This is a genomic window from Gottfriedia endophytica (genome assembly GCF_017814275.1).
Taxonomy (GTDB): domain Bacteria; phylum Bacillota; class Bacilli; order Bacillales; family Bacillaceae_G; genus Gottfriedia; species Gottfriedia endophytica.
Genome location: NZ_JAGIYQ010000005.1, coordinates 57,672 through 115,342 on the forward strand (window position 1 = coordinate 57,672; position 57,671 = coordinate 115,342).

Annotated in this window: 61 protein-coding genes, 1 pseudogene and 2 riboswitches (2 of these 64 cut by a window edge); of the genes and pseudogenes, 17 read left to right on the plus strand and 45 right to left on the minus strand. The window is 32.5% G+C overall.

The window, feature by feature from the left end; genetic code table 11:
* The 4 genes from J5Y03_RS08695 to gntK all read right to left on the minus strand — a co-directional run.
* Positions 1-955: the 5' portion of an ABC transporter substrate-binding protein gene (locus J5Y03_RS08695; protein WP_209404653.1), read on the minus strand. 158 nt of this gene lie to the left of the window's left edge; only the first 955 of its 1,113 coding nucleotides appear in the window; its start codon is at positions 953-955; its stop codon lies off the left edge, out of view.
* Positions 956-1,287: 332 nt separating this feature from the next.
* Positions 1,288-1,854: an NADPH-dependent FMN reductase gene (locus tag J5Y03_RS08700; protein WP_209404655.1), complete on the minus strand. Its 567-nt coding sequence runs from the start codon at positions 1,852-1,854 to the stop codon at positions 1,288-1,290.
* 211 nt (positions 1,855-2,065) lie between these two features.
* Positions 2,066-2,272, minus strand: a complete 207-nt coding sequence (locus tag J5Y03_RS08705; RefSeq protein ID WP_209404657.1) for a hypothetical protein — start codon at positions 2,270-2,272, stop codon at positions 2,066-2,068.
* A gap of 458 nt (positions 2,273-2,730) precedes the next feature.
* Positions 2,731-4,287, minus strand: a complete 1,557-nt coding sequence (gene gntK, locus J5Y03_RS08710) for a gluconokinase (RefSeq protein WP_209404659.1) — start codon at positions 4,285-4,287, stop codon at positions 2,731-2,733.
* Between the two features lie 234 nt (positions 4,288-4,521).
* Between gntK and J5Y03_RS08715 the strand changes: the two genes are divergently transcribed.
* A complete protein-coding gene (locus tag J5Y03_RS08715; RefSeq protein ID WP_209404661.1) occupies positions 4,522-5,340 on the plus strand; it encodes a MurR/RpiR family transcriptional regulator in 819 nt (272 codons plus the stop codon).
* Between the two features lie 433 nt (positions 5,341-5,773).
* Here the strand turns inward: J5Y03_RS08715 and J5Y03_RS08720 are convergent, their stop codons facing one another.
* Complete coding sequence (locus J5Y03_RS08720) at positions 5,774-7,096, minus strand: GntT/GntP/DsdX family permease (RefSeq protein ID WP_209404663.1); 1,323 nt, start codon at positions 7,094-7,096, stop codon at positions 5,774-5,776.
* A gap of 311 nt (positions 7,097-7,407) precedes the next feature.
* Here J5Y03_RS08720 and J5Y03_RS08725 point away from each other — a divergent pair, with 311 nt between their 5' ends.
* Positions 7,408-8,394: a zinc-dependent alcohol dehydrogenase family protein gene (locus J5Y03_RS08725; protein ID WP_209404665.1), complete on the plus strand. Its 987-nt coding sequence runs from the start codon at positions 7,408-7,410 to the stop codon at positions 8,392-8,394.
* 140 nt (positions 8,395-8,534) lie between these two features.
* Here J5Y03_RS08725 and J5Y03_RS19820 read toward each other — a convergent pair whose 3' ends face one another.
* The 7 genes from J5Y03_RS19820 to J5Y03_RS08755 form a co-directional block, all read right to left on the minus strand.
* On the minus strand, positions 8,535-8,708 hold the full coding sequence (locus tag J5Y03_RS19820; RefSeq protein ID WP_245208829.1) for a DUF2197 domain-containing protein: 174 nt from the start codon (positions 8,706-8,708) through the stop codon (positions 8,535-8,537).
* 156 nt (positions 8,709-8,864) lie between these two features.
* On the minus strand, positions 8,865-9,728 hold the full coding sequence (locus tag J5Y03_RS08730; RefSeq protein ID WP_209404667.1) for an AraC family transcriptional regulator: 864 nt from the start codon (positions 9,726-9,728) through the stop codon (positions 8,865-8,867).
* 82 nt (positions 9,729-9,810) lie between these two features.
* A complete protein-coding gene (locus J5Y03_RS08735; RefSeq protein WP_209404669.1) occupies positions 9,811-10,476 on the minus strand; it encodes an HAD family hydrolase in 666 nt (221 codons plus the stop codon).
* 429 nt (positions 10,477-10,905) lie between these two features.
* Entirely contained in the window at positions 10,906-11,418 is a 513-nt protein-coding gene (locus J5Y03_RS08740) for a DinB family protein (protein ID WP_209404671.1), read from the minus strand.
* Positions 11,419-11,588: 170 nt separating this feature from the next.
* Positions 11,589-11,924: a putative quinol monooxygenase gene (locus tag J5Y03_RS08745; RefSeq protein WP_209404673.1), complete on the minus strand. Its 336-nt coding sequence runs from the start codon at positions 11,922-11,924 to the stop codon at positions 11,589-11,591.
* A 67-nt stretch (positions 11,925-11,991) separates the two neighbouring features.
* Positions 11,992-12,357: a DUF4181 domain-containing protein gene (locus J5Y03_RS08750; RefSeq protein WP_209404675.1), complete on the minus strand. Its 366-nt coding sequence runs from the start codon at positions 12,355-12,357 to the stop codon at positions 11,992-11,994.
* 87 nt (positions 12,358-12,444) lie between these two features.
* Positions 12,445-12,810, minus strand: a complete 366-nt coding sequence (locus tag J5Y03_RS08755) for a DUF4181 domain-containing protein (RefSeq protein WP_209404677.1) — start codon at positions 12,808-12,810, stop codon at positions 12,445-12,447.
* 292 nt (positions 12,811-13,102) lie between these two features.
* Between J5Y03_RS08755 and J5Y03_RS08760 the strand changes: the two genes are divergently transcribed.
* On the plus strand, positions 13,103-13,432 hold the full coding sequence (locus tag J5Y03_RS08760; protein ID WP_209404679.1) for a glycosyltransferase family protein: 330 nt from the start codon (positions 13,103-13,105) through the stop codon (positions 13,430-13,432).
* 63 nt (positions 13,433-13,495) lie between these two features.
* Here the strand turns inward: J5Y03_RS08760 and J5Y03_RS08765 are convergent, their stop codons facing one another.
* The 5 genes from J5Y03_RS08765 to J5Y03_RS08785 form a co-directional block, all read right to left on the minus strand.
* Positions 13,496-14,752, minus strand: coding sequence for a DUF445 domain-containing protein (locus J5Y03_RS08765; RefSeq protein ID WP_209404681.1), 1,257 nt, complete (start codon positions 14,750-14,752; stop codon positions 13,496-13,498).
* A 565-nt stretch (positions 14,753-15,317) separates the two neighbouring features.
* Positions 15,318-15,593 (minus strand): GNAT family N-acetyltransferase, encoded by a 276-nt coding sequence (locus J5Y03_RS08770; protein ID WP_209404683.1) that lies wholly within the window; start codon positions 15,591-15,593, stop codon positions 15,318-15,320.
* Positions 15,590-15,823: a (4Fe-4S)-binding protein gene (locus tag J5Y03_RS08775; RefSeq protein ID WP_209404685.1), complete on the minus strand. Its 234-nt coding sequence runs from the start codon at positions 15,821-15,823 to the stop codon at positions 15,590-15,592. Before J5Y03_RS08775 ends, J5Y03_RS08770 begins: the two co-directional genes overlap by 4 nt.
* Positions 15,820-16,626, minus strand: a complete 807-nt coding sequence (locus J5Y03_RS08780; protein ID WP_209404687.1) for an alpha/beta fold hydrolase — start codon at positions 16,624-16,626, stop codon at positions 15,820-15,822. The genes J5Y03_RS08775 and J5Y03_RS08780 overlap by 4 nt, the downstream gene beginning before the upstream one ends.
* A gap of 178 nt (positions 16,627-16,804) precedes the next feature.
* Positions 16,805-17,365: an NADPH-dependent FMN reductase gene (locus tag J5Y03_RS08785; RefSeq protein WP_209404689.1), complete on the minus strand. Its 561-nt coding sequence runs from the start codon at positions 17,363-17,365 to the stop codon at positions 16,805-16,807.
* 77 nt (positions 17,366-17,442) lie between these two features.
* On the opposite strand from J5Y03_RS08785, the gene J5Y03_RS08790 reads away from it, so the two are divergent.
* From J5Y03_RS08790 to J5Y03_RS08800, 3 genes are all read left to right on the plus strand, one after another.
* Positions 17,443-18,534 (plus strand): low temperature requirement protein A, encoded by a 1,092-nt coding sequence (locus J5Y03_RS08790; RefSeq protein WP_209404691.1) that lies wholly within the window; start codon positions 17,443-17,445, stop codon positions 18,532-18,534.
* A gap of 120 nt (positions 18,535-18,654) precedes the next feature.
* Positions 18,655-19,590 carry an aminoglycoside phosphotransferase family protein gene (locus tag J5Y03_RS08795; RefSeq protein ID WP_209404693.1) on the plus strand — a complete coding sequence of 312 codons (936 nt, stop codon included), beginning with the start codon at positions 18,655-18,657 and terminating at the stop codon, positions 19,588-19,590.
* Positions 19,591-19,693: 103 nt separating this feature from the next.
* Complete coding sequence (locus J5Y03_RS08800) at positions 19,694-20,887, plus strand: oxalate decarboxylase family bicupin (RefSeq protein ID WP_209404695.1); 1,194 nt, start codon at positions 19,694-19,696, stop codon at positions 20,885-20,887.
* 46 nt (positions 20,888-20,933) lie between these two features.
* Here J5Y03_RS08800 and J5Y03_RS08805 read toward each other — a convergent pair whose 3' ends face one another.
* The 5 genes from J5Y03_RS08805 to J5Y03_RS08820 form a co-directional block, all read right to left on the minus strand.
* Positions 20,934-21,806, minus strand: coding sequence for an aminoglycoside 6-adenylyltransferase (locus tag J5Y03_RS08805; protein ID WP_209404697.1), 873 nt, complete (start codon positions 21,804-21,806; stop codon positions 20,934-20,936).
* A gap of 196 nt (positions 21,807-22,002) precedes the next feature.
* A complete protein-coding gene (locus tag J5Y03_RS20000) occupies positions 22,003-22,131 on the minus strand; it encodes a hypothetical protein (protein ID WP_280849826.1) in 129 nt (42 codons plus the stop codon).
* A 42-nt stretch (positions 22,132-22,173) separates the two neighbouring features.
* Positions 22,174-23,568 (minus strand): PepSY-associated TM helix domain-containing protein, encoded by a 1,395-nt coding sequence (locus J5Y03_RS08810; RefSeq protein ID WP_209404699.1) that lies wholly within the window; start codon positions 23,566-23,568, stop codon positions 22,174-22,176.
* Between the two features lie 328 nt (positions 23,569-23,896).
* Complete coding sequence (locus J5Y03_RS08815) at positions 23,897-24,322, minus strand: hypothetical protein (RefSeq protein ID WP_209404701.1); 426 nt, start codon at positions 24,320-24,322, stop codon at positions 23,897-23,899.
* A 168-nt stretch (positions 24,323-24,490) separates the two neighbouring features.
* On the minus strand, positions 24,491-25,684 hold the full coding sequence (locus J5Y03_RS08820; protein ID WP_209405279.1) for a nucleoside transporter C-terminal domain-containing protein: 1,194 nt from the start codon (positions 25,682-25,684) through the stop codon (positions 24,491-24,493).
* Between the two features lie 302 nt (positions 25,685-25,986).
* On the opposite strand from J5Y03_RS08820, the gene J5Y03_RS08825 reads away from it, so the two are divergent.
* Positions 25,987-26,166 carry an H-type small acid-soluble spore protein gene (locus tag J5Y03_RS08825; RefSeq protein ID WP_209404703.1) on the plus strand — a complete coding sequence of 60 codons (180 nt, stop codon included), beginning with the start codon at positions 25,987-25,989 and terminating at the stop codon, positions 26,164-26,166.
* A gap of 51 nt (positions 26,167-26,217) precedes the next feature.
* Here the strand turns inward: J5Y03_RS08825 and J5Y03_RS08830 are convergent, their stop codons facing one another.
* The 7 genes and pseudogenes from J5Y03_RS08830 to J5Y03_RS08855 all read right to left on the minus strand — a co-directional run bounded on the left by J5Y03_RS08830 (position 26,218) and on the right by J5Y03_RS08855 (position 33,913).
* Positions 26,218-26,388, minus strand: coding sequence for a serine protease (locus J5Y03_RS08830; RefSeq protein ID WP_209404705.1), 171 nt, complete (start codon positions 26,386-26,388; stop codon positions 26,218-26,220).
* Positions 26,389-26,617: 229 nt separating this feature from the next.
* Entirely contained in the window at positions 26,618-28,393 is a 1,776-nt protein-coding gene (thiC, locus tag J5Y03_RS08835) for a phosphomethylpyrimidine synthase ThiC (RefSeq protein WP_209404707.1), read from the minus strand.
* A gap of 133 nt (positions 28,394-28,526) precedes the next feature.
* Positions 28,527-28,641: riboswitch (TPP riboswitch) on the minus strand.
* Between the two features lie 121 nt (positions 28,642-28,762).
* Positions 28,763-29,344: a tetratricopeptide repeat protein gene (locus tag J5Y03_RS08840; RefSeq protein ID WP_209404709.1), complete on the minus strand. Its 582-nt coding sequence runs from the start codon at positions 29,342-29,344 to the stop codon at positions 28,763-28,765.
* 566 nt (positions 29,345-29,910) lie between these two features.
* Positions 29,911-30,690: a glutamate racemase gene (gene murI, locus J5Y03_RS08845; RefSeq protein WP_209404711.1), complete on the minus strand. Its 780-nt coding sequence runs from the start codon at positions 30,688-30,690 to the stop codon at positions 29,911-29,913.
* Between the two features lie 450 nt (positions 30,691-31,140).
* Positions 31,141-32,076 carry an ATP-grasp domain-containing protein gene (locus J5Y03_RS08850; RefSeq protein WP_209404713.1) on the minus strand — a complete coding sequence of 312 codons (936 nt, stop codon included), beginning with the start codon at positions 32,074-32,076 and terminating at the stop codon, positions 31,141-31,143.
* 15 nt (positions 32,077-32,091) lie between these two features.
* Positions 32,092-32,199 (minus strand): annotated as a pseudogene (locus J5Y03_RS19825) (LLM class flavin-dependent oxidoreductase); the annotation flags it as partial.
* A gap of 127 nt (positions 32,200-32,326) precedes the next feature.
* Positions 32,327-32,430, minus strand: a riboswitch (SAM riboswitch).
* Positions 32,431-32,701: 271 nt separating this feature from the next.
* A complete protein-coding gene (locus J5Y03_RS08855) occupies positions 32,702-33,913 on the minus strand; it encodes an MFS transporter (protein ID WP_209404715.1) in 1,212 nt (403 codons plus the stop codon).
* Positions 33,914-34,028: 115 nt separating this feature from the next.
* Between J5Y03_RS08855 and J5Y03_RS08860 the strand changes: the two genes are divergently transcribed.
* On the plus strand, positions 34,029-34,571 hold the full coding sequence (locus J5Y03_RS08860) for a CGNR zinc finger domain-containing protein (protein ID WP_209404717.1): 543 nt from the start codon (positions 34,029-34,031) through the stop codon (positions 34,569-34,571).
* Positions 34,572-34,851: 280 nt separating this feature from the next.
* Positions 34,852-36,195: an Nramp family divalent metal transporter gene (locus J5Y03_RS08865; RefSeq protein WP_245208830.1), complete on the plus strand. Its 1,344-nt coding sequence runs from the start codon at positions 34,852-34,854 to the stop codon at positions 36,193-36,195.
* Between the two features lie 280 nt (positions 36,196-36,475).
* Here J5Y03_RS08865 and J5Y03_RS08870 read toward each other — a convergent pair whose 3' ends face one another.
* The 3 genes from J5Y03_RS08870 to J5Y03_RS08880 form a co-directional block, all read right to left on the minus strand.
* On the minus strand, positions 36,476-36,853 hold the full coding sequence (locus J5Y03_RS08870; protein ID WP_209404722.1) for a DUF2500 domain-containing protein: 378 nt from the start codon (positions 36,851-36,853) through the stop codon (positions 36,476-36,478).
* 66 nt (positions 36,854-36,919) lie between these two features.
* Positions 36,920-37,258 (minus strand): cupin domain-containing protein, encoded by a 339-nt coding sequence (locus J5Y03_RS08875; protein WP_209404724.1) that lies wholly within the window; start codon positions 37,256-37,258, stop codon positions 36,920-36,922.
* Between the two features lie 162 nt (positions 37,259-37,420).
* Positions 37,421-37,660, minus strand: coding sequence for a hypothetical protein (locus J5Y03_RS08880; RefSeq protein ID WP_209404726.1), 240 nt, complete (start codon positions 37,658-37,660; stop codon positions 37,421-37,423).
* A gap of 138 nt (positions 37,661-37,798) precedes the next feature.
* On the opposite strand from J5Y03_RS08880, the gene J5Y03_RS08885 reads away from it, so the two are divergent.
* Positions 37,799-38,551 carry a prolipoprotein diacylglyceryl transferase gene (locus tag J5Y03_RS08885; RefSeq protein WP_245208831.1) on the plus strand — a complete coding sequence of 251 codons (753 nt, stop codon included), beginning with the start codon at positions 37,799-37,801 and terminating at the stop codon, positions 38,549-38,551.
* Positions 38,523-39,923 carry a radical SAM protein gene (locus tag J5Y03_RS08890; protein WP_209404728.1) on the plus strand — a complete coding sequence of 467 codons (1,401 nt, stop codon included), beginning with the start codon at positions 38,523-38,525 and terminating at the stop codon, positions 39,921-39,923. The genes J5Y03_RS08885 and J5Y03_RS08890 overlap by 29 nt, the downstream gene beginning before the upstream one ends.
* 203 nt (positions 39,924-40,126) lie before the next feature.
* On the opposite strand, the gene J5Y03_RS08895 is transcribed toward J5Y03_RS08890, so the two are convergent.
* The 3 genes from J5Y03_RS08895 to J5Y03_RS08905 form a co-directional block, all read right to left on the minus strand.
* Positions 40,127-40,297, minus strand: coding sequence for a hypothetical protein (locus J5Y03_RS08895; protein ID WP_209404731.1), 171 nt, complete (start codon positions 40,295-40,297; stop codon positions 40,127-40,129).
* A gap of 71 nt (positions 40,298-40,368) precedes the next feature.
* Complete coding sequence (locus J5Y03_RS08900) at positions 40,369-41,247, minus strand: AraC family transcriptional regulator (RefSeq protein ID WP_209404733.1); 879 nt, start codon at positions 41,245-41,247, stop codon at positions 40,369-40,371.
* Between the two features lie 275 nt (positions 41,248-41,522).
* Positions 41,523-42,356: a hypothetical protein gene (locus tag J5Y03_RS08905; protein WP_209404735.1), complete on the minus strand. Its 834-nt coding sequence runs from the start codon at positions 42,354-42,356 to the stop codon at positions 41,523-41,525.
* A 367-nt stretch (positions 42,357-42,723) separates the two neighbouring features.
* On the opposite strand from J5Y03_RS08905, the gene J5Y03_RS08910 reads away from it, so the two are divergent.
* From J5Y03_RS08910 to arsC, 3 genes are read left to right on the plus strand one after another with little or no spacing between them, the layout of a single operon-like run.
* Positions 42,724-43,074: an ArsR/SmtB family transcription factor gene (locus J5Y03_RS08910; RefSeq protein ID WP_209404737.1), complete on the plus strand. Its 351-nt coding sequence runs from the start codon at positions 42,724-42,726 to the stop codon at positions 43,072-43,074.
* Between the two features lie 33 nt (positions 43,075-43,107).
* Complete coding sequence (locus J5Y03_RS08915) at positions 43,108-43,746, plus strand: MIP/aquaporin family protein (RefSeq protein ID WP_209404739.1); 639 nt, start codon at positions 43,108-43,110, stop codon at positions 43,744-43,746.
* 12 nt (positions 43,747-43,758) lie between these two features.
* Positions 43,759-44,160, plus strand: coding sequence for an arsenate reductase (thioredoxin) (arsC, locus tag J5Y03_RS08920; RefSeq protein WP_209404741.1), 402 nt, complete (start codon positions 43,759-43,761; stop codon positions 44,158-44,160).
* Positions 44,161-44,209: 49 nt separating this feature from the next.
* Here arsC and J5Y03_RS08925 read toward each other — a convergent pair whose 3' ends face one another.
* The 5 genes from J5Y03_RS08925 to J5Y03_RS08945 form a co-directional block, all read right to left on the minus strand.
* Positions 44,210-45,076, minus strand: a complete 867-nt coding sequence (locus J5Y03_RS08925) for a GNAT family N-acetyltransferase (protein WP_245208832.1) — start codon at positions 45,074-45,076, stop codon at positions 44,210-44,212.
* 816 nt (positions 45,077-45,892) lie between these two features.
* The gene (locus J5Y03_RS08930) at positions 45,893-46,345 is read right to left on the minus strand and encodes a hypothetical protein (protein ID WP_209404743.1); all 453 of its coding nucleotides are present in this window, start codon (positions 46,343-46,345) and stop codon (positions 45,893-45,895) included.
* A complete protein-coding gene (locus J5Y03_RS08935) occupies positions 46,338-46,652 on the minus strand; it encodes a hypothetical protein (RefSeq protein WP_209404746.1) in 315 nt (104 codons plus the stop codon). The genes J5Y03_RS08930 and J5Y03_RS08935 overlap by 8 nt, the downstream gene beginning before the upstream one ends.
* Before the next feature lie 595 nt (positions 46,653-47,247).
* A complete protein-coding gene (locus tag J5Y03_RS08940) occupies positions 47,248-48,066 on the minus strand; it encodes a VanW family protein (RefSeq protein WP_209404748.1) in 819 nt (272 codons plus the stop codon).
* Between the two features lie 343 nt (positions 48,067-48,409).
* Positions 48,410-49,651, minus strand: a complete 1,242-nt coding sequence (locus J5Y03_RS08945; protein ID WP_209404751.1) for a helix-turn-helix domain-containing protein — start codon at positions 49,649-49,651, stop codon at positions 48,410-48,412.
* Positions 49,652-49,866: 215 nt separating this feature from the next.
* Here J5Y03_RS08945 and J5Y03_RS08950 point away from each other — a divergent pair, with 215 nt between their 5' ends.
* Both J5Y03_RS08950 and J5Y03_RS08955 read left to right on the plus strand, forming a co-directional pair.
* Entirely contained in the window at positions 49,867-50,385 is a 519-nt protein-coding gene (locus tag J5Y03_RS08950) for a hypothetical protein (RefSeq protein WP_209404754.1), read from the plus strand.
* 146 nt (positions 50,386-50,531) lie between these two features.
* A complete protein-coding gene (locus J5Y03_RS08955; RefSeq protein ID WP_209404756.1) occupies positions 50,532-51,647 on the plus strand; it encodes an aminopeptidase in 1,116 nt (371 codons plus the stop codon).
* 25 nt (positions 51,648-51,672) lie between these two features.
* Here the strand turns inward: J5Y03_RS08955 and J5Y03_RS08960 are convergent, their stop codons facing one another.
* The 3 genes from J5Y03_RS08960 to J5Y03_RS08970 form a co-directional block, all read right to left on the minus strand.
* On the minus strand, positions 51,673-52,236 hold the full coding sequence (locus J5Y03_RS08960; RefSeq protein WP_209404758.1) for a GrpB family protein: 564 nt from the start codon (positions 52,234-52,236) through the stop codon (positions 51,673-51,675).
* A 173-nt stretch (positions 52,237-52,409) separates the two neighbouring features.
* Complete coding sequence (locus tag J5Y03_RS08965) at positions 52,410-53,468, minus strand: undecaprenyldiphospho-muramoylpentapeptide beta-N-acetylglucosaminyltransferase (protein WP_209404760.1); 1,059 nt, start codon at positions 53,466-53,468, stop codon at positions 52,410-52,412.
* A gap of 262 nt (positions 53,469-53,730) precedes the next feature.
* Positions 53,731-54,306, minus strand: a complete 576-nt coding sequence (locus J5Y03_RS08970; protein ID WP_209404762.1) for a nucleotidyltransferase family protein — start codon at positions 54,304-54,306, stop codon at positions 53,731-53,733.
* 362 nt (positions 54,307-54,668) lie between these two features.
* Between J5Y03_RS08970 and J5Y03_RS08975 the strand changes: the two genes are divergently transcribed.
* Positions 54,669-55,226: a hypothetical protein gene (locus J5Y03_RS08975; RefSeq protein ID WP_209404764.1), complete on the plus strand. Its 558-nt coding sequence runs from the start codon at positions 54,669-54,671 to the stop codon at positions 55,224-55,226.
* 76 nt (positions 55,227-55,302) lie between these two features.
* Here J5Y03_RS08975 and J5Y03_RS08980 read toward each other — a convergent pair whose 3' ends face one another.
* A complete protein-coding gene (locus J5Y03_RS08980; protein WP_209404766.1) occupies positions 55,303-57,417 on the minus strand; it encodes an RNA degradosome polyphosphate kinase in 2,115 nt (704 codons plus the stop codon).
* 244 nt (positions 57,418-57,661) lie between these two features.
* Positions 57,662-57,671: the final stretch of a hypothetical protein gene (locus J5Y03_RS08985; RefSeq protein WP_209404768.1), read on the minus strand. Its footprint extends 224 nt past the window's final position; only the last 10 of its 234 coding nucleotides appear in the window; its start codon lies off the right edge, out of view — the gene reads right to left on this strand; the stop codon is at positions 57,662-57,664.

Below are 57,671 nucleotides of genomic sequence, written 5' to 3' on the forward strand. Positions count from 1 at the left end.
TTGGTCGAGCATATCCTTTTGCTAGGTTAATTTGTCCTTGATCACTTAGAATATATTCTCTTGTTGCCATCGCTGAATAAGGATGTTTTGCATATTTGTTAATGATTGTTGTATAACCACTCTTAACAGAACCATCACTTGGAATACAGATATCAAATTGGTTACGATTAATTTGATTTGCATAACCAAGTGCATTGAAATCCCAAACAATTGCTACTGCTACTTCACCTTTTTCAATGTTAGCTGGTTTTGCGTCAGTTAGACTTAAACGTCCTTGTTTAGCAAGCTTAGCGAAAAAGTCAAGACCCGGTTGAATATTCGATTCATTACCACCGAAAGCTTCTGCTGCAGCAAGAACTCCCGCTTGATTCTGAGCTCCTCGTTGAACATCTCCAATTGTTACTTTGTAGTTACCTTTTAAAATGTCAGCAAAAGATTTTGGTGGATTTTTCACTAGATTTTTATTTGTAAGAAATGCGATCGTTCCTGTGTATCCAACAACCCAATTACCTTTATCATCTTTCGCCCAACTTGGTATTTGATTCCAGTAAGACGTTTTATACGGAAGGGTTAATCCTTTTTGTTCAGCAATTGGTCCGAAAGACATCCCAACATCACCGATATCAGCTGTTGCATTATTTTTTTCAGATTCCATTTTCGCTATTTCTTCTGCACTAGATAAATCTGTGTCATTATGTTTCAATCCATATTGTTTCGTTATATTACCCCACGTTTCTCCCCAGTTTGCCCATGAATCTGGCATACCGACACTATCAATTTCTCCCTCTTTTTTGGCCTTTGTTTCGATTTCATTAAGAGATAACGAGTTTACTTTAGTAGTATCAATTACTTCTGACTTTTTCGAATTTGAACAAGCAGCTAATCCTAGAAGACTCATCCCTACCATTAAAACTTGAATCGATTTGAAACTCTTTTTCTTAAATGTGGCTTTCATTTAAGTGCCTCCCCATCAACGTGGTTTTTTTAATGTTTGTTACTGTTTCTTACGGTTTAATCATAAAACAGCAAAGTAAATCCCACATTAATCACATGTAAATGTTTTGTTAAAGGTATGATAGATTTCAGTTTACAAACTTAATATAAGTAGTTTAGTAGGCATTAATAGAGGAAAATAGTGGAATGCTGCAATGGAAGAATCATCGTCTGTAAATCCGAACATTAATGAGGATATCGTTAGAATCTTAACGAGAATATTAGTAGACATAAAAAAAGTTAGCATATGCGCTAACTTTTACTGTAATAGATTTTATTTTTTCAACTAGCTACTTAACTATTTTCTTCTAAATGCTTTCTTACTTTTGCTTCGAAATTAGTAATCAATTGTTCCAGCATTTGTAAGTCTTTGTCATCGATTAAAATCCCATCTTCATTAAATTTCAAGTTTGCTTGTGATAGTCTTACTTCAGGACGATTTACAGGATCCATATTTAGTGCAAACAGTAGATTTCTCAAATTAGTTTGAGCACGTGCAGTTCCAACTAATCCAGTTGAAGCTCCCATAATTGCGATTGGTTTCAAAGCAAGCGGTTTTTTCATTAGTGCTATGGATATCCAATCGAGTGCATTTTTTAGCACACCCGGAATTTGACCATTATATTCAGGTGTACTAATTAAAACAGCATCAGCTGAATGGCAGAGTTCTACAAACTCAGTTACAGATTTGGGTAAATTATTTTCTAAATCCTCATTGTAAAATGGAAGATTCGAAATTTCTGCTAGAGTAAAAGAAAAATCATCAGGTAAAAACTTAGACGCATGTCTAAGTAACATCGTATTATAGGATTTGCTACGTAAACTTCCAGATATACCAAGAACTTTTATTTGATGTGTCATTTTAAAAACCTCTTCTCATTTTTAATTTCTTACTATTATGACTCTGTAAACTATTCTATTAAAAATGATAAAATCCTTGTATTTAAGATATATACGAAATAAAGGTGTTACTACAGTTCGTAGTAACACCTACTATATCTTCAAGATTTAGTGAAGATATTTCATCAAATCAATATTAAATCTATACAACTAACATTAAAAACACCGATGCCTATCTTGCGAAAATCTCTCGTAAACCCCACATAATAATTGCGGTAACAGGAACTAATACCCATATACTATTACCAATAGAACCTCTATTTTGATAAGTCCGTCTTTCTAAATGATCTAGTTTGCTAGTAACTTCATCCAGCTTTTTAGTTAATTCATCTATTTTTTTCTCTAAATGCATTTGCTCATAATTTTTATCTTCAAACAACATGATTCCCTCCCTATTCTTCTTTTTACTTATATGTTATGAGATTATATATACATAAAATTACACACAAAATGTAGTTATCCTTTTAATACTCTTGAAAAATATTAAATTTTTTAGGCTGTTTTCGTATATATTGTTGCTATTTCAGTATGTGTAAGTTGATTTCCACTCCAGGATGCTCGCTTTCCTAGGTGTGTGAGCTGAGCCTCCTCGTCGCATACGCTCCTGCGGGGTCTCAGCCTTCCCGCATCTCCCACAGGAGTCGAGCACCCTTCCGTTCCAATCAACTTCTGTCCTTTAAATTACAAAACCTAAAGCAACAATCTTTAAAAAAAGAGCCATTTTTTAAGGGACTTAACTAAAACAATTGTGAACGCCCTTGTCTACTCAAAAGAAAAACCACCTATCTCTAGGTGGCATACATCATTTCTTTTTTCTTATGATATTTTAGGTAAATATCATACCCATTTCTTTTGAAAATCAGCAATGCTTTTATATTCTTCTCCTAATATCCTTGATAAACGAATAAAGATTGGCGTTAAATCTTCATAAATTGCTACATTCTCACTATTAGGAGTATGTTTAAATGTAGCTCCTACCATTTCAGAAACAACATTTAAGTCATCAATTTCTCCAAGACTGTATAAACCTAAAATTGCAGCTCCAAGACAAGAACTTTCAAAGCTCTCAGGTATACAAACTTCATGATTGAAGATATCCGCCATCATTTGACGCCATAACTCAGATCTTGCAAAGCCACCTGTAGCATGAATTTTTTTCGGCTCTCCAATTAATTCATTCAACGCTAAAAGTACTGTATATAAATTGAAAATGACTCCTTCAAGTACGGCACGGATAAGGTGTTCCTTTTTATGATGCATTCCAAGGCCAAAGAACGATCCACGTGCATTTGAATCCCATAATGGTGCTCTTTCTCCTGCTAAATATGGATGGAATAACAATCCGTCAGCACCAGGTGTAACTCGATTTGCAATTTCAGTTAACACTTCATAAGGATCTTTTCCTAAACGTTTAGCTGCTGCAACTTCAGAATCTCCAAGTTGATCTCTTACCCATCTAAAGATCATCCCACCATTGTTTACTGGTCCCCCAATAACCCAATGATTTTCAGTTAACGCATAACAGAAGATTCTTCCTTTTGGGTCTGTAACCGGGCGATCAGTAACCGCACGAATTGCTCCACTTGTTCCAATTGTTACAGCAACTACTCCAGGCTCGATCGCATTAACACCTAAGTTTGATAAAACTCCATCACCTGCACCAATCACGAATGGAGTTGAAGGAAGTAGATTCATCTCGCTTGCATATGTTTCATCTATACCTGTTAAACTATACGTTGTTGGTACTGGCTTTGAAAGCTGATTTGGAGTAACTCCTGCTACTTTTAGAGCTTCCTCATCCCATGTTAAAGAATGAATATTAAATAATCCTGTTGAAGAAGCAATTGAATAATCGATTACATATTCTTTAAACAGTTTAAAGAAAATATATTCTTTTATTGAGATGAATTTATAGCTTCTTGAAAATAACTCTGTATAGTCATTTCGAAGCCAAACTAATTTCGAAAGAGGTGACATTGGATGAATAGGTGTACCTGTACGACGATAAATTTCATGCCCATTCATTTCAGTCTTTATCTTTTCAACCCAATCAGAGCTTCTATTATCTGCCCATGTAATACACTCCGTTAACGGCTTGCCTTCTTTATCTACTGCTATTAAACTGTGCATTGCTGAACTAAATGAAACACAAATAATATCTTCAGGTTGCACATCGCTTTCTTGGATTGTTTTCTTTACTGTATTAAGGACAGCTCGAAAAATCTCTTCTGGATTTTGTTCCGCTGTTTCTGGTGTTGGTGAATGTAATGGATATTCAATTCCATTACTTGAAATAACCGTTCCATCTGCTGCAAATAAAACTGACTTTGCACTTGTTGTACCTATATCTACTCCAATTACATATTTTGTATTCACTAAGCTTCCTCCTTGCATAAAACCACATGCTTATAAGCTGTTATTTTTATCTAGTTAGACTTTCCCCGAATTCATTGGTAAATGCTCAAGGTTAGTAATTAGTTTCATATTTCTATTTCATGAAATTTTTTTTCATCTATTTAGTATTATAAGAGCATTTTTTTCATTTAGCAAACGTTTACAAGAAATTTTTTTTCATCTCACAACTATGCTATACTATACGTACCATTATGTTTGAAAGGAAACAGTAATATGACAGAAAAATGCTTAGGGAGAATTCGGTCATCTTATTCCAGATTTAGTGAAAAAGAAAAAAAAATTGCGGATTATATTTTAGAAAAGCCGGAACTTGTTATTCACCAAACAATAAACGAAGTAGCGTACGATTTAAACATAGCAGATGCAACTGTATTCCGATTTTCCAAGCGAATTGGATTTAAAGGGTTTCAGGCAATGAAAATTGCACTGGCTTCTGAAATAATGACTTCACCTCAACCTTTACAGGAAGAGGAAGTTCTTGAAGAGCATGAGAATTCTCATACCGAAAATATGTTTAAATCAACGATAAAAACATTAGAAAAAACGTTACAAAATATAGATAATGACTCTATAAATAAAGTAATCAATTTAATCATTCAAGCAAATAAAGTTGAAATTTATGGAACAGGGGATTCATCTTTTGTTGCAATGGAAGCATTTTATAAGCTAGTTAACGTTGGAATAAAAGCATTTGCTTTTATTGAACCACACTATCAATTAATGTCTGCCTCTCATTTAACCAAGGACGATGTAGCTATTTTTATCTCTCACTCAGGAGCTAATAAAGATATAGTTAATCTTTTAAAAGCTGCAAATGAAACTGGAGCCAAAACAATTGGAATTACTGGTTCCCCAAAGTCATTTGTTAGTTTAAATGTAGATGTAGCACTCTATACCAGTACAGATGAAACGGATTGCCGTAAAGCAGCATGCACTTCAAAAATAGCTCAATTAAGTTTAATAGATGCTTTATGTTTAAACATCAGCAATCTAAATAAAGAAGTATCAGAGACCTCTTTAGATCGGCAGTAATCTAATCTCACTTCAAAATATTAGGCCGTTTTCGTATACATTTTTGCTATTTTAGAATGCGTTAGTTGATTACAACTCCAGGTTGCTCCCTTTCCGTGGGGCGTGAGCTGAGCCTCCTCGGCAAGCCTGCGGGGTCTCAGCCTTCCCGCTATTCCCACAGGAGTCTCGCACCTTCCGCCCGAATCAACTTCTGTCTTTCAAGTTACAATTCTCAAAAACAACAATCTTTTTAGAAAAGAGCCAAATAATAGAATTAAATATCCAGAGAATAATCCCTTATAAATAACAAAGATATTCATCCCCGAAATAGTAATGTTCGATTTAAAGTTGATTCAAAAGGTTCTTTTCATGACATCAATGTATTACCTCCAGAAGAATAAAATCTATATTCAAAAATAAAATCGCTCCCATTTATTTGGAAGCGATTTTATTTTTAAACAAACATATTTAACACTAATGTCATTCCGAAAGCTACTAATGAAAGGATCGTTTCTAATACAGTCCAGGTCTTAAATGTTTCCTTAACACTAAGTCCTAAATATTCTTTTACCATCCAGAACCCTGCATCATTTACATGAGAACAAATTAATGAGCCTGCCCCTGTAGCAATAACAAGCAATTCTACATTTACCCCTGTCATGTGTTGAATAATAGGTGAAACGATTCCTGCTGCTGTCGTTAAAGCTACAGTAGCTGATCCAGTTGCGATACGGATTAAACCAGCAATCATAAACGCTAAAACAAGTGGTGATAATGACAAATGTTGTGACATTTGCGCAATTGTGTTACCTACTCCACTATCAATTAATAATTGTTTGAATCCTCCGCCTGCACCAATGATTAATATAATAGAACCAACTGGTAGAAGGCATTCTTCTGTATATTGTTTAATTCCTTTTTTATCAACTCCTTGTCGAATACCAAGGAAGTAAAATGCAACAAAACAAGAAATTAGAAGAGCAATAAGTGGGCTTCCAATAAAGATAAAGAATTTTGTTAAACTATCTGCTAATTTTAAATATGGTGCTAATGCGGAAAATAACATTAAAATTACTGGTAATAAGATAATGAAAAATGAGATACCTGTGCTAGGAAGTTTTTTTCCTTCCATATTATTAATTTTGATTAATTCAGGTTCACCTTCAGGAATAACTCTTTTATGAACCCATTTCGCAAATAGTGGCCCTGCAATGATTGCAGAAGGAATTGCAACGATTAATGAATAGATAAGCACTTTCCCAAGGTCTGCATTATAAATTCCAATCGCAGCAATTGCACCTGGATGTGGTGGAACTAAACCATGTACGATTGATAATCCAGCAATAGCTGGTAATCCAATTAATAAAATATTTTGTTTCGATGTTTTATGAATAGAGATTACTAATGGTAGTACGATTAAAATACCTACTTCAAAAAATACAGGTAGACCAATAATAAAGCCCGCAAGTAACATTGCCCATGGTAGCTTTTTAACTCCGAAAGAACGTACAAAGAAATCGGCAATTTTTAATCCAGCGCCTGACTCAGCCATCATCTTCCCTAAAATTGTTCCTAGCGCTAAAATACCTACTAAATGCCCTAAAACATTTCCGACACCCGTTTCATATCCACTAACAATCTTATCCATAGATAAGCCTGAAAAGATCGCAAGAAATATACTCGCAACAGTTAAACTTATAAATGCATGCCATTTAAACCAAGAAACTCCTAAAATGACAATTATAATTGCAATTAATGTAATTAATAAATGATACATAACGTTATTTCACCTTCCCCTTTTCTGTAACCCCTTACAAACATTTCTAAACGATATTTCACTTAGAATGGAATTAAGCTTATCTTTTGTAATTTGCAACTTACATATTACTTAAATAAGGTTACATTTTGTAAGCACTTTCATCTTATAAACTGATTATATGAAAAAAAATTTCTTTTATCAATATTATTTTTGAAAAAAAATTTTTTCTATCCTTTTTTTATTTGAATTAGGTTAAGTAGATTAATAGAAGTATTTCATAAGATAATTGATATAATAGATGATATTCTACTAGAGATGAGGTACCTATTTTGAAAACTAATTGCATTAGATGTTATGAATTTGGTGACCCAAAAGAAGTATTGAAAGTTGAACAAAAAGAAAGACAAGCTCCTATAAATGATGAAGTACTTGTTAGAATGCTACTCCGTCCAATTAATCCCTCTGATCTTATTCCTATTACAGGAGCATACTCTCATCGAATTTCCTTGCCTACTATTCCTGGTTATGAAGGTGTTGGTATTGTTGAGGATGTGGGACCAAACGCATCAAAAGAATTGATTGGAAAGCGTGTCCTAGCATTACGTGGAGAAGGTACTTGGCAAGACTTTGTTACAACATCGTCGGATTTCGTAGTACAGGTACCTCATTCAATCGATGATTACACAGCTGCTCAATTATATATCAATCCTTTGACAGCATGGCTTCTATGTACAGAAGTATTAAAGTTACAACCTGAGGATTCATTACTTGTTAATGCTTGTAGTTCTGCTATCGGCCGTATTCTTGTACAATTATCAAAAATAATTGGATTTAGACTAATTGCAGTAACGAGGAATGATGCTCATAAAGAAGATTTACTCAAATTAGGAGCTTCCAATGTCATTAACTCATCAGAAACACCGTTATATCAGAAAGTAATGTCTTTAACAAATGGACAAGGAGTTAATTATGCGATTGACTCAATAGGAGGTCCAAGCGGTACTGAATTAGCTTATTGTATTCAGCCTCAGGGCACACTCGTAACGATTGGTCTTCTATCAGGAATCCCGATAGATTGGCGGAAGATCTCAAACGAAACGAATATACAGATTAAATTATTTCATCTAAGACATTGGAACAAACAAGTATCTGCTCAAACTTGGCAAGAGACATTTAAAAACTTATTTTCACTAATTGTGGATAGAAAGTTAACACTTATGGAACCACAAGCTACATTTGAACTGACTGAAGTTAATAAAGCAATCAGTTTTGCTGAATCTCAATTAAAAAATAAGGGGAAAGTTTTTTTAAAGTAAGTTTTTAACTTACTTCATTTACAACCTCTGAATTCCTATATCACTATTTTTCAAATTATCATGACATAATTCGTAAAAAATTTTAAAAATAAGGGTGATACATATTAGTCATATCTAATATGTATCACCCTATAAGTGATTCATCCTCTATATCTAAAAAAGTTTTTAATAGCATCAAGACGTATTTTATGATTACAATCTTCACAACAAAATACCGTATTCTTATTTTCCTTGAACTGTTTATATTGAGTAGTTCCTTCAATAACTTTATACTTTTTTCTACAACTATAGCAAATTACCTCATATGAAAACATTTTTATCCCCCTCACATGATTGCATTACTTTGAAGTAGACCTATCGAAAATTATGTACTCATATATAAATTTTAGTACATTCGTACAAAAAAACACAAGAAAACCCACCTAGATGTGAACCATCCAAATGGGAAAATAACTATCAAATATTTTAGTTTATTTAATAGGAATCCAAATTTCAGAATATAAATCTGGACTAAATGGATCTTCATCTGAATAGACCTCTAATTCAGGACCGTGAGCATGTTCATACTTACTTGATGGAAACCATTCTGTGAAAATTTGTTTCCACGCTTTTTGCATAGCATCAGGCATAGCTCCATGAACTTCAAAAACAGCCCACTTTGCTGCAGGAATTTCAAGACTTAGTAATTCTTTAGGCGTATCACCTTCAACCTCTGTTGCTACCCAGTAATCCATCATTTGTCCAGAATGAGTACCTCGTTTATCAACACATACGCCAAGTACACCTTTAATTTGACCATTGTTTACCTTAAATAATACATCGGATGTTCCATTCGCATTCACTTCATCCCATAATTTCGGAATACCTATTTGATTTTCTCCGTTAACTAATGAAAACTCACGCTTAATCCCTACTACTTTAAAACTTTCTCTTTCAACAATTTTGTATTTCATTGGTTCTACCCCTTTCAGATTGACCTGAATCATCAGGCGATTATAAGATTTTAGCTTTCCAATATTTTTTCGTGCCTCACTAGGTGTCACCCCATGCTGCTTACGAAATGCTTTTGAAAATGCTTCGGGAGTTTCGTAGCCATATTTATAGGCAAGATCAATAATTTTGTGATCAGTAGTAGATAACTCTTCGGCCGCAAGAGTTAGACGTCTGTTTCGTAGATATTCAGCAATAGATAAGTCAGTTAAGATTGTAAATGTACGTTGGAAGTGAAATACTGAGGCATTTGCTTGTTTGGCTATACTTTCAATCGTAATATCTTCTAGTAAATTCTCTTCCATATAATCTATTGCCTTTTGTAAAGATTCAACCCATCCCATATCGCTCACTCCTTACTTACATACTAATATTGACCATGAAATAAATCCTGTCATTTTGTGCTTTGTATTGACCGATTTTCATTTACTTAACTTGACTCGCAATGAAAATGCTAACCAATTCCTCTAGATTATTAACAATATAAGTAGGATTTGAACGATTTAACTCATCCAATGAACCGTATCCATAAGTTACTCCAATCGAGTCAATTCCAGTATTTTCCGCACCAATGATATCATGTTTACGATCTCCAATCATAATAAACTCATCTTTCATATGATCCTTATACTCATCTAGTATGTATTGGATAATTTCTGTTTTAGATGATCTCGTTCCATCAAGATTACTTCCAACAACCAAATCGAAATACTGATCAATCTTAAAATAGTTTAGTATTTTTTCAGAGAATATAGTAGGCTTTGAAGTTGCAACTACTAACGTAAAATGATTTTCTTTTAATAAATTTAATAGAGATGGTATACCCTCATATAATACATTCTCATACATTCCTTTTTCCTTGAATCTTTCTCTATAAAACTCTATCGCTTTTGTAGATTGTTTTTCATCAAAAGCATAGTATTCAGCAAACGAATCCTGTAAAGGTGGACCGATAAAACAGTCAAGTTTATCAAGATCAGGCTCAACAATCCCCATTTTCTGTAGGGCATATTGAACAGATTTTGTAATACCGATTTTTGGATCGGAAAGTGTGCCATCTAAATCAAATAAAATAATTTTGTATTTTTCCATATTAAACACCTTCTTGTATATAAGTTATAAACTATTTATAAAGGCTGTTTTCGTATACATTGTGCTATTTTAGAATGCGTTAGTTGATTACAACTCCGGGATGCTCCCTTTCCTTGGGGCGTGAGCTGAGCCTCCTCGGCAAGCCTGTGGGGTCTCAGCCTTCCCGCTATTCCCACAGGAGTCTCGCACCTTCCGCCCGAATCAACTTCTGTCTTTAAATTTAATAATCTCAAAAACAACCTTTATTAATTACTAATTTAAACAATCGACTAATTATAATGAAATTCGTCATAAACTGGTTTTTCCCTCTTAAGGATGTGATTCTATTACTTACAAGTGATTATTTAAACTAAAAAAGGACCTTCGATTTTAGAAGATCCTTACATAGTATTATTAATCCATCACACCATAAAAATGCTACCTTGAATCTTAGTTACTTGTAGCAATCCTCAATTTTATATCTTTAATTTGCTCTATATGTCGCTGCTCATGTATAGATACTAAATCTATCCATTGATCTATAGGTAATTCTCCGAAAAATGGATGTTTCGCTGATTTTTCACTTAAGACAGAAGAATCTTCTACATTACTTAGAACAGTCATTAAACTATTTCTGGAATTGCTTAACAACTCAATAATTTTCTGAACTTCAAATGGCTCTACATCTGGTTTTACCATATCAGGAGCATTAAGTTTTACCGTTTTATCCGATACTACATAAATATTTTTCCGTTCTGTCTCATGACCATCAATTTTTTTCAGACCATATTCAATAGCTTGTGTAAACTTGGATTCTACTAAATATAGGTGATGACAAATTTGCGCAATACTCCATTCATTACTATTCGGTTTTTTATTAAATTCATCATAACTTAGTAAATTAATCTCGTTTAATAGATGGTTCCTTGTTTCAATTAGCTTATCATTTGCTAATGTATTCATAATCTATCTCCCATCAAATAATTTTTTTTACTAAGGTTCTCTTTTTGTTTATATTCACCAATTTTATGAATATTCCTTTATGGTCATACGGAGACATAGAAAACGAGATACCATTTCTAGAAATAGTATCTCGCTTATTCATATCTATTCATCTTTAGTTACTAGGCGCTTTATTTTTTCAGTTCATTTGATCCAACTAATGAAACACCTTTTCCACCTTTTGGAATCAACTTATTAATCATTTCCATCCCTGCAATAATTGGCTTAGCTCGTTGAATTAATGTTTTAGTTGATTCTAAGGTCAGAGATTCTTGATGAGCACTTTGACTACTCCATACCTCATAAACAAACACACTATCAGGGTCATTGTCGGACACATTGATCGTATAGATCTCACAATCATCCAAGTTTTCCATAGACTTGGCCGCTTCTAGCAATATTTCAACTAATGTATCACGTTTACCTTCTAGTGCAGTAAATTTTCCATACAACCCAAACTTACTCATCATTCTTCCTCCTTTAATTTTCTTATGTACATTATTTATATTACCAAACTTATCCATGTCTACCAATTTAAAATTTTGCTACATTAACCCCTACAACTTCTAACATAAAAATGATAAAAAAGGTACCTGAAGTTAACCAATTAAAAATATATTCCTTTTCATCTCTGTTATATTTCCACTCTTCAATGCCTCTTAATGACCAAATAAATGCAAACAATATCCATACTAGAAAATATGGTATTGATAAAAAATGGAAAAATAGATCACTTAAAACTACTAATAAAAATAGGATGACTGCCCATTTTTCAATGATTGGGTATATTTTATTATGACGTTCATCTTTCCCAATAAACCCTTTATTTTTTACATTTAATATTTTTCTTAATAGTAAATCACATACCAAATAAGCAGCCGCAACGCAGAGTAATATCATTAAGAATGCCCCTCCCTCTTCCTCTTTTTATGTAATTCATTTATATTTCTAAACTTTAAACATCCTAAAATCATAAAACCCTTTACTTCAACCGAAATATTTAAATATCAAAATAAAACAGACAGTCCCCGAACATAACCAACTTAAAACATACCCCTTTCCAGGTCTGCTATATATCCAATAGTCGATTCCTCTTAATAACCAAACTAATGCAGCAAATATGTAAGGTAAAAGATATGCATCTGCTAGAGAGTGGAAATAAAAATCACATAAAACTACTAAAAAAAATATGTAAAATGCAAATTCCTTCATTCTCTCAAAATTTTTATTATAAGATTCATATTTCCCCCAAAAATTCTTATATTTTATTTTAAAAATTTTTCTTAATATTGCTTCCATCAATATCATTGCCAACATAATACATATTACTTTCAAGATTTGTCTTCCTTCCACAACTAAAATTTCCTTGTTCACACAATTGGATTTCAACCCATTCTAATCAATATTTGATTAAAATCTATAGTTACTTGTTTCTATTATTTTCAAATAAATCCCTTTCTTTTTGTATCAAAATAGGCATTAAATAGATTTTATTTTAATAGAAATATAGGGAAGACTATTAATTCAAATCAAACTGGAGAAAGTTACATAGAAATTCCAAGAAGGTTATGAGATGCAAAGTTTTGGACAAGTTTAGAATTTTCACCGAATAGATTTTATCTATATTCAAGGAGGATAAATCAAAATGCAAAATTCTGTAATGATTCAAGAGAAAACTTCTTCCAAAAAACCTAAAAAAGTCTTTCAATCTTTTTTCAAACGTTTTAGAAAAGATAACGTTAGCGAACAGAGCTCACTTGCGGAGTCTTTAAATGAAGAGTTGAAACAATTAAAAGAACAGCTTGATTTCAAAGAAATAAATTTTAAACATGCTGAACCAGAATATGTTGATGTAGCCATTATGGAGTTAGAAGCCACTCGAATTAAGTATAGTATCACAGTAAGAAAATTAAAGAAGCTTTTTCCAGAAAGTAACTCCACTCCTAGCTTTAGTAAATGCACAGTTGATAAATAAAATAACCAATATCAACCTTAAAAAGGATCTTCAAATTTTTTTGAAGATCCTTTTTAATTCTTCTTATATTAGAACTTTAAAAATCGTTAAGATGAGGCCAATTATAAATCCGCAAATTGCCCCATTTACACGAATCCATTGCAAATCTTTACCTACATTATTTTCCATCATATTGATCAGTGTTTCATTATCTAGCTTTTCAAGATTTTCTTTTACAAGCTCGCCAATTTTAGAGTGATTTTGTTCTATTAAATAAACAATTTGATTTTGAACCCAATTTTCAATGTTTTCCATTTTAACAGGATCACTATTCAAATGATCTAGGAAGTTTTTAATAAAAGATATCACGTGTTGTTCAATAAAAGCTTCATCCTCAATCAGTAATAATAATTTATTCTGAAGTTGCTTCAGCATGTCAGTAATTTGAACACTTGGATTCCAATCGTTTATAAAAGAATTCTTCCATTGATTTAGTTCAGCTATCAATTCTTCACGATCTTGAATTGATTCTAACTCTTTACGAATTCTAGTAAGGAGTAGTTCCCTAAATTCATTATCACTTCTTTGCATCATGCTAATTCGACTAAGGAAGAATGATTGTAGGATTGATCCGATTTTTTCTTCATTTAACAAGTTAACAAATGAATTAATAGCAAACTTCATAAAACCATCTGCTTCAATGTTATCAAGCAATTGTTTTGCTATTGTCCCCATCTTTAATTTTGCTTCCTCTGTTACCATCCATTTCCCAGTCTCATTCAGCAGATAGTCTAAGGCTCTCTCATCAACTTTTTTTGAAATGGTTTGATGAATAACTGGTTGTAAAATCGCAGTAACATCTACTTTGTTTAATTTTGCTTTTAGCTCTTTCTCAATAATAGGAGCTACTTTTTCGATATCAACATTATTAATTATTTGCTTAAGAATAGATGCTATCCCTTTTTTAAAAGTAGATGAATGTAGTTCTTTATAAGCAAAATTCATCAGCATATCTGAAAAGTTAATTTGTTTGATTTTCCCTCGAATACTTTCTTTCGTTAGCCAATCATTTTCAAGCATTGAAATAAGGCCTCTAATCATTCGATCACGGTTCTTAGGAAGTAAAGCTGTATGTGGAATTGGAATCCCTAATGGATGTCTAAATAGAGCTGTAACTGCAAACCAATCTGCCAATCCCCCTACTAATCCTGCCTCAAATCCACCTTGAAGTAATCGACCAATAAATGAGTCTTGGAAAGGTAAACTTGCTAAAAATCCCACTGTCATAACGCCTAGTGAAATCTTTGCCAGATATTTTGATTTTCTTTCTTTTTTTGACATGTTTCTACCTCGCAAATGGATATATATTTTATATGTTTACTCTACCTATTTATTATTAGCATAGAAATCATACAAAGAAAAATGTTTTGAGAAAATACTCGAGGAGAATCATGAGGGATTAACTTATTTAGTGAAATTTGGAATATGAAAATGGACTAAGAATGAATGACAGAATGAGATAAGATAAGTTGATTGGAACGTAGGGATGCTCGCTTGGAGTGGGGCGGAAATCAACTTTTTTATCATCAGTTTGCTTTAATAAAATCTTTTTAAAAACAAAAATCTTTTAGTAAAGAGCCTTATAAAAAACAAAAGCCTAATTTCTCAGTATTATAAAGAAGTTAGGCTTATATATATCGGTTGAGCTACTAACCTAGAAGATATTATTTAATATTAGGGAATTGTTCTTAGAACCATGTGCTTGCTTGATTGATTTCACTACCTGATAATTGATGACCATTATTTTCCCAATGAACATGGACATCAGCATTAGCTTCTTGTAATAGATGGCCCAATTCTTGTTGAGATAATCTTTCACTGATGGAAGTTTCACAGTTTCACTTAATCATTTTGCTAAAATGTCATGATAATCTCTATTACGTTCAATTTGACTCTTCGCAAAAGTACATAAAGGGATAATGATTTTTCCTTCTTCACGAGCAAACTCTACTATTCTCTTGACTAATGCTTCTCCGACTTTTTGCCCTCTAAGACTTTCTGAAACAAATGTATGATCTACAATAATTTTATCCTCACCAGTCGGAACATAATGAATTTCTGCATCCTTTTTATTTTGTTCTCCTACATAAAAAGAGTTTGTATCTTTTTTAATATCAATCATTCTATTTCCTCCTTATCTTTTCTTATATATTCCAATGCACCACTTGGGCATTGATCGATCACTTCTGCAATTTTGTCAGCCTCTTCTCCATCTGTGTTAACCCAAGGCTTCTTATTTGTATCAAAAACGGTTGGTAATCCTCTCACACATCTTGCTGAATGAGCGCATTTTTCAGTATGGAAAATGACATCTATCTGTTTCCCTACATAACGTTTGTAATCATTATTCATAGAATTTCACTCCTATTTAAAAAAGCTTTTAATTCAGAAATCAGCTGTTCATGTGATTCAAACATACTCATATGACCCGCGTTTTTTAGTAAAGAATGTTTAATGTTTTCTTTCGTAACAGAAAACGTTTTTTCATAAGGAATAACCTGATCATGATCTCCAGCAAGTAAAAGAACAGGCAGTGTAGTGTTCTCAAGAATGTTATTTCGATCTGGACGATCTTTCATTGCTTTTAATGAACCAATGGCACCTTCATGAGAAGTTAAATAACCAATTTTTTTTGTTACATCAACGTCATCAGCATGTTTATTCAAATTGTCTGGAGAAAACAGATTAGGTACCAATCCGTCTATTAGAGTATGAATTCCCTGATGTTTCACTTTATCTATATTAGCCTCTCTGCCCTTTTTAGCTTCTTCTGAATCTGGAAAAGCAGTTGAGTGGATAAGTGAGAAACTATTCAATTGGTTACCGTATCTTTCCGCAAACGCAAGAGTGATATAACCTCCTAAGGAGTGTCCAAACATGTTCACATCCTTTATTTTCAACTCATCTAATAGCTCTTTAATAATGGCCGCCATACCTTCAATTGAATATCGCTCATTCATAGAGGTTGAATTTCCATGCCCCGGAAGATCCGGTGCTATAACTCGATATTCTTTTGACAATTCGGGAATTACTTTTTCCCAATATTGATGACTTCCACAAAAACCGTGAAGCAAAACAATTGGCTTTCCAACTCCTTCATCTCTATACGCCATAGTTAACTTTTGCAATGTAATGTTCCTTATCTTCAAGATCATTTCAGCTCCAATCTTTTTATCCAATGATTACAGGGCCATCAAAATTAAATCTATTAAATTTAATTTTATTATTATCATCAAGAGAAATTTCAAGATTAAACTCTTTAAAATGCCACGAGTATTTCAAAAGGAAAAAACATCATCAAAGTGATTATTGATGATATTTAGTATGCTTTGGTTAATCTAAATTAGGTATATGATCAATCCAATGAATAAATTGTTGTAGGTAACGCTGAAGATATCGTTTTGTTTTTTCATCAGTAAGTACCTTCTGATCGAAGTCAATCTTTTCATGCACTTGCGAAATTAGTACTTTTTGAAACGGAAGAACATGCACTTGCATGGCCTCTAGTATTTGTCTTGTTTGCAATTGAGAAAAAGCAGTACCTAAACCTCCTGGAGTAGCTCCGATTAGGCCAACTGGTTTTCTATTAAGAGCAGAATCCTTTGACGGTCTTGATGCCCAGTCCAAGGCATTTTTTAACACTCCTGGAATTCCAGCATTGTACTCTGGGCTTACGATAATAATACCGTCAACGTCTTGAATTTCTGACTTAAACGAACTGACCGTTACCGGATCACCGCCTAGTTCTAAATCTTCATTAAATAAAGGAAGATCTTTTATCTCAATCCAACGAAATTTAATGAAATCATCCATATCTATCAATGCTTGAGCTATGATTCGATTATAAGAATTTTTTCTTAAACTACCGCAAATAAGGCCAATCGTTTTTGTCATACAAATTCCCTCCTCCTTGTTTGAAATACATTTTCATCATACTATAATCTAAATAGTGATGGAAAGGAGTTCCAAAAATGGAAGATAAAAAGGTTACGTGGATAGAACTTTTTTATGACTTGCTATTTGTTGCTGCAGTTTCAACAACAACTAACGTTTTACTTCATGTTCAAAAAGGATCGATACCTCAAGAATATTTTATAAAGTTTGTTCTAATGCTTATCCCAATATGGTGGGCATGGACTGGACAAACCATGTTTATCAACCGTTTTGGAAAAGATTTTTTGCATCAACGTATCTTTATCATTCTTCAAATGTTATTTGTACTAGTTATGACATCTAGCTTATCGATTGATTTTGATCAATACTATCTATCTTTTCTTATTGGATACATTGGAATAAGAGCACTAACAGCCATTCAATATCTTGTGGTTCAGAACAACGAAGATGGAGATAGAAAAAAGGTTGCTATCTTTTTAGGAACTTGCTTTTGGATTGGAATCGGTATCTCACTTTTCTCTATCTCTTTTAACTCTTGGATTCGATACGCTGTATTGTATATAGGAATTATTGTTGATATGATTGTACCTATTTTAGGTCGTAAATATTTGGCTAAATTTCCTGCAAATACTTCCCATTTAATCGAACGATTTGCATCCTTAACATTAATCCTTTTCGGAGAATCTGTCGTTAGCACACTTTTTGTGCTTCATCCACAAAAAGGTGATTGGAATTCAATTTTATTTTCAATCACTTCATTTATCCTTATTATATCGATGTGGTGGCAGTATTTTGATAATGTAGATAAGAAGGTAAATAAGTCAGTTCAGAGAGTGGGACAATCTGTTATATACGGTCATTTATTTATTCTACTGTCTTTAAGTATGATCGCAGCCTCTATTAAATTAATATTTTTACATCAGATTCACTATTTATTTATCTTAATTTTTGTATTCAGTTCTGTATTCGTTTACTTCATATCAACTACTATAATTTTTCATCAATACAGGTATGAACAACATCGTTTGAAAATTTATCACTTAGGATTATTTTTAGGAATTTTAGGAGCCTTTTTTATATCAAATTTAGTAATAGTAGTTCCCAATATTATTATAATGTTGGAATTAACTTTGTTTTTTATCATCTATGCAAAATTGACAACGGCATAATGAAAACTAATAAAATTTAGAGGCTCCTTCCTGTCCTCAAATAAATTGAAGAAGGAAATGTTGGCCATTATATTGAAACATAGTAGATACAAAAAATATTTGAATAATGGAGATCAAATAATGGTTAAAAAAAATGTTCAATCTGACATTTTGAAAAAATATAAAATAGAAGAATCAGCTTTTCTTGGCAAGGGAATGGAAGCCGAAGTATATCTTTACGAGAATGATAAAGTATTAAAAATATATAATCCGAAAGCTACGTTAACAAAGCTACAGCTTTTAAAACAATTTTATGAATCAATCAAACCACATGGAATTAGCTTTAAGTTACCTCATATAGAGCAAATTATTGAGGAAAGTGGCAGAATCATAACCATTGAAAAACGAATTGAAGGAAAAAATATTCAAAAAGCCTTATCTCAATATGATGATGAAAGATTAAATGCTTTTTTGAAAAACTATCTATCTGTCATTCTACAAATTCAGTCAATCCAATTTGATCCTAAATTTGAAGGATATAAGTTATTGAATGATTATGATTTACCTCCTTCTCAGCAGAAGGATTGGAATTACTTTCTAAAACAATATCTAATTAATAAACAAGATGAAGTGAAAGACTATCTTTCAAAGGATGTTTTAAATTACCAAAATAAGTTTGATCGGTTAATTCGAATCTTATCTTCCGAGTACACGGGGGACAATTTCCTTATCCATGGTGACTTTTATCCTGGTAATTTACTTGTTAGCGAGGATGGAAAGATAAATGGAGTAATCGACTTCGGACTGATGACAATGTACGGGGATTACTTATTTGATGTTGCATTAAGTTGGGTATTATTTGATATGTATGACAAGCTAGGGGATAACGTGTTAAATAGATATCTAGATTTAATAATAACAGCATTAGGTGAAGAGACTAGAAGTACACTTTATCTATACGTTCTATTTTATAGTATTTATTCAGCAAATTTTTTCTCTGAAACATGCAGTGATGGTCATTATAATTGGAGCGTAAGACAATTAAATAATGAAACTTTTTGGAAAGGACTTGAGTAAGCCCTTTTTCTAATCCTTCTATTCCGTTTTATAGAAATTGATATTTTTTTGATTTCCCCATCATAAGTTTATAAAGGAATTTCCTGCGAAAGGAGTAGAACTTATGATGAATGATTCTAGAAATCCACCTTCGTTCGAAAATGTTCCACAACCGATTCGTGAGGACGGTGCTGGTGCTACAGATTATGGTCCTCGTGATGCCATGAGAGATCTTGAAAATCCTGATATGTTTATTCCACCAATAACAGATGCTGGTACAATTCCAAATTTAAAGTTCTCATTTTCGGACACTCATATGCAGCTTTATCATGGAGGGTGGTCACGGGAAGTAACAGCAAGAGAGCTGCCAATCTCAAAAACGATTGCCGGTGTGAATATGCGGTTAACTCCAGGTGGTGTACGTGAGTTACATTGGCATAAGCAATCAGAATGGGCATACGTGTTATATGGGCGTGCACGACTCACCTCTGTCGATCAGAATGGGCGTAACTTTATTGCCGATGTTGGTGAAGGGGATTTGTGGTTCTTTCCATCTGGAATTCCCCACTCAATTCAAGGGTTGGAGGAAGGGTGCGAATTTATACTGGTCTTCGATGATGGGGACTTCTCCGATCTTAGTACCTTTTCAATTACCGATTGGTTTGCGCATACTCCAAAGGACATTTTAGCAAGTAATTTCGGTGTACCTGAAAGTGCCTTTTCCCATATTCCAAACAATCAGAGATATATGTTCCAAGCAAATGTCCCTGGATCTTTAGAAAGTCAAAAAGTATCAGACCCTTATGGTACTGTGCCAAAGAGTTTCACATATAAACTTCTTGCACAAAAGCCGATTGTAACTCCCGGAGGAACAGTTCGAATAGTTGATTCTACCAACTTTCCGATTTCAACTACAATTGCTGCTGCACTGGTAGAAATTAAGCCCGGTGGAATGAGAGAAATGCATTGGCATCCAAATAACGATGAATGGCAATATTATCTTACGGGAACTGGACGCATGACCGTATTCGCTGCAAGTGGCTCGGCTCGAACTTTTAATTACAGAGCAGGTGATGTAGGATATGTGCCATTTGCGATGGGACACTATATACAAAATACAGGTAATGAAAGCCTATGGTTTTTAGAAATGTTTAAAAGTAATCGATTTACTGACGTATCATTGAACCAATGGATGGCGCTGACCCCAAAAGAGCTTGTACAGGATCACTTACATGTTGGACCAGAGCTGATGCATGCATTAAGAAAAGAGAAATGGCCAGTTGTCAAATATGATCGTAACTTAAAAACCCCTGAATAGTTAGATTACTAATTCAGGGGTTTTAAAAAAAGATATACCATCTTAATTAACATATTTCAGTTGCATTCTTTGGGAGGTTTCTTACTTGTTTCAGATAGTTAGTTACATTTTTATCTTCGTCATATCGATAGTTAAAATCAAAGTGATTAGCTACTTTGATTGCATTTTTTCGAAACAGGTCACACATTTTGAAAAGTGAATTCCATAAGTTCTCATAATTTGAATCAGAATATGTTGCCAAAAATTCATTCCACTCATCTTTTTCAAGAAAATCTTTAAAGTATTTACCGAGCTTACCTGCACTTTTTGCAAAGTTTGTATCAATTCCGATCGACCATTCAATCATTCGAATCAAAACATTGCGATTAATTTGTTCATACATAAACATGGCATAAGGTAGTTCCTCTCGCCAAATGCCTTTACTAATATTCATACAAATCCACCAAAACTCATTACAAGTATCTAGAAATTCCTTTTCAGATGGTCTTTTTATATGGTAATCACAATCATTTGAAGGAGGAAGTGTTCCAATTAAATTATCTTTATCCAAAAGCAATCTACTTAGACTATCTGGTTTCAGTAAATCAACCATTTTCTCTAATGGAATCAAGTTAAGATCGATTCGATTTCCATCAGTAAACTGCATAAGGTAAATAAAATGTCCAGATTGATCAGCAGGAGGTAGCATTTTATCCTCAGGCATCTGCATCATAATCCGCTCACCAAAAATATCTACCCAACTATGATCAGAAGTAAAAGAATCAATATCCTTTACAATATAGACAATATCATAATCTTGAAAAATATCTTTTTTTACATTTGGATTTGTACGAGAACCATTCATAATAACAGCACGAATTCTATCGTCCTGAATGGCTTTATTTATGATCAAGTCCATCATTTCTTGTTCATTACGCATTTTTTATTGCCTCCATCATCTTATTCCTATTTTAATCCTTCTTTTCGATATGTCGTTTTAAAATACCTTCTTAACGAAATAAAAAACGATACCTCTAATTGAAGTATCGAAATCTATAAAAATCTTTTTAATAACAACAACCTTCTAGAAATAAGCAAAAAAATAGAACTCACAAAAGTGAGTCCCCTATTATTAATTAATGATGCGGATTTTTCGGATCACAGCAAGGTAATTTATTTCCACTCTTATGATGGGTTTGATAATACACGATTCCACCTAATAGAATAGCTCCAATAATAATCATTCCTGTTAGTTTATTTTTCATATTTTGACTCCGTTTCATTTAATCAATGAATGAAATAATCATTTAGCCAATCCATTGTTTAATTGGTTGGATTCGTTTTATTACTAACCAATCCAATATTAAAGCAGCTAATAAAGATATTCCAACTAAAGGAAATACAATGCCAAGTATAATAATTAAAATTGCTACACTTTTTAATAATTTAAAGTCCTTTGGTAAAGATGGAGCACCTAATTTACCTTTTGGTTTACGCATCCACCACATATATACACCTGTCAAACAAACACCAATTAACACTAAACAAATAAGGCAGTCCAATAATTGGTTTGCGAGACCAAAGTAATGACCTTCATGAAGTGCAACTCCAATTTCAATAGCTTTTGCTAAAGAACCGTAATCTGCAAATCGTAGATCAGCTAACACTTTACCGCTGTATTGATCAATATGTAAAGTCGCTTCCTTTTTTGGTTCATCGGGGAATACAGCAACTGTATAAACGCCTTCTTTTCCTTGAGGAAATGTTATTTTATATCCCTTTTCAACATTCTTCTTGTCTACAATATTAATAATATTCTCTACAGGTAGTGGACTTGCAGATGTTTGTTTTGACTTAGGGACAGGTAAATTCTCTGCTGCCCAAGGTACTTTTGCAATATTCTTAGTTGGTACAACTGATTTAGGTACATTACCATCCCAAAGACCTGTTGGATAGCCAGTATGCGTTGCAGTTGCAAATCGATTAATGTAATCTCCAGATAATCCGGACCAAGGAATTCCTGTTAAAATAAAGAGTGCAATAAAAATGGAGAACCAAAAAGCTGGAACAGAATGTAAATCACGAAGAAAAATACGTTTCCCTTTATTTAACCTTGGGACGATTGTCCCCATAATTTTATCTTTAGTTCGTGGGAACCATAAATATAATCCCGTTAATAATAGAATAATAGCCCAACATGCTGACATTTCAACAATACGATCGCCAAGTTTTCCAACCATTAATTTCCCATGAAAATCCCTGATTTTGTTAAATATCTTATCGTCTTCTGATAATCCGCCAAGAATTTGACCATTATATGGATTCATAAAAATTGTCTCTTTTACACCATTGTTCAATATTCCAATTTCTGACGAACGATTCTTCTCAAAAGAAGGCTTATAGTCTCCAATAGTAGCTTTGGAATATTTTTCTTTTACAATTTCTATTTGTTTTTCTACTGCTAGTTTCTCTTGCCCCGAGTGAACAAAATAATAATCTTTATATATCATATTTTCTATTTGAGGCTTGAATAAATAGATGATTCCAGAAATCGATAACATAATGATAAATGGAGCAAAAATAATCCCAGCGTAAAAGTGCCAACGCCAAACTGCCCGATAAAGTGATGTAGCTTTTGTATTATTTCCTTTTAAATCATCTTCTAAGACGCTCTGATGTAATTCTTGAGCTTGAATAGACACAATAAAATCACCTCTCACAAACTTACGTATTTCGATACCATTCGAATGAACTGAAAAATTAACACGTCTTCGAGTATATCGAGCATTTGTGAATGATTTGTGAAAAAATTGTGTGTATTCTTAAAAATATCTATGAATTATTAATGAAATTTTCTTCTCTTATAGAAAATTGGTACAATCACCGCACATAACACTTTGTTTTGATGTGTGCGGTGTATTTATTTAATACAAAATTAAAAAGATAGTAGGGATGTACATCCTTACTATCTTTTCTATGTGAGTATAAATAAATCTTACTTAAAGACTGGGCTACATAAAATAATATTAATCACTTAAGCCCTTTACCAAGTTTTGCTAAGTCTTCTTTAGCTGAAGCTAAATCATTTGTTCGACTGCAAATTACGGAAACTAATTCTTTCTTTCCATACATATCGGATTTGTTAGCATAGACAAGGTAATCATGATTTTTTTGAAAAGGATAACCACAATCTCCTCCACCTAAACCTGTTGTAATTTTAATTTTTGTTACTTTTGATCCCTTCCAAGTTTGATTGACTTTAAATAAAATGACCTTTGAACCTTTCTCATTCTTAATACTAAGAACCTTCCCACTGAATACCTGATCAGAACGTGTTAATTCTTCCTTCACACCTTGTGGTTTTACACAAGAACACGCAAAAGTAGTTGAAGGTTTAAACACAAATAATCCTAAAGCGAAACTGACTAACAGAATAAAAATAGAAATTTTTTTCATGTAACTTATTCACTCCCCTTTTTATTAATTATAGGTTAGACGAATTGAACCTTCTTAAAGTTTCATTATCTGGAACTTTATTAGAAAAATCCAAAAAAAAATATCTTAAACAAAAGAGCTTATTAAAAAAAGCTAGCAATACTCCAATTTGAAGTACTGCTAGCATAATTACCAAACAAACAACCCAACAAGCATAGCACTTAATAACGAAACAGCAATTCCACTTACTAATAATCTCCATACATTCCTACCAATGATCGCAGATTTATCTCCACCTAAAATGGAACTAAATGTACCATAAATCATACCGACTGTACTAAAGTTAGCAAATGAAGTTAAAAATGTAGTAGCAACAGCAACTGTATGTGGTGCTAGTCCATTGAGCCGTCCTTTTAAATCCATCATCGCAACGAATTCATTAGTTGCCAATTTAATTCCCATTAATTGAGCAACATATGCTGCATCATGACCAGTTAGCCCAAGTAAATAAGCAAAAGGGCTAAAAATAACTGAGAATATTTTTTGAATCGTAAGTCCCTTCACAAAAAACTCTAAAATTCCATTTAGACAGGCAGTTAACGCCACATATCCTATTACCATTGCCACTATTACAATAACCATGTTGATTCCAACGATCATACTATTTGAAATCGTAGAAAAGAAATCTCTCTTTTCCTCTTTAGAAGGAATATAGACGATATCAGCTTCTTTACTAACAAATATAGGATTTAACATGCTTGCTAATAATAGTGCATTTAAACAATTTAATGGAATAGCAGCAAACACGTATTTAGCAGGGACCATTGTTAAATATGCTCCTATGATTGAACCACTAATACTGCTCATCCCCATAATACCAAACGTTAAAAGACGATTTTCTTTCAAAACTGCTAACTGTTGACGGATAACCGCTAAAGCTTCGGTATTTCCTAGAAACATCATCTGAATCGAAAAAAAGCTCTCCAATTTTGGCAATCCTGATATTTTTGAAATAACCCAACCAACTTTATCAATGATCCAAGTTAAAATCCCAAAATACGTTAAAATATCAAAGAATGTAATAATGAAAATTATAGGCATTAGAGCTGCAAAGAAAAAGTCTACATGTGGAATGGACATTGCAGAAGGGAATGCAAATGAAATTCCTTGATATGCACTTGAGACTAAAAAAGAAAAGAAGGACGCAATTAAATTAATTGTCCATGCCCCAAACTTAGTTCCTAACATAAACCAAGTAATAATCACTTCAACAATTGCTAAAACAATGATAGATCTCCACTTAACATTTCTTTTATTTGGTGAACATAAAAATACTAGACCAATCACAACAAAAATTCCTATTAAATTTAAGAAAAAAAACATGAGGTCAACTCCTGAATATGTATTATCTTCTAAAAAAGAACTCTCATTTTCCACAACTTCCCCCCTTAGAAAGAAAGGTTGAAAAATAAGAGATTGTGTAGTCTATCATGATGTATTTTTTTCTGTTAAAAATCAAAAGAAATATGATTACATAAACATAATGTATCTAGTATTCATCTTTATTATTCATACTTACTTATAATCCGGCATTTTAAATTCTGTAAATCTAATTTTTAAAAATGAATAGTTTTTAATTAAATCGTACATACTTTTATCGTCACAATTTAAAGGAGGACTTTTAAATGGAGAAACAACGTGCAAAAGAAATTGCTGCATCACCCGAAATGGCAAATGTAACACATAATGGAACACATATTTATATTCAACATGTAGACGATGAAAAAGACACAGCTAGAATTTGCGATCTTCATAATCGCGAGAATGAAAGAGAAGTTTCAGTAGATAGTTTATTAGAGCATTAATATCAAAAAAAAATAAACCTCCTTTAAAAAGGAAGGTTTATTTTTTTGCTTCTACCAATTTAGGCTTTCTATCATATGACATTTTGTACATTCCTGAACATAATGATTACTTTTAAATGTATGTTCACAATTTTTTTGGATTGCAGTCAACTCAAGTTTTAACTGATCAAGCTGAGTTTCTAACTGTTTAATTTCTTCTTTTATTTGGAGTACCCGATCCATTCGAATTCTCCTTTCCTTCCATTATGTTATCTATTCTGGAAATCTAACTTTCACAACTTCACTATAGTAACATTTAATACATCCTCTTATATTAGAAGTGGAGGTTTCATAAAAAACATGCTGACAGTTACCTTGTATCTGTTTCACATTCTCTCCTAATCTCTCCATTTCCAATAACAATTTAGAGATCGTTTGCCTATATTCTAAATCTGTTTGAAAGTGAATTAAATTATTTATATAATTCTGAGCCATTTGTGATAAATTCCGTTGCCTTTTCCTTCAACCCTTGATCAATTACATCTTCTACACCAAGACCCTTATCCCTCGCTAAATCACGAATATCCTGTGAAATTCTCATACTACAGAATTTTGGACCGCACATTGAACAGAAATGTGCTGTTTTAGCTCCTTCAGCTGGAAGTGTTTCATCATGGTATTCAATTGCTCGTTCAGGATCAAGTGATAGGTTGAATTGATCTCTCCAACGGAATTCAAATCTAGCTTTTGAAAGTGCGTCATCTCGCTTTTGAGCACCAGGATGTCCTTTTGCTAAGTCAGCAGCATGGGCCGCAATTTTATACGTAATAACCCCTACTCTAACATCTTCTTTGTTTGGTAAACCTAAATGTTCTTTAGGCGTTACATAGCAAAGCATTGCTGTACCAAACCACCCGATCATAGCAGCACCTATCGCAGATGTAATATGATCATAACCAGGTGCGATATCTGTCGTTAGCGGTCCAAGTGTATAAAATGGTGCTTCGTGACAAATTTCCAATTGTTTATCCATATTTTCTTTGATTAAGTGCATTGGAACGTGTCCAGGTCCTTCGATCATTACTTGCACATCATGTTTCCAAGCAATCTTTGTTAATTCACCTAATGTCTCTAATTCTCCAAATTGTGCTTCATCATTTGCATCTGCAATTGAACCAGGACGAAGACCATCACCTAAAGAAAATGAAACATCATAAGCTTTCATAATCTCACAAATTTCTTCGAAGTGAGTATAAAGGAAATTTTCTTTATGATGGGCAAGGCACCACTGTGCCATAATTGAACCACCACGAGAAACAATTCCAGTCACACGTTTTGCAGTTAATGGAATGTAACGTAAAAGTACACCAGCATGGATTGTAAAGTAATCGACACCTTGTTCTGCCTGCTCAATTAATGTATCTCGGAACACTTCCCACGTTAAGTCTTCTGCGATTCCATTTACTTTCTCTAATGCTTGATAAATCGGTACAGTTCCTACTGGTACTGGAGAATTTCGAACAATCCACTCGCGTGTAGTATGGATATTTTTCCCAGTAGAAAGGTCCATCATTGTATCTGCTCCCCAGCGTGTAGCCCAGGTCATTTTTTCTACTTCTTCTTCAATTGATGAAGTTACAGCTGAGTTCCCGATATTCGCATTAATTTTCACATGGAAATTACGTCCAATAATCATTGGCTCTGCTTCTGGATGATTAATATTGGCAGGAATTACTGCACGCCCTCTTGCTACTTCATCTCGGACTAATTCAGGTGAAACATTTTCTCTTATTGCAATAAACTCCATTTCAGGAGTAATAATGCCTTTTCTTGCATAATGCATTTGAGTAACATTTTCTCCTTGTTTTGCACGTAATGGTTTACGTGTTAAGCCAGGAAAAACTTCAACATTATCACGTGGATCATTGTTTTTATAACCATTATCTTCAGGCTTTATTTCTCTACCTTCATACTCTTCAACATCTTCACGCTCCGTAACCCAATTGCGTCGCACGGCACTTAATCCTTTTCGAATATCTACTGAACAATTTTCATCTGTATATACACCGCTCGTGTCATAAACACGTACTGGTGCATTTTCCTCTTCACCAAAAGATCCTGTTGAAGGACTTAACCCGATCTCACGCATTGGAACTAAAATATCAGGTCTTGACCCCTCAACATAAACCTTTTTACTTCCAGAAAAACTCGACATAATTGAAAAATTTAAATCAGATTTGTTATTCATGATTGTCTTCTCCCCTTAAGTAGATTGATTAGAAGGACAGAATCTAATTCAATGTGAGCATGAAAAAAACCGGATCTTTTTAAAAAGACCCGGTTACGGTTAGTATGTATGCAATAATGAACATCTGTCATTAAAGTGTAAATTCTAACTTCCCCACGCTGGTATGAACCAGATCAGGTCCTGAGGGTTAAGAAACTATATCGCGTTTCTCTCTCAGCCCAACTATTTGGACACCCCTAGTTTTAAAACTTATGAAATTGTCTGAGATAAATATAAACCCAAAAATGATACTTGTAAATAATTTTATTTCATTTTATTTTTATGCACCATATTGAATTTTAATGATTAACTATTGAAAAATATTGGAAATCACACCCTTTTTCTAAGCTCAATTGCTTGCTCTGTTGAATGGATTAAAGAGTCGTCACCTTTTATTTTTCTAATTTCTAAAGCCTGCTCTAAGTAGTTTAACGCTTCTTCAACTTTTCCCATTTCGAGAAAACACTTTCCTTGATGCTGATAAATAAAATCGAGGTAAGAATTTTCTTCAACACTTCTACTTTTCAGTAACGCTTTTTGAAAAAAATCCAATGCTTCTTTATGCTTATTATCATACTTGAAAGTTTCACCCAAGCGAATGAGAGACACTATTTCTTGTTTTGAATTTTTATTTACTACAGATTGCTCAAGAGCTAATTGCAAATAATAAATTGCATTTCCAGGTTCCCCATAAATCCTATAAAGATTACCTAATGTTCCGTACAAAAAATACAGAGTATCTTGATTTTTTAATTCATCTTCACTTAATTGTATTACTACTTTTTCCGCATCAAGGATTAATTGCATTAGCTTAGTAGGATTAGATGTTTTTTCACGTAGATAGTCATTTTGGTCAAAATAGATGATTTTTGATAATGAGTTTAGCTCTTCTTTTAATTGATCTAAATTCATATGATTACTCCTTTTTCAATCCACACGTTTTATTATCTTGAAATAATTTAATTTCTCTTCAATTTAAAGAAACACGCACATCTATGAAGAATTCTAGTTTGAACCAAAAATAATTGCCTGTTTTTGGATTTGTAGTTGCTAATTTCAGACTTTCAGTATGTGTAAATTGATTTCCACTCCAGGATGCGCGCTTTCCTAGGGGCGTGAGCTGAGCCTCCTCGTCGCATATGCTCCTGCGTGGTCTCAGCCTTCCCGCATTTCCCACAGAAGCCCGGCATCCTTCCATTCCAATCAACTTCTGTCTTTGATATTACAAAACCTTGTAGCAACAATATAAAAAAAGAGCACAACTATTAAATGTACTGAACTAGACATATAATAAGATTTTTTACACCTAAGATACTTATCTGTTAAAACTTCTTGGAAGATAGAATTAAATATCTATGATCGAATAGTTTTCGCAACTTCCTCCCGACAACCATCAAAGTAAAGCTCTTTGATTTTGAAATAAAATTATTTTTGTATATTTTTTCAGTTAAAAGAAATAACCTAAACCACTTACTGAATTAAAGATTGTCATCTAAAATTCCGAGTAACTTTTTATAATTAGATAATGTCTCAGGATCTTCAATCATTTGGCCAGAATCAAAGAATGTAATAGTTCCTGTTCCGTTATCAATCTGATTTTTTGCTTCTAAAATTCTCTTTAAATTTTTAGCAGTTCCAATGCTTCCGTCAATAATCTCAACATCATCAGCAAACAGTTTCTTCACACAAGATTTAAAGTATGGGAAATGAGTACATCCAAGAACAACAGTACCAAATTGCGTTAAATCAAATTGAGACAATGCCTCTCGTAAATATGGTACAACCTTCTCATCACTAAATTCGGATTCCTCAGCAAACTCAACAAGACCAGGAAGAGGTAAGCTTTCAACAATATCATCATTATCTAAACTTTTTACTAGATTTTGAAATTTTTCTTCCTTTAGTGTCAATCTTGTTGCTAAAACTAATACTTTTTTTCGTGTCTCTTCACTTCTTTGTACGGCCGGTTTTACAGCTGGTTCAATCCCTAAAATAGGAAAATCGTACTTTTTACGCAAATCATCTACAGCTATACTCGTTGCTGTATTACATGCAATAACAACTGCTTTAACTTCTTGTTTTGCAAGAAAATCAATTGAATCAAAAATATATTGTTTTACCTCTTCCTTTGGTTTTTCCCCATAAGGAACATGTATAGTATCAGCATAGAAAATATAATCTTCATTTGGTAAGAATTTTAATGCTTTATGTAGTACAGTTAAACCACCTATACCTGAATCAAAAAAACCGATTTTCACTACTTTCACTCTCTTTCATAGTCGCTTCAACTCTATTCTAGCACTAACGTAAAGATTATCAGTACTTTTTCATCTTAGATTATTTTAAGATAAAGATGAATTTATTCAAAAGAATGAAAATCTCATGAAACACAAAATTAATATTCGATATTTTATTTCAATTTTTATCATTTAAATTATATAAAAATAAAAAATGAAGAAGGAAAAGTCAAATATGTACTTAAGATTGCTACTAATATTAGATCTGAGGTTGCTTACGGCAACATAAAAAGGAACTTCAATCTGTTATTATCCCCTTATAGTTGACGGTACATTCCTTTTTTTAACTGTCTACTATAAGGGGATATTACAAAAGCGAAATTCCTTGTTAATTAATAGCTTTTATTCTTTTTTGATTTTTACCATTATTGTTTTCGTTACTTCACCAAATTAAGCCGTTGGTGTTGTAGGTTATTTTTCTTCTAACGTCTTCTTTAAAAACAAAGCTAATTCAAGCATTCCGTATTTTCTTGCTTTTGCTTCTGCATCAGAATTATAGTTCGTGTTTGTATTGATATCGTAAGTAAAAATTGCACCTTCAGCATTTCTGATAAATTCGATTCCTGCAACTTGAATACTATTCCTAGCTAGAACCTCTTTATATTTATCTAAAATTTCATCCTCGAAACCTTCAATAATTTGGAACTTAGGCTTCTCTTCTACTTCTTCTCCTACTGGACAGAATAAATCGCCAATTTGGCATACGTCCGCTGGACAAAGTTCAAATCCGTCTGAAGTATCAACCTTAACAGCATAAACAAAGTTTCCTCCTACAAACTCACAACGAGTTATGTAGCTTTCAGGAGATTGAATGTATTCTTGAATAAGGGTAATGCCATCAACTGGTTCTTCGAAAGTAGGTCCTTCCACATAAGCTTTTAAAGCTTCTATACTATGGAATAATTGAACACCTAAGCCTTTACCGGCACGGTTATGCTTCGTAATAAACGACTGTCCTGCAAATGCTTCGGCTGCCTTAATAATGTTTTGTTTTCCAACCGCTGCAATCGTTTTTGGAGTCTTAACACCATACTTGTTTAACTCTAAGTATTGTAAAACCTTACTAACTTCTAGCTTTAGAGCGTTCGTTCCATTTAACACCGTTCGGCCATGTGCTTCTAGCCAAGCTAATATTTGCCCAGTAAATTCAGCTGCAAAACGATGATCACGTGTATGAGAAGAAGCACTCATTCGGCTATAGAAGATTCCTTCTGGTGGTTCTGTCGATAAGTCTAATGTTCCTTCGTCTAAATGCCATTCTTCATAAGGAACACCAAGTTCCTCTAATCTATTCGTTAGATGGACTGTCCACTCACTATTTTCATGTATTACATATACTTTACTCATTTTTCGGACCCCTTTTTAGCTATTTATTAAACTACGTTTTTGTTCAACTAATGGCATAACCTGCTTTGAAAATCGTTCCATTTCCTCTAGTTGAGGTGAAAATTGTAATAACAATAAGTCTAAGACAAAAACCATATTTCAATTCTATTCTCTCATAGACTATTCTAATTACACAGTTTCCCTATGGATTAAGTTGGATTTATGAATAAATAAAAAAACTCTCCTCCTTAGAAAAGAGTTTTTAACTCTCTTCTCATCTTTCAAGCGATGTGCTTGCTGGAATTGGCACAGTATTCATAAGAACCTGCTGCCGAGGCTTCAAAGGGCCAGTCCCTCCACCTCTCTAGATAAGAAAAAAATGAATATTTTAATTAACTAATGCGATAATAGTTTAAATTTATCAAATTGTCAAACAAACACTTCTAAACTCTAAATGAATAACTGATTAACCCGGTAAAGGAAAATTTATCATTCAATCAAATTTAGTCTGAGAATAAAAATTCTCAGGATATGTTCAATTCGGTTAATAGCCAATTAAAATTTTTTTCGAGTACATTGAAATAATAAAGTATCACTTTCAACTTTAATAAATCATTTAAAATGGTGTTCCTTTTAACACACCTCTCTACTGATTTTCCCACAATTTTTGATGAGATTGTATTTGTAATGTTTCATTTTCCGCTTCCATCTTTTTTTGAATAGAATGAAATATCACAAAAGCAATAACACCTATTACAAAATAGATAAGCCATGGCCAAACTGCATAATGAAATTTACTTAGCCAAGCACCAAAATAATTCCCTATTGAGCCTCCCAGTGCCCAAGAAGTTTGAAACATTCCAAAAAATAAGCCAGCAGGTTTGTTCGTACTAAATTGTGCTACTGCCATTTCTCCTGCTGGTAAAACCATTGTTTCACCTAATGTATAAAGACACACACAACATAGAACCCAATAGATTGATGGAATAATAGGAATCATAGCAATGGCAAACCCCATAATCAAAACACCTATTTTTACCATTATAATTGGATTCAACTTGATAAATAACCCACGTAAGAAAAACATAAATAGTAGTCCTGTAATTCCATTAGCAATAAATATAGAGCTTACTAATTCTTTATTTTTAGTTAAAGCATAGGCTTTCAGTGGAAACGAAATATTCAATTGTGCAAACATGATCCAAAATAAAATCATGACACTTATAAAAGCTAAAAAATGTTTATTGGAAAATGTATATTTTACACTATCCAAGATCTTTTTATTGTCTTTGATTGTTGCTGGATATTGATTTCGATACATATAAACCGCACATGCTAACACTAGCATGCTAATACCTGCAATGGAAAAAGGATATATTGGACCTAATTTTACGAGACTTGCTCCTATTAATGGTCCTATGATAACTCCTGTGTTTAAAACTTGATTAAAATAAGTAAATGTTTTTTTTCTTACATTTTCCTCTTGAGAAGCAAAGAAGGCAGTTACTGAAGGATCAAACAATGCTCCTACAAGTCCTATAAAGAAAGCTGAAAACACTACAAACTCAAACTTTTTTGCAACTATAAATAAACAAAAACCTAATCCTCTTATTATAACTCCTAAAACAATATGTACAGTATGACTTCCATGATCGCCAATAAATCCTGTAATAAGTGGTAATCCGCGCTGTGAAATCAAAATTGTTGTTAAAACCGTTCCTATTTCTAAAGAAGAAAAATGAAGATTTTCTGATAAATAAATAGCCAAGAAAGGCATAATCATAAAACTTCCTGTATTCATAAATAAAACTGCTGTAAGTAAGATTTTGATCGAAACAGGAATTTTTAATGTCGTCAAATATATCCACCCCTAATATGTAACCACTTATCTTTTTAGATGGTTACTAATTGTAATATCATCATATCAATAGTAAGATAATAATGTCAACGACTAAAACGGTTAGGTGGTTAACATGGAACATAATCAATTAGCACCAGGAAGGTTGGAGATTATCCGTACCTTTTTAAACACTTGGGAAATACCAAATGACACTAGGGAACCAATCGATCAGTTAAAAGACGAAAAATATCTAACAATATTTATTAAGGAAAATTTCTCTTCTATTGATTTTAATAGTGCAAATTTAGATGAACTTTTTCAATTTCGTAATGATATTAGAAAATCAATTGAACATGGTGAACTAGAATTATTAAATGTATGGTTACTAAAAAAGCCTCTTCACGTTGTAATTTCAAATCAAAATATGCTCCAATATGCACCAGTGAAAGAACATGATATCATTTATGAAATGCTTCAAATTATTGTAGAAAGCATTGGATTAAATCAATGGCATCGACTTAAAGCTTGCCCAGACTGCAAATGGGTTTTTTATGATTATTCAAAGAATGGAAGCAAACGATGGTGTGGCATGTATGCAGGAAATCCTAAAGGTAGAGCCTGTGGGACGATTGCCAAAGTAAAAAGGTATCGAGAGAAAAATAAGAAAACTCTTTAACTATAATCCTTTCATAATTAATATGATGTCCCTTCAGTTTTGAACTGAAGGGAATTTTTATAAGAATATGAGTTACACCACAACACCTCAAACGCTTACACCTTCGAATTATCAAACAATTCAAGTGAAAATAATTGACATTCTTGTTAATAAGAATTACTATAAAATAAAAGTTTCCCTAAGGAAACATTTATTGCCTAGTGTAACTTTTTTTGAATAAGCAAACATATACTAATTATAAATAAATTAAAAAATAATCATGAAGAACGGGGTGGTGAAAATGGAAGCTGAAAAAGTTGAGTACGGTGGGGAACAAGGCTGGAAAAGAGAACGAACTAATAGTAGTTTAAATGAGGTTAATAAAAGTATTCCTGTCAAAAAAACAGGAAGCTTTTTTAGAAGATTACTATCTTTTATGGGGCCAGGATATTTAGTGGCAGTTGGGTATATGGACCCCGGGAACTGGGCTACTTCAATAGCAGGTGGGTCTGCTTTTGGCTATACATTACTTTCTGTTATCTTAGTTTCAAATTTAATGGCCATTTTACTTCAAGCTTTAGCTGCAAAATTAGGAATTGTGACAGGTAGAGATTTAGCTCAAGCTTGTCGGGATCATTATAGCAAACGTGTAGCATTCTTCTTATGGATACTCTGTGAATTAGCAATCGCAGCATGTGATTTGGCTGAGGTAATTGGATCGGCAATTGCGTTAAATTTATTGTTTGGAATACCATTAGTTTATGGGGTGTGTATCACTGCATTCGATATTTTATTAGTTCTTTTATTACAAAATAAAGGATTTCGTCATATCGAAGCGATTGTAATTACTTTAATTGTAACAATTGCTATCTGTTTTGGAATCGAAATGATTTTATCTAAGCCAGATATGGGCGCGGTATTATCTGGATTTGTACCTAACTCTAGCATTATCTCTAATCCAAAAATGTTGTATATTTCTCTAGGTATTATTGGAGCTACGGTAATGCCTCATAATCTCTATCTTCACTCATCTATCGTACAGACTAGAAATTATGGAGAAACAGCTGAAGGAAAAAAATCAGCTATTAAATTTGCAACTATTGATTCTACTGTTGCATTAATGATGGCATTGTTTGTAAATGCAGCAATATTAATCTTATCTGCAGCAGCTTTTCATACTAGTGGACATAAGGATGTTGCTGAAATCCAAGATGCCTATCATTTATTAGATCCTCTATTAGGAACAGGAATTGCTGCAATTGTATTTGGGGTTGCATTATTAGCTTCAGGGCAAAATTCAACATTAACTGGAACATTAGCGGGTCAAATCGTTATGGAAGGTTTCTTAGATATTCGATTAAAACCATGGGTTCGTCGCTTAATAACTCGTCTGATTGCAATCATTCCAGCAGTTATTGTCACATTAATATATGGTGAAAAAGGAACTGGCCAATTGCTAATTCTTAGCCAGGTTATCTTATCTTTACAATTATCATTTGCAGTTGTTCCACTTGTCATGTTTACAAGTGATAAAAAGAAAATGGGTGAATTTGTTAATAAACCGTGGATAAAATGGCTCGCATGGTTTGTAACTGCGATAATTATCGTATTAAACGTTTATCTTCTTTGGGGAACTTTCTTTTAAATTATTAAAATATAAAATGATTGAAAAAGGAGAAACTGACGGGTTTCTCCTTTTTCAATAAATTACTTATTAATTTATTTGCCGTTCCTTAATTTCTTTTCATTTTTTTCACTGTAATAGAAAAATGCATTTATTGAAAGGAAACCAACTATACCTAATATACCACAAAGAATTGTAACAAAAGTGGTCATTGTAAGTCCTCCATATATAACGGCTAGGCTAATAAAAATGATTTACAGAATACCTACAGACTATACAATATTCTTTCACTTTTAAAATTTCAATTTAGAATATTTGGATGTTTAGTTCGGGTATAACCTAGATACCTTGTGCCTTGAAACTCCAACTCTCCATTATCTCCTTCTACAAGCTGCCCATATTCTTGCCCTGTTACTTGAAATTCTACTCTGTCACCACTATCAAATTCGAACGTAACAAAATATTGATGATAAACATTAGTTTCTCCTCCACCACTAGTACTTGTTCTTTTTGTTACAACTTTTGCTTTCGTATTTATTCTAGGTTGGTGATTATTTTTGTTCCATGTAGAAATACCCTTAATAATCATTGTAAGTATTGTTCCCAAAATAATCACAAAGATAATCCCAATGAAATATGGACCTATCCTAAATATTAAATCTCCTTGATTCTCAAACATTTAATCTCTCCTTTTATTAATCGTTATTATTTTAGAAATATGTATTTATTAGATATTCAAGTCGAATCAATTACTTCCGATTACATCATTTACCGCTTTTTCAAAACATAAATTTACCGTGCGTTCTTTAGAACGAGTACGATGCATTGTATTTGCAGGTATTGTAAAAATTTCACCAGGCTTCAACGAAACAGTCCGATCTTCTAAATCTATAAAAAGCCCACCTTCTAAGACATAAAACAATTCATCACATTCATCATGTTTATGCCAATGAAATTCTCCGTCAATTACAGCAATCCTAAGTGCATGATCATTTACTTTACTGACAATAAAATTTGTGTACTCGTTTTTGTCTTTAATTAAATCTTTTAAGTTTAAAACTTCTAATTGTCCAATTTTGTTCATAACATAGTCTCCTATCGTTTTTAAACGTTCATATTGTGCTTTAATAGTGTTTCGAATAAAAACGCTAAACCTATTGAACTAACAATCTTTTATGCATTCTCGTTCATCTTTTTATATAGTCCAATGTCAAGTTTAGTAAAAAAGCTTTAAAATATATTTTGTTTAATTGAAGGTCATAGCACCACAAATCAGAAAAAGAATGAATATGGCGATTGGTAATGATAGAAAAAAACCTAGCGCAAAAAACTTTCTCCCAGTTTGAACCCATACAAGTATCCCTATTACAATTGGAACTAGTACTGCGAATAATGACAGAAATAATACACTTAACAATGATATGATTCCGAGTATGAGACCAAGAAAAAAATCTGCAATCGGTTGATGTTTTGTTGGAGTAACCATCCGTTCATCTCCTCTCAAGTTATAAAGCCTACTTTATCCTATGATAGTATAATATTCAGAAAAATAGTATCATAGTTTATAGAAAAGTTTCATAATTCAATTACTTTATAAGGATGTGATTGTATCCACACACCTGTAATGATTCCTATTTTCGGTCTTCACCTTCATCCACATCGTTTTTTCGAAAGTTTAGCTTTTTTTATTGGCTTTCGAATTTATTTACGATTCAGACGTAAAACAACAATTAGCGAAGAAAAGACGGTCTATATCTTAATCGGTGCTATTTTAGGTTCATTTATTGGTAGTGCATTAGTTGCTTCACTACAAGATATTTCAAAGCTAACCCATAGCATAGAAACGTACGGTTTTGTAGGTATTTTTCAAGGAAAAACGATTGTCGGTGGGCTTTTTGGTGGAATTTTGGGCGTAGAAACTGGAAAGAAAGTTGCTGGTCATACAAAATCCACAGGAGACGACATGGTTATTCCACTAGCTGTTGCTATGTGCATAGGCCGGATCGGTTGTTTCTTAACAGGATTACAAGATGATACATATGGAAACCCGACGTCTTTCATTTTTGGCATTGATGTTGGTGATGGTGTAAAACGTCACCCTACATCCCTTTATGATATCGCTTTTTTATTGGTTATCGTGACAGTGATACGGATCTTTACGCACCAAAAACCATATGAGGGATTTCAGTTTGCTTTATTTTGTACATCGTATTTTCTGTATCGATTTGGTATCGAATTTCTAAAACCAACGATTAAACCATATCTCGGATTAAGCAGTATCCAGTGGACCTGTGTTCTCGGATTGCTCTATTATTCAATTTATTTTATTGTGAAAAGGAGAATGAAATATGCCGAATCGCCCGTATACATACACTGATTTTACGCTATCTGTCTGCAGTAAATGTTTGCGTAAAGTTGAAGCAAAAATTATTATCGAAAATGAATGTGTCTACATGTTAAAACGTTGTAAACACCATGGAATGGAAAAAGTTTTAATTTCAACAGATGTTCCGTATTACGAATTGTGTCGTCAGTTCATCAAACCAAGCGAAATGCCGCATAGATGGAACACCCCAATCAAATATGGTTGTCCGTACGATTGTGGTCTCTGTCCGGATCATGAACAACATAGTTGTTTAAGTATCCTTGAAATTACAGACGTTTGTAACTTACAGTGTCCAATTTGTTATGCTGATAGTTCTCCTAAACGTACAACATGGAAAGACCTCGAGACGATTAAAAAAATGTTTGATACGATCATCAAAAATGAAAAAGAAGCAGATGTTGTTCAAATTTCAGGTGGTGAACCAACGATCCACCCTCAGTTTTTTGAGATTTTGGACGAAGCAAAAAAACGAAGTATCAAACATTTAATGATTAACACCAACGGACTTCGTATAGCAAATGATGAAGCCTTTGTAAAAAAACTTGCAACGTATAAACCAGGTTTTGAAATTTATCTTCAATTTGACAGTTTTGAAAAAGAAACATTATTAGAACTACGCGGTCAAGACTTACGAGAGGTTAGACAAAAAGCGATTGACCATTTAAACAAATACAACATAAGTACTACCCTTGTTGCTGTTCTAAAAAAGGGATTGAATGATCATGAAATCGGTAAAATCATTAAATGGGGAACAGAGCAAAAATGTGTTCGCGGTGTAACTTTTCAACCCATTCAACACGCTGGTCGAACTAAAAATTACGACCCTTCTACTGAACGCTTAACACTTAGCGAAGTTCGTCAAGAAATTATTCATCAAAGTGAATTTTTCTCAAGCGACGATATCATTCCTGTTCCTTGTCACCCTGATAGTTTGGCAATGGGATATGCGTTAAAATTAGGTGGAAAAATCACGCCCTTAACAAGTGTCATTGACAAAAATATTTTATTAGAAGGTGAACGTAACACAATTGTATTTGAAAGTGACGAAGCACTTCGAAACAAAGTCTTTAAATTGTTTAGTTTAAACCATTCACCAGAAAGTGGCTTCAAAGGTTTAAAAGACTTATTATGTTGTCTTCCGAAAGTAATCTTACCGAATGGTATGGGATATGAAAATGTATTCCGTGTTCTCATCATGAAATTCCAAGACAATTATGATTTAGATGTACGTAGTGTCAAAAAATCATGTGTTCACTTTGTGACAACTGACGATAAAATGATTCCATTTGATACGTACAATTTGTTTTACCGGGATGATAAAGAAGCATATTTAGAAACTCTTCGTGAAGAAATTACAAACTAGAAAAAATGACATTCTTAATATGAACTTAGTGGAAATGATAGGGCACATACAGTGTCCTATTCTTTACCGCATTCTAGCCTCTCGTTCTTTTACGTTAAATGTTAAGTGATCAAACAGAGGTACTGCATCAAAATATTTTTGAATGCATATTTCTTCATCAACAAAATAAACCGGTGCAAATATGTGACCATATCCTTTAGATTTCATATATTCATAGATTTGTTGTTTTTTAATGATTGAGAATACCCTATATCATTAAGATTCGCTTTTATTACGAAATCACCATAACGATATACCTTTCTTGTTGAACCTATTCCGATGAATTTTTCATTAATCCAGTATTTCTTCCAATCTTGTATAAGCCCTACAAGCACTGTCTATCCTCCTCAATTTCACCTTAAAAAGAGCTGCCGAAACAGCTCCACCGATTCTAGTAATCTCTTACTTAATTTTTCTTTTTCAAAATCGGTATCCATATTTCACTTTTAAAAGTTGGTGAGATTATATCTTTTTCTTCACACCACAAGATCTCTGGACCTTCTGTTTGTTCATAGTTAGAGGATGGAAACCATTCTGAATAAATACGTCCCCATACATTTTGTAGCGCACTTGGGAACGCTCCGATTGCTTCGAACACTGCCCAAGATGACGCAGGAACTTCAAGTTGTGTTAGATACTCTGGACACTCCTTAGTTGTTGCTACACCAATATAATGATCTAACTCTCCTTTTTCCTCCATCCTACCTTCAGAAAAGTTCGTGGATACATTTAGGAGACCAAAAGGCTCAACATTAGAAAGGTTTTTAAGTTCATTTCTTTTCTCACTATCTAAACTTTGCCACATAGACGCAATCTCTGGATTAACCCCATTGAAAATAATAGGAACTCTTTTCTTAATCCCAACAATGCGAAATGCCTCTTTTTCTTCAATTCGATAGTTCATTTCACTTCCTCCTTTAATTGTTAACTGGAAGGTCATTCTTGGATATGCTTTAAGTGGAAGGAAGCTATTTCTCGCTTCTGTCGGTGTTATACCGTGCAAATTTTGAAATGCTCGTGTGAAGGAATCTGGTGAGTTATATCCATATTTTATCGCAAGGTCAATAACCTTTATGTTGCTATCTTTCAACTCAAATCCAGCTAAAGTAAGTCGTCTGCGGCGGATGTATTCCGATAATGAAATACCAGCAAGGAAGGAAAACATTCTTTTAAAATGATATTCAGAGCAAAAAGCAATTCTTGCTACTTCTTTGTAGTCAATTTCGTTAGTGAGGTTTTCTTCAATATACTTTATTGCCCCATTCATGTTCTTAAGCAAATCCATCATATGACCTCCTTTATCTTAAGAATAGCAGGAGTTAAATGTATCTATCCGACATTTCGTGCACAATTGTGTAGGGGCTATGTTTACACTTGAAATCTACAAATTTCTGCAAAATATTATTTATACTATTTCTATATTTTACTTATTAAATCCTTTTAAAAAGAAAAAGAAGCTGATTTTCAACTCCTCGTAAATTGTTAATATTAAAAACTAAAAAAAGACTATCTAATAAGACAGTCTTTCTACACTTTGGATATATAAATATAATTCTGTATTTATTTTAAACCCATTTCATACTTGTTAGTTAGTATTCCGTTCTCAAAGTCAAGTGATGCATAGTTATCTCCCCAAGGTGCATCAAATGTATAGGTCTCGTAAGTTGTAGTGATGTTGTCTGAATCTGTATAGCTAGAACTTGAATCTAAGGTACCATGTATACCGAAGATCGCAATTACTTGGGCATAACTCATACCTATTTGCACATTCTTGTATTCTTCTAAAGTAGCTCCAGATAATGTCCATGTTTTGAACCAAACATAATCTTCCACTTTTTTAGTCAGCTTAATCCAAGTAGTCTGTATTTTAACTTTGTTAGAAGTAATGTAAACTGTTGACGATTTAGTTTGCTTTACCCATTTTTTACCTGATTTTTTATAATCAGTATATATGATTATACCTTTGAACCATTGGGAATTAACTTTAGATAACTTAGTATTTTTAATAGCTTGAATATTGATCTTTTTACCTTTACTGGTAAAGCCAGTTAGAGCTTTTTTTGTAGATGGTGCTGTAAATGCTTGGGCATTAGATGAAACAGTAAAATTGTATACTGGGTCGTAGTCAATGTATCTTGTCTCATAGCTGTTACCATTTAACATATTAGTAGCATCATCATATTCGGCTGTTTGTGTATCCAATGTTTTGGCATTTATTGTTTTTCCAGTAGAATCTTGAACTTGTAGAAATTTGCCATTTGGAGATAATGAGAATTCAGTACCAGCTTTTATTTTTACATTAGTTGTACTTGCTTCAGCTTTTGATGTAGTAATTCCTGTTAACAATCCTACTGATAATGCTCCAATAGTAACTACTTTTATTAATTTTTTCATCTTTATTGCTCCTTGCCCATTCACAATCTGTGATTTCTTAGTTGGTTGATTAAAGTATTGCCTATAAATTTTACAAATTTTTCATATTCCTTTCTTAGTTGTCGATTTTTATTATGTAAAATTTTGGAATCTTTCACATTATATTATTTTAAGAAAACACTTTCAATTAGAATAATAAAATATTAATAGGTATATTTATGATTGATAATAAACTAAAAAATAAAACTTTCCATTACTTCAAACCACCTAATTATTTACAAAATGCAACTATTTTCAATTGATAATTATAACTATACAGATTAATATAAGTATATACTTATATAAACGATTAATTATATGTTATAGACTTTTTGAACGGAGGATTTTAATGTTTACTTCATCATTACTAATTGAAGATGTTTCAAATGTATTGAAATTATTAAGCGATAAGACTCGATTAACAATGATTGCAATTTTAGTTCAACAAGAATGTTGTGTATGCGAATTTGTTGAAGCGTTTGATATGAGCCAACCTTCCATTAGTCAACATTTACGAAAACTAAAAGACGGTGGAATTGTGAAGGAAACTAAAAAAGGACAATGGGTTTATTATTCAATAAATAAACAGTCGGAGTTCTATCCTTTAATTTCAAATATTTTAGAACACACACCAACTCAAACTGAACTCATTGATAAGTTAATTAAAAATAGTCCTGTAAGACAGAAATGTTGTAATTAACAAGATAGCTATGAAAAAGGGAGAAATAATTTAATGAAGAAACAACTTACTGCAGAGTTTCTAGGTACATACTTTTTAGTATTTGCTGGAACAGGTGCAATAGTAATTGATAAGCTAACAGGTGAGCTTACACATGTAGGAGTTTCACTAACCTTTGGTTTAGTAGTAGGTGCATTAATATTCGCATTTGGACATGTTTCCGGTGCACATTTTAATCCAGCTGTAACAATCAGTTTCTTGCTTTTAAAGAAAATTGATAGTAAGTCTGCTTTGAACTACATTTTAATCCAGTGTAGTAGTGCCTTATTAGCAAGTATTACAATCGAATATTTATTTGGAAATGTAGCAAATTTAGGAGCAACTTTACCTAGAGGTAGCTCACAACAGGCATTTATTATGGAATTTTTATTAACATTTTTGTTAGTCATGGTGATTTTATCATCCGCTCTTCATAAAAAAGCTAATACTTCTTTTGCAGCTATAGCAATTGGTGCAACAGTTGGATTAGAGGCGATGTTTGGTGGTCCAATCACCGGGGCTTCTATGAATCCTGCACGTTCTTTAGCACCTGCAATTGTTTCAGGAAACGTATCTACTTTATGGATTTATTTAATCGCAACAACATTAGGGGCGATTGTAGCAACTTATGTCTATAAAATCATTCAAGAATAGAGGGTACTTAATATGGTAAAGAAAACAATCTACTTTTTATGTACAGGTAACTCTTGCCGTAGCCAAATGGCTGAAGCATGGGGAAAAAAATACTTAGAAAATGAATGGAATGTTCTTTCCGCTGGAATAGAAGCACATGGAGTAAATCCTAATGCAATCAAAGCAATGGATGAGGTAGGTATTGATATTCGCAATCAGACTTCAGATATAATTGATAATGAAATCCTAAATAATGCAGATTTAGTTGTTACATTATGTGGTCATGCGAATGATGTTTGTCCTGTAACACCATCACATGTAAAACGTGTTTACTGGGGTTTTGATGATCCAGCTGGTCAAGAATGGTCTGTTTTCCAAGAAGTACGTGACCAAATTGGTGGACGTATTAAAAAATTTGCTGAACTCGGTGAGTAAAAAATAAAGAACCTTCTAATAAAATAGGAGGTTCTTTATTTTTTACATCTTATCCAAAAGCCTGAGCTACGATTCCAAAATACGTGTTATTCCTTGGAGGTAATTGCATTGAGTTATTAATCATAATAGGAGGTTGGCTTACTTGAACAAAACCACGCTCTTTTAAATAGGACATAAACTTTTCATTCCCTGAAGGAACGTCAATTCTATACTTACCTTCATAACTTTTAATTAGATGGTTAAGGATTAAAGTCGCTGTTTCTGGATTATTAGCAACGATAGGTCCCAGAATTAAATTAACAGGTCCTAAAACAGTTAAACCATACCCTATTATCTCGCCGTCAATATTTTTAACAACTAATGAATCTTTTGATTGGGCAATTCTATTAATAAGAAGATTTTTTCTGTCCACACCAAATGCATCTTTATCTATCTTTAAGACTTGAGTTAGATCTTTCTTTTCCATTGGCATGATTGAATAATTAGAAACGTTAACAGTTCCCTTAAAAACATACTGATCACAAAGAAATTTATGAATACAATCTCTTGTAACAAACCCCATCTTTTCATACATTGGTTTACCCTCTTCTGTTGCAATCAACATAGAAGTCACATTGTTTGAAACTGATTCGATACATTTTTGAGTTACAATTCTTCCCAACCCTAATCCTCTATATTCTTCATTAACACTAACTATCCCAATCCATGCAAGCTTTGAATCATATTCAACAATTGCCGCACTAGAAATGATTTTTCCATCCTCATTTTTGTGCCCATAAATTATACCAGAAGACATGATTGTTTTTAGTTCATCTGTATCATAATCCCATCCCATTGAAGCTGTTAATTCAATTAGTCCAGGAATATCATCAATTTCTAACTTAGTTAAATTCATTTCTTTTATTTTTAGATTCATAAACGACACTCCAAATCATTGTATTTGAGATGAAAACTTAACTTTTTCACCTTAACTTCTTTATCTTTTTCGTATTTCGAAAACACTTTAAAATTTATTTTAAATCATTTTCAATTTTCTAACTATATGTAAATTCAAGTTGATCTACTAGTTTCCTTTTAGAAAAAAAAACAAAAAGAGCTGATTACTTTCAACTCTTCAAAAATCGCTATTATATAAGCATTTAAATTAATACTTTTTCTTCATTAACTTTTTATTATAAAAAATCCCTGTCAATTTTACAGCGAATATCGAGGATATGATCATAATCAAAGCAGCTAGAAAAATCGAATGTGCCACTCCTATTTTATATAGTAGGAAGGATATTACTGATGAAATAATCATGTATAAAACAAATTGCAATCCAACCCCCATACTCAATTTACCTCCTAAGCTTTTTATTTTTTGTAAAACAAAAGCTTATTTTAACTTAACTTACTTTATCTTATATATTATTTAAAAGATAAAAAAATGCACCACTTATTTATTCATTATTTCAAAACAAGTTAACTCCTACTATCATTTTTCATTAGCAGGTGTTAATCATATTTCTTTTATCTACTTTTTGACCAATTTATCTAGCTTATTGTCAAACTAAGATATACTAACATTTAAAGTGCAATTGAATTGAATAAAACTAATTAATTATCACAATGTAATTTCGCTAACTAATAAACTGATGCCTTCTACTATTAATCTTAGAGCTGATTAAACAGTTCCTATAATTTTTTAGCACAAAAAAACCTCACAATTGTGAGGTTTAAGAAACTAAATTTATTACTTTATTGATACACCTAAAATATTCGCAACTGTGTGCAGATTATCACGATTCACTTTAATCAGCTCAGCAATTTTGGTTGGATTTTTTGATTTAATCGCATCTTGTAATTCATCATATTTACCATGAATCTCTTCAGCATAAGCTGTGCCTTTCTTATCCTTTAACGGTGGGAGAATAGCAGCGTGAAACTCATTGTGCAAATTGTCCGCAATCGTTGTAGCATCTCCAAAATTTTTGTTCTTTACATCTTGTTCAATTTTTGTAAATCCATTTAATTCATCTTGAAATGCTTTCGTTAAAGCTGTATGAGATTCACCCATTTTGTTATGATCCATTTTCATATTATTCATTGATGTTTTATTCGAAGTATCTTTTTTTTCTGCATTACCACATCCTGCTAATCCTAGTACTAAAACTGCTCCAATTGCTGCGACGATTTTTTTATTCATGGTAATTTTTTCTCCTTTTTAGTTGATTATGTTTAGTCATTCTTGTATTAACCCACATCCAAATCCCACTAATGCTTAAAACAATCATACAAATAGCTCCAAAATCAGTTACCCATACAATAGATACATTGCCTACTGTACCTGAATGAAGTCCAAAAATAAAATTTTGTAATTTCATTTCTGCATCTGAATTGTAACCAATCAATGAACGATGATTTAATAATAAACCTGAAATTGCCATTATCAATACTATAATTGCTCCTATTAACCCTGTTACTCGATGAACAATTCTTAAAATACGATACATGTTAAACTCCTTAAATCCAAACAACATTTATACAAAACATTGAAGTAATATTATTCCCACTCTAATTGATATTATTTTCCAATTTCCCAATACTTGAAATAATTATCATAAATACTTTCCTACTATATACAATAAATGTGAGAGATTTGTGAAATACCTTTGTTTAAATAAAAAATTGTTACTATTTTAGAATATGTTAGTTGATTACAACTCCAGGATGCTCCCTTTCCGTGGGGCGTGAGCTGAGCCTCCTTGTCGCTATCGCTCCTGCGGGGTCTCAGCCTTCCCGCTAGTCCCACAGGAGTGTCGCACCTTCAGCTCGAATCAACTTCTGCCTTTAAAATTAAAAATCTCAAAAGCACAATCTATTAGAAAAGAGCAAAAAAAAAGACTGGAAAACAGTCTCAAATTTGTTAGAAATAACAGCCTTCAATATTATTTAGTTTAGTTGCTATTTTGTAATTGCTGGCTATCATTTGACATAAGTGCATTTTTCACCTTTTCTATTTTTTATACATACCTATTCGGTTATATAAGTTATTTTTCCTTCTAGAGCTAAAAAGGAGCTGATCAGCTCCTTCCCTTTTCCAACCTACTATGACTTACTTTCTAACATCGGCTCATACATCATAATTGCATAGTTTTCTGTAAGAAACTCATCATCAATTTCGATAGATTGCGCATTATACACACGGCGATGAATTGTATTATAACGAATATAATTACCCCAATAGGCCATTTCTATTTTATGTGTTGCTTCGTAAACCTCATAATTGTTCAATGGTCGTTGACTGCATCGCCATTCTCCAACCAGGTGCGTGTCAGTTACGGTTAAAAATAATTGATAAGTATCGTTCGTATTATTTTTAACTTGTAAATCAAGATAGTTATAAGAACATGTTGCACCGCTGCCAAATGGCTGGGTTCGATTACTATCTGGAAAAACATCAAAGCTATGTCTATACCGTTCAGTTACTGTAAGTGGTGTGTGAATTGTCATCCAATAAATTAGATTAGATAACTGACAAAGTCCTCCCCCAATACCAGCTTTAAATTCTCCATAGTGGAGAACCATTCCTTCAACATAGCCTTTTCTTTTAGTAGGTTTCCCAATACAACGCCAATATGAAAATGTTTCACCAGGTTCAATTGTTAAACAGTTTAATTTTTGAACAGCAATTTTCAAATTGATCACTTTATTATGCTGATACCACATGTCCACATTTTTTAATTGACGTAATAACGGCGTTTGATGAGAAAATACTTGGAAGGGTAATTTTTCAACGCTCTTCTTTTTCACATATTTTTCCCCATCAAAATACCATTTTAAAAATCTTTTACTTCTATAAAAAACTTTCCCTAATTGTATCCTGAATTTCGAGCGTTTTTTCGGACGAAAATCAACTAGATTCATTTAAAGCATCCTTCCATTTATACTTTTTAACAAGAGATTGCTTGAAAATGATTCTAACAATATTATTTCGGGTCAAACTTCCATTGATCAGAATAAACATCCTCTAAATCTAATAACTATTCCATTCTTTAAAATAAAAAAACTTCTATATTTAAAAGAGGAAAGGAACAATCAAATACCACAATTCATCACGTGGGTTACCTGTTGTTCCTGGGGGTTACTTACTATTAGTCTTACAAAAATAGGATTCTTTATATCCAAATATATAAACATTATTAAACTATTAACTTTCTTTAAATAGTCAGCTTTATAGTTTAATTTATGTTATTAACAATATTTATCCCTATTGTTTCATTAATAGATTACAATCTAATAAATGCATTGTTGCTTCTTCAAAGCTTCCAATATTAATTAAATACTTTGCTAGTCTTTCTTTGTACTCAATAATTTTCTTAAAGTTATTATCTAGAATCATTCTTGGAATTACTACTTTGTCCAAGTAATTCATATACTCATTTTCATCTCCACATGATTCTAAATAAAGACAATAGATTTTTATATATTCAGAGTTATCATTGTTGGTCATTTCTGTAAGAGTAGCTCTAGAAAGCTCTTTCGCCTCTACTAATTCCCCTAAAAATATAAGGTTTTGAATAATATTCGTTATTAAACTCAAATAACTACTTGAATTTTTTTCAACTAATTTTAAAGCTTTGAAATAATATTCATTCGCCATTTCAAATTCGTTTTTTTGAAAGTATAAGTAACCTAAATTATGTAACGCTGATTTTTGGATGATTTTATCCTTAAATAAAATAGCATTCTTATATACGCTATGTAATAATGACTCAGATCTTTTTAAGTCACCAGTCTTTATTAATTCAATCGCAAGTAGTATTTCAGTATCTAAAATTCTCTTAAAATTATGTTGTTTTTCAAATACTGAAAGAGCCTTATAGGAATAGTGAATAGATAATCCGTTTCTTTTTAATTGAGCACTTATTAATGCTCTATAGAAATAATACTCTGTTAGCTTTTCATTGGAAATTTGAGAGTCTTTACATTCACTTATTTTCTCTAAATAATCCCAAGCTTCATAAATAGAGTTTTGGTGAAAGCGATACAATGCAATTATAAAGTAATATAAACATCTTTCATATTGGGAAAATTTTTTATTTAATTTTTCCAGCTTTTCTAGTAATTTATCTACCATTTTAAAGTTTTCTGTTTGTATATAAAACCAAGCTTTAGTTAATCCATATAAGAAAACGTATTCCGTGTGTTTTAAATAAGTCGAGTACTTTTCTATTGTTCGAAGTAATTGTCTACCCAAAGTGTAATTTTTCCTTTGTATAGAATCAGCAATATCTTCAATAATTATTTTTAGTTCCTCTAACTTTTCTTCTTCTAATTCAATTGAAACGTTTAATTTTTGTAACAATTCCTCTATTAAATCAAAATGCACTTCTTTAGAACCATTTTCTATTTTACTGAGATGCGTAACTGAACAAATATCTTTGCAAAGTTGCGCTTGACTCCAGCCCTTTTGCTTTCGATGATAATAGATCATCTTACCATAATTCATTTCTCTCTCTCTCCAAATTATTAAAAGTCAGTTCAATAGGATTATGATTCCCAATTATTTCCATTTAATTATCCACCAGTAGACCGTATAATTCAAACTACTTTTAATAATAAAAATTTTCCCAATACTAAAAAACATCTATTTGTTACTATAATTATTTTATTACATGGTAGTTTTCGTAAATTTTGTTGCTACTCCAAAAAGGGGATCTAATTATGAGACTTCAATATAAAATAATAGTGACCATACTATTTCTTTTAAGTTGTTCATATATTTATTATTTAAAAGTTCAAATTCATACGATCAGAAAAAATTCAATTCCAATCCAAACAATTGAGAGTTCTTTTTCCAATACATTAGGTAGTTTTAATAATAAAAAAAATAATCCTAAAACTGCGGAATATCGGAATCAATTGATCATTAGTAATAGTAATGACCTTGCTCAATTTTATGGCATTTGTATTACTTTATTTAGTAAGGAAGATAGAAATTTCTTTGAATTAACCTATAAGGTAGAAGATTATTATTTCTTTATGAGAGATTTGGCTTATAAAGTGGAGAATAAGGAACCATTAACAGACTATGAAAACGAGAAATATCAACAGATTTATGCCAATATGAATTTGCTGAAGCGAAATATTAGTGAGCAACGGAGAAATCATGGAACTTTTAATGACTTAAGTAAATTATACTCAAATATAAAACCTAGATGGATTGATGTACGATTCAATTAATTGAATCAAAAAAGGGAACAATTTGCTTCTCTTTTTTTGTTTACTTTATGTTTTTGAAGATTAATATATTTAAAGGAATTTTGTACCTTTATGAAGAAATTTAGTGATATATGCCTTTTCAATGAACATTATAAGGAGTTTTTAAGATGGATAGCCGTTTATCTAGATTAGCAGATGTACTAGTTAATTATTCTACAAAAGTTCAGCCTGGAGATCATGTGTTAATTCAAAGTGTCACTGAAATTGACCACTTAGTCGTAAAGGCGATTGTAAAAGCGGTTGGAGAAGCTGGAGGGCATGCTCATGTTTCAATGCGCGATACTGCAGTTACACGTCAATTGATTCTATCAGGTTCAGAAGAACAGTTTAAAATGTATGCAGATTGGGAGTGTTATCGTCTAAGCAAAATGCAAGTATATATCAATCTTCGTAGCCCTCGAAATGCGTACGAATTAGCAGATGTACCTCCTAATAAATTCAAGTTATATCAAACGATTTTCGGAAAAGCACAAAGTGAAGCTGTCTATAAAACAAGATGGGTTACAACAAGAATTCCTAACCCTTCTGCTGCCCAAGAAGCCAGAATGAGCACAGAGGCTTTTGAAGATTTTTATTACAATGTTTGCACCGTTGACTACAAAAAAATGTCTAAAGCAATGAATCCATTAAAAGAATTAATGGAAAAAACTGATATGGTAAAAATCGTTGGGAACGGAACAGATCTTAGATTTTCTATTAAAGGAATTGGTGTATTAAAAGGTGATGGCACAGATAATATTCCAGATGGTGAGATTTACACAGCTCCTGTAAAAGATTCTGTAAATGGTGTGATAGCGTTTAATACACCTTCTATTAATCAGGGGTTTGCATTCGAAAATATTTCGTTAAAAATTGAAAATGGGAAAATAATCGAAGCACATGCAAATGATACTAATCGAATCAATCAAATACTTGATACAGATAAAGGATCAAGATACATCGGTGAATTTGCATTGGCTTTTAATCCATATATTTTACATCCCATGAATAATACTCTTTTTGATGAAAAGATAAACGGAAGTTTTCATTTAGCTATTGGTGACTCATTAGAGGGTGCAGATAATGGAAATAAATCAGCTATTCACTGGGATTTAATAACAATCCAAAGACCAGATTATGACGGTGGAGAAATTTGGTTTGATGATGTGTTAATTAGAAAAGATGGTCGATTTGTATTACCTGAATTATATGATTTAAATGAAGAGAACTTAAAATGTAAATAGTTAAGATTTTAAATCCCCCTTGAATCTATTCACAGGGGGATTCATCTATCTTCGCTAAAACCGTATTAATAAAATCCGTTTTCCCTAAAGTATAGGATGCTCTGGCATTTGCAGTCTGTGACAAACTTTTTTTCAATTGTTCATACTCTACAACAGATTGTGGATTTTTTCGTAGATAATCTCGAAATGCCAAATGTCTAACTAATTCTTCACTATCTTTATGACAGACATATAGATGATGCTCCATCCAATTTATATTTCTTCCATCCCAAGGCACTGAAGTATCTTTTCTTCCAAAGGCTTCTCTACCTATAAAACTCCAATTTTCTTGATGATAATAACCAATTCTACTAAGCCCTTCTATCACAGCAGGCAGAAAAGAATAATCTTCTATGATAACATCAATATCCAAGATGGGCTTTGCTCCAAGCCCTTTAATTGATGTACTTCCAACATGCTCCATTCCGATCATTAAATCTCCTAGAGTGGATTCTAATACTTGTTTTAATGTGATAAATATTTCAGGCCAAAGTTCATCATATTCAACAATCTCTATCCCAGATGGGTTACTTTTTCCTTCAGTTTTCATAGGTAAACCTCCATAGCCTAGTGATATTATTAGATTTCTACCAATCTACATTCTAAGCATTATAAATCACTTCTCAATTTTCATATGAGAGCGAGTCGTAAATTAAGGAAATTCCTCTTAAAATATTTATCTAAATGAGTTCTCCTCATTTAAAAATATACTTACCTCAAACCCTAATTAATTTCCTTCACTAAAACATCAAGTGCATTACTTTGCTGCGCGAGCTTCATGGCTTTCTTAAAACTCTCCTGATTTTGTGCTAGCTTATCTAAATCATCAAGTAATTTTCTGTCATCCAGATTCTCTTCTTCCAACATAATGGCATAGCCATTTTTTTCAAAAGATTTACCGTTAAGTATTTGATCTCCTCTACTTTGATTCCTGCTCAAAGGAATAATAATCATTGGAATATTTAGAGCTAAAAACTCAAAAATTGAATTTGATCCGCCACGTGTAATGACAAAATTAGTTGCCGTTAATATATCTGCAAGTTCACCATGAAGATATTCAAATTGCTTATAGTTTTTTTGATGTAGCAATGATTCATCAAGATTACCTTTTCCACACAAATGAACAATTTGATACTTTGATGTCAATTCGCTAATTGCACCTCGAACTTTATCATTAATTTTTTTAGCCCCTAAACTACCTCCCATTATCGTTAAGATTGGTAATTTTTGTGTGTATCCTAAAAAGTCTAACCCTTTTTGAGCTGAGCCATTAAACAGCTCTTTTCGAATTGGGGAACCAATTGTTTTTGTTTTATTCTTAGGAAAAAATTTTGCTGCTTCTTCAAACGAAGTATAAATTCTTGTTGCGAAACGTTGAGAAATTTTATTTGCAAGACCAGGTGTTATGTCACTCTCGTGGATGTAGATTGGAATTGAAAGAGATTTTGCAGCAAGAATTACCGGAACTGAAACGAATCCTCCTTTAGAAAACACTAACTGAGGTTTTAACTTTTTTAAGATCCGCCTAGCTTCAAAGCATCCTCTCAACACCTTAAAAACATCAATGACATTCTCAAAATCAAAATAACGTCTTAATTTTCCGCTTGATATACCAAAATAAGGAATGCCCTGTTTTTCAATTAATTCTTTCTCTATTCCTTTTTTAGAACCAATATAACTAATTTCCCATTCCGATTTATTCAATTCATTTATAATTGCAATATTAGGTGTCACATGGCCGGCTGAGCCACCACCTGTGAATACGATTCGCTTTTTAGCCATTCTTTTAAACCTCCGTTTAATGCTATATCTTAGTATGTATTACAAATGTTCTAGAATTTCCGAACTATAATCAATTTGTTCTTTATCTTAATCAAATAAGTAATTCATTTATACTATTACATATTATCATGATTAATTTTATCTTAGTCACTATTATCAGAGTCTGAAGCAATGAAAAAAGAGATGAATTTTCATCTCTTTTTATTGTAATAAGATATTACGATATTCTTCAATTTATTAATTTACTAATTCATTTTTTGAATCAACTAATGATATTGTAGACCTTCACCTTTTTCCAAATCGAATCCCAATTCTTTTTTACAACTCGAGTATCGTAGATATTTTCAAGTTCTGTTGACTCTAGAAAATATGGTGTAGGCTTTACTTCAAAATTAATAACATCCTTAACTCCCCAAGGTGCCGCTAAAATGACATTGTTTTTCTGATCTAATTTAACACCTAAGGCTGTTGCTGTTTCTGGAAATTTTGATATACCATCAACGGAAGAAATATATGGTGGCAAGTTATTTATAACGTGCATTCTAGCTTGATTTTTTACAGACCACGGTATTGTGGGCATTAGTGATTTTAAATATTCCTCAATTTTCTTTTCCTCTGATTCATCCATATTAATTGAATCAAAATAAATAACATCAATATCAGGGATAGGTGTCCTTATGCCGAAGTTATGTAATACATCCCAAATTTTCGAACGGATAAAGCCTGCACAGATCCAACAATCAGGCAAATTCAACGTTTTTACAATTCTTATTAAACTCATCATCCATTCGTCTTCTCTAATAATACGTACAATATCTTCTTCATTTTTGATCGTCAATTATTTCACCTTCATTAGGAAATTTTCAAACTGCTCTCTCCACAACCTTACACCATATTTTTCTACCTAATTATTCATAATCCTTCTACTAATTAAGAGCCTCGTTAATTAATATCCCTTCAAAATTAACAATAAAGTGAAACTTCCATCAGTGGGGGTTTTCTTTATCCCCCACTGATGGTTAGCCCGCCCAATCGGTCTTTTACGGGCAGTTATCCCCCACCTATCTTCTTCGCCTCTCTCTCAAATCTTGAGGTGAGGGTCTTACTGCCCGTTAATGCGGGATAAAATATTTTAAAACATATGAAATAAATTTAGTCATATTTGGGGAAAATCTTACATAATAAGGAGGCAAAAAAATTATGCTGAAAAAGTTTTTTTCTTTTAATAACCCAGTAGGTCTAGTCTTAAGTTCAGCTGTGCTGATCTTGACGGTATCTCCGCAGGCTAGAAAAGGAACTAGAAAGCTGTTAGTTAAAGGAACAGGTGCCGTATTAGCACTGGGGGATCAAATGAAGGGACTTACGATTGGTGTTCAAAAACAACTAGGATCATTTATGGAAAAAGCCAAAGCTGATAGAGAGCTGACAAACACTCCTCATTTGTCCGAAATGGTCAAAGAAGGGGTAGATATGGTCAGACACGTTGTAGAAGAGGTAGCTACAAAACCAAACTATTCAATGGAAATTTCAAAAGAAGCTGCCGATGACTTTTTTGAAGATTTTATGGTTTCACATGCTTCTGACGAGCCAGTTTCAAAAACAAATTATTCAATGGAAGTTGCTAAAGAGGATACATCTGATGCCTTTATTAAAAAAATTAGACCCGTTGAAATAAAGAAACAAATTACCGCTTACAATGTTTTAAACGATCATACTTTCAAAATGAAATTAACTAAAGTGGACGACCAATTACATTAATAAAATAAGGTTGACTCAAAAAAGTTGCTAAACCCAACCTTTTTGAGTTAACCTTATTTTTTGCTTCATTTGTTTCTTAATACGGTTCATCTTGGTTCACTTGGTTACCTAAATTATATAATTCCAGTTGGCTTTCTTTATCATACTCTCCACTTTTTTTCTTAATATAATGATAACATCCATTTTCATCTTGTATTCGTGCTTTTACATTATCCTCTAAATAAATATTAAGTATGTGTAAAATTCTATCCTTTAAATCGGTATTATTTATTGGAAATAATATTTCAACTCGATTTTCCATATTCCTTGTCATTAAATCTGCAGAAGAAAGATACATGGCAAAATTTCCGTTTTGATGAAAATAATAAATCCTGCTATGCTCTAAAAATCTCCCAACGATGCTACAAACACGAATATTTTCACTAACATATTTTATACCTGGACGAAGACAACAGATCCCACGAACAATTAAATCGATTTGAACACCTACTTGTGAAGCTTCATAAAATTTAAGAATTAATTTCTTCTCGGTAATTGCATTCATTTTAGCAATAATTCGGCCATTCCCAAATTGTTTATGATACTTAATTTCCATATCAATTAACTCAATAAACTTATTTCGAATATCAAGTGGTGAAACTGAAATACTCCTAAAGGCTGGTTTGTTCATAAATCCACTTAAGTAATTAAAAAAATTAGTTGCATCAATACCTAACTCATTCTTTGAAGTGATTAGTCCTAAATCAGTATAAAATTTAGCCGTTTCTTCGTTATAATTTCCTGTTCCTAAATGAACAAAACGCTGTATTTCCCCATTTACTTTCCTAACTATTAATGTTATTTTGCTATGGGTTTTTAAACAAGATTTTCCATATATGACCTGACATCCTGATTTTTCTAGTTCTTTTGCCCAATGGACATTATGCTCTTCGTCAAAACGAGCTTTTAGTTCTAAGAGTACTAATACTTGCTTTCCATTCTCAGATGCTTTTTTTAATGCTTCGATAATCGGAGAATTTTCACTAACACGATAAAGAGTCTGTTTAATAGCCAATACATTTGAATCCTCAGCAGCACATCTGATTAAATCAACAACAGTTTCAAATGAGTCATATGGGTGATGAAGAAGAATATCTTTTTTTAGGGCAATATCAAAAATACAATGTTCTTTTCCCGTTGCATCCTTAGTGATATCCTTTCCTAGTTGAGGTATCAATTTTTCATATATGAGATGCTCCTTGAAAGTAGATAATTTACTATAAAATCTGAATAAGAAAGTTAAATCAAGAGGACCATTTATGAAATATGTATCTTCCTCATGTATTTCTAATTCTTGTAACAGATAGGTTAGGATTTTATAATCTAAATATTTATTTGAAATTTCTAATCGTACGGATGCTCCCCATTTTCTCATTTTTAATTCTTTTTCTATTTTTTTTAAGAGGTCCTCAGCACCTTCTTCATGAATTTCTAAGTCTGCATTTCTTGTGATCCGAAACTGTGTTATCGACTCTACACACAAGCCAATAAATAATTTATCAATATAGTGACTAATTACATCCTCTAACAATACATATACCTTTTTTTCATTCAGCCTAGGTATTTCAATAAAACGATCCAATCCTCTTGGAATTTGTACGATCGCTAATTTTTTCTGATACTCTACATCTTCTTTCTCATCAAAAAGAACAACTGCAATATTCATACTTTTATTAGCTAGCATTGGGAATGGACGATAAGCATCAATTGCCATTGGTGTTAAAACAGGGAATATGACTTGATCAAAATACTTCTCAACGAAAAATAAATCCTCTTCTGACATTCCCTCAATAGATAGGAAGGAGACTCCTTCCTCTACTATCTCATTTATCAGCTCTTTATAAGTATTGTACTGTGTGAATACCAATTCATGGGTAATTTTCGATATTTTACCTAATTGTTCTTTAGGAGTCATACCTGCTTTATTTTCTGGCTTTGTTAATCCTGCATTTCTTTGATCTTTAAGGCCGGCTACCCTGACCATCATAAATTCATCCAAATTATTACTAAAAATAGAAAGGAATTTTAGTCTTTCTAACAGTGGATTACGTTGATCCATCGATTCTTCCAATACCCTTTTATTAAATAACAACCAGCTTATTTCTCTATTATTAAAATAACTTGATTTATTGGTATCTATTATGTGATCCATTGTTTTCACACCTTTTAACTACAATTACTTGTAACTAGTTTTTTATTTATCCCGCATTAACGGTCAGTAAGACCCCCACCTCAAGATTGAGAGAGTGGCGAAGAAGATTGGTGGGGGATAACTGCCCGTAAAAGCCCGATTGGGCGAGCTAACCACCAGTGGGAAATGAAGAACCCCCCCACTGATGGAAGTTTCACTTTATGTGAAAGAAACCGCAAAGATATTACTCTTTACGGTTTTAAGTCTAGAATTTT

Coding starts and splice junctions, on each gene's coding strand:
- J5Y03_RS08850 (WP_209404713.1), bottom strand. CDS start 32,076: ATGAGTAAAGTATATGTAATACATGAAAATAGTGAGTGGACAGTCCAT.
- J5Y03_RS08950 (WP_209404754.1), top strand. CDS start 49,867: ATGAGACTTCAATATAAAATAATAGTGACCATACTATTTCTTTTAAGT.
- J5Y03_RS08775 (WP_209404685.1), bottom strand. CDS start 15,823: ATGAATAATGATTACAAACGTTATGTAGGGAAACAGATAGATGTCATT.
- J5Y03_RS20000 (WP_280849826.1), bottom strand. CDS start 22,131: ATGAAAAATAAACTAACAGGAATGATTATTATTGGAGCTATTCTATTA.
- J5Y03_RS08875 (WP_209404724.1), bottom strand. CDS start 37,258: ATGAACAAAATTGGACAATTAGAAGTTTTAAACTTAAAAGATTTAATT.
- J5Y03_RS08945 (WP_209404751.1), bottom strand. CDS start 49,651: ATGAATTATGGTAAGATGATCTATTATCATCGAAAGCAAAAGGGCTGG.
- J5Y03_RS08900 (WP_209404733.1), bottom strand. CDS start 41,247: ATGGATTTGCTTAAGAACATGAATGGGGCAATAAAGTATATTGAAGAA.
- J5Y03_RS08785 (WP_209404689.1), bottom strand. CDS start 17,365: ATGACAAAAACGATTGGCCTTATTTGCGGTAGTTTAAGAAAAAATTCT.
- J5Y03_RS08715 (WP_209404661.1), top strand. CDS start 4,522: ATGACAGAAAAATGCTTAGGGAGAATTCGGTCATCTTATTCCAGATTT.
- J5Y03_RS08840 (WP_209404709.1), bottom strand. CDS start 29,344: ATGAATTTAGATCAATTAAAAGAAGAGCTAAACTCATTATCAAAAATC.
- J5Y03_RS08935 (WP_209404746.1), bottom strand. CDS start 46,652: ATGTATCGTATTTTAAGAATTGTTCATCGAGTAACAGGGTTAATAGGA.
- arsC (WP_209404741.1), top strand. CDS start 43,759: ATGGTAAAGAAAACAATCTACTTTTTATGTACAGGTAACTCTTGCCGT.
- J5Y03_RS08885 (WP_245208831.1), top strand. CDS start 37,799: ATGATTCCTATTTTCGGTCTTCACCTTCATCCACATCGTTTTTTCGAA.
- J5Y03_RS08745 (WP_209404673.1), bottom strand. CDS start 11,924: ATGAGTAAGTTTGGGTTGTATGGAAAATTTACTGCACTAGAAGGTAAA.
- J5Y03_RS08765 (WP_209404681.1), bottom strand. CDS start 14,752: ATGTCAAAAAAAGAAAGAAAATCAAAATATCTGGCAAAGATTTCACTA.
- J5Y03_RS08930 (WP_209404743.1), bottom strand. CDS start 46,345: ATGAATAAAAAAATCGTCGCAGCAATTGGAGCAGTTTTAGTACTAGGA.
- J5Y03_RS08700 (WP_209404655.1), bottom strand. CDS start 1,854: ATGACACATCAAATAAAAGTTCTTGGTATATCTGGAAGTTTACGTAGC.
- J5Y03_RS08955 (WP_209404756.1), top strand. CDS start 50,532: ATGGATAGCCGTTTATCTAGATTAGCAGATGTACTAGTTAATTATTCT.
- J5Y03_RS08965 (WP_209404760.1), bottom strand. CDS start 53,468: ATGGCTAAAAAGCGAATCGTATTCACAGGTGGTGGCTCAGCCGGCCAT.
- J5Y03_RS19820 (WP_245208829.1), bottom strand. CDS start 8,708: ATGTTTTCATATGAGGTAATTTGCTATAGTTGTAGAAAAAAGTATAAA.
- J5Y03_RS08905 (WP_209404735.1), bottom strand. CDS start 42,356: ATGAAAAAATTAATAAAAGTAGTTACTATTGGAGCATTATCAGTAGGA.
- J5Y03_RS08865 (WP_245208830.1), top strand. CDS start 34,852: ATGGAAGCTGAAAAAGTTGAGTACGGTGGGGAACAAGGCTGGAAAAGA.
- J5Y03_RS08915 (WP_209404739.1), top strand. CDS start 43,108: ATGAAGAAACAACTTACTGCAGAGTTTCTAGGTACATACTTTTTAGTA.
- J5Y03_RS08815 (WP_209404701.1), bottom strand. CDS start 24,322: ATGAAAAAAATTTCTATTTTTATTCTGTTAGTCAGTTTCGCTTTAGGA.
- J5Y03_RS08960 (WP_209404758.1), bottom strand. CDS start 52,236: ATGAAAACTGAAGGAAAAAGTAACCCATCTGGGATAGAGATTGTTGAA.
- J5Y03_RS08830 (WP_209404705.1), bottom strand. CDS start 26,388: ATGGATCGGGTACTCCAAATAAAAGAAGAAATTAAACAGTTAGAAACT.
- J5Y03_RS08890 (WP_209404728.1), top strand. CDS start 38,523: ATGCCGAATCGCCCGTATACATACACTGATTTTACGCTATCTGTCTGC.
- J5Y03_RS08910 (WP_209404737.1), top strand. CDS start 42,724: ATGTTTACTTCATCATTACTAATTGAAGATGTTTCAAATGTATTGAAA.
- J5Y03_RS08800 (WP_209404695.1), top strand. CDS start 19,694: ATGATGAATGATTCTAGAAATCCACCTTCGTTCGAAAATGTTCCACAA.
- J5Y03_RS08780 (WP_209404687.1), bottom strand. CDS start 16,626: ATGATCTTGAAGATAAGGAACATTACATTGCAAAAGTTAACTATGGCG.
- J5Y03_RS08820 (WP_209405279.1), bottom strand. CDS start 25,684: ATGTTTTTTTTCTTAAATTTAATAGGAATTTTTGTTGTGATTGGTCTA.
- J5Y03_RS08825 (WP_209404703.1), top strand. CDS start 25,987: ATGGAGAAACAACGTGCAAAAGAAATTGCTGCATCACCCGAAATGGCA.
- J5Y03_RS08740 (WP_209404671.1), bottom strand. CDS start 11,418: ATGAATACATTAGCAAATGATAAGCTAATTGAAACAAGGAACCATCTA.
- J5Y03_RS08860 (WP_209404717.1), top strand. CDS start 34,029: ATGGAACATAATCAATTAGCACCAGGAAGGTTGGAGATTATCCGTACC.
- J5Y03_RS08760 (WP_209404679.1), top strand. CDS start 13,103: ATGCAAAATTCTGTAATGATTCAAGAGAAAACTTCTTCCAAAAAACCT.
- J5Y03_RS08925 (WP_245208832.1), bottom strand. CDS start 45,076: ATGAATCTAAAAATAAAAGAAATGAATTTAACTAAGTTAGAAATTGAT.
- J5Y03_RS08770 (WP_209404683.1), bottom strand. CDS start 15,593: ATGATTGATATTAAAAAAGATACAAACTCTTTTTATGTAGGAGAACAA.
- gntK (WP_209404659.1), bottom strand. CDS start 4,287: ATGCAAGGAGGAAGCTTAGTGAATACAAAATATGTAATTGGAGTAGAT.
- J5Y03_RS08730 (WP_209404667.1), bottom strand. CDS start 9,728: ATGGGATGGGTTGAATCTTTACAAAAGGCAATAGATTATATGGAAGAG.
- J5Y03_RS08880 (WP_209404726.1), bottom strand. CDS start 37,660: ATGGTTACTCCAACAAAACATCAACCGATTGCAGATTTTTTTCTTGGT.
- J5Y03_RS08790 (WP_209404691.1), top strand. CDS start 17,443: ATGGAAGATAAAAAGGTTACGTGGATAGAACTTTTTTATGACTTGCTA.
- J5Y03_RS08980 (WP_209404766.1), bottom strand. CDS start 57,417: ATGGATCACATAATAGATACCAATAAATCAAGTTATTTTAATAATAGA.
- J5Y03_RS08750 (WP_209404675.1), bottom strand. CDS start 12,357: ATGATATTACTCTGCGTTGCGGCTGCTTATTTGGTATGTGATTTACTA.
- J5Y03_RS08720 (WP_209404663.1), bottom strand. CDS start 7,096: ATGTATCATTTATTAATTACATTAATTGCAATTATAATTGTCATTTTA.
- J5Y03_RS08940 (WP_209404748.1), bottom strand. CDS start 48,066: ATGAATCTAGTTGATTTTCGTCCGAAAAAACGCTCGAAATTCAGGATA.
- J5Y03_RS08805 (WP_209404697.1), bottom strand. CDS start 21,806: ATGCGTAATGAACAAGAAATGATGGACTTGATCATAAATAAAGCCATT.
- J5Y03_RS08975 (WP_209404764.1), top strand. CDS start 54,669: ATGCTGAAAAAGTTTTTTTCTTTTAATAACCCAGTAGGTCTAGTCTTA.
- J5Y03_RS08870 (WP_209404722.1), bottom strand. CDS start 36,853: ATGTTTGAGAATCAAGGAGATTTAATATTTAGGATAGGTCCATATTTC.
- J5Y03_RS08795 (WP_209404693.1), top strand. CDS start 18,655: ATGGTTAAAAAAAATGTTCAATCTGACATTTTGAAAAAATATAAAATA.
- J5Y03_RS08735 (WP_209404669.1), bottom strand. CDS start 10,476: ATGGAAAAATACAAAATTATTTTATTTGATTTAGATGGCACACTTTCC.
- thiC (WP_209404707.1), bottom strand. CDS start 28,393: ATGAATAACAAATCTGATTTAAATTTTTCAATTATGTCGAGTTTTTCT.